Origin of the sequence: uncultured Campylobacter sp. (assembly GCF_937996225.1) — a bacterium.
Lineage (GTDB): Bacteria > Campylobacterota > Campylobacteria > Campylobacterales > Campylobacteraceae > Campylobacter_B.
In genome coordinates this window covers 1-57,671 of record NZ_CALKTC010000001.1, presented here as the reverse complement: position 1 = coordinate 57,671, position 57,671 = coordinate 1, and the positions used below count along the sequence as shown (strand labels likewise).

Genomic DNA, 57,671 nt, shown 5'->3' with positions numbered 1-57,671 from the left:
ATGCTCTAACCAACTGAGCTATGAGCCCGCCAGCGGTAAAAAAGAAATGTGATTTTACAAAAATAATCTTAAAACGGCGTTAAAATTCTAACCGTGTAATTTTATGGCTCCTAGATCCGCCCAAATCGCGACTAAGCTTCGGTGCCTTGTTATAAAACGCTTACCCATATAAATTTTTCCATGGTAATTCTACGTCTGGTTCCTTATTGCGACGGATGCAGATCTTATCCACGGGATTAAAGATTGTATGTAAAGATTTAGCAAGCACGATAGCGCCTGGAATTCCGATGATAGTGACGAACTGGACAATAACAGCAACAAGTCCTACGATATATAGCCAAATACCGAAAAGCAGGATATAAACGACCTTAACGATAGTCGCGTAAGCATGATAGCTCTTACGCAGAGCTCCGCCGGATGGATTATTCTTTTTACGCACCATATAGTAACTGAAGGGCAAAAACAGGAATTTGCCGTATTCCATAAGACCTAACCCCACGGGAGCGGTCACGACTAAAATGGTAAGGATCAAACCCGATAGGTAAGCTAAGATAGCTAAAATCCAACCACCTAGAAAAAACCAAATAATGTTGCCTAGAATACGCATATCTTACCTCTTTATAAATTTATGTAAATCAAGCAAACCGCCTGCCTCGAGCGGCTAGCACAGCCTCTCATTCGTTTTATGGGTGTTTTCGCAGCTCGCGCGAAAAGGCGCGCCGAAGCGCTATGGCGCAGCAAAACGCTAAAACGTGCCGAAACGCTAAGAGATACTAAGGCGCACCCCCTTTAGTGCGACGCGCCCACGCCTGCGGCTATGGCGTGCAAAACGAGCCTTATGCATGCAAACCACCGTACGCAAAACAACTGCGGAATGATAGGGGGGGGGGGTAACGATTGGTAACGAACGCTTTTTATCGATAAAATTTTAGTACGCAAATGACTGCGGCAAGGGTATTTAAGAAATTTAAATTTATTTTAAAAAATATTAGAAATTCTAAAATTCCGGCGCAGAAATTTAAAAAATTTCATAAATTTTTATGAAATTTACAGATCAAAATTTTAAAATTTTTACGGTACGGCGAAGCGAATTCTTAAAATTTTGCTATGGCTTTTAGCGCAAAATCTTCCCGATAAGGACACAAAACAGAAATTCCAAATCAAATTTTTGCGACGTGAAGCGCTTCCTTAAATTATGAATTTAAAATTTTACATGTGAAATTTCCACTCTACACAGTGCGGCATATTTCTGCCAAGATAAAATTCGCAAGCAAAATTCCAACCTCGCAAACCCAAAGGCAGACGGCAATTACTTCTTGAAATTCTAGCACCGCTTGTCCGTGGACAAATATCGCTTTACTTTACGAAATTTCAGCCTCACGACGCAAGCTCGCCTCGCGTTTTCGTTCAGACGGCGATCCGTCCACACGCCGCTATAGCGTCTCGTCGCCGTCTTGGTTTTGAAGTGCGCCCGCCTCACCCTCCGCCGCGATCGCCTCGAGACTTAAAATTTCATCGACGTCCTCCAGCTGCGCTACGCCGCTTCCTGCGATGCTTCTGATACTTGCGTGCATCGCGATCGCGCCGTCTCGCGCACGCGCGATCTGTTTTTCGCGCTGTTTCCAGATGCGCTCCATCGCGTTGCGCTCCTTATTTAGGCTCTCCTGCATGCCGACGAATGCCGAAACGATCGTCTTTATCTGGTTGGCAAACTCGGGCGAGGTTAGATAGTCGTAGAGCATCGCCGTTTTGCTATCTTGATTTTGCCCCGATCTTTTAGCAAACGCAAGCGCCACGACGTGTTCGCGCAAAACGGCGCAAAGCCCCTTAAATTCCTCAAACGAACAGATCCAGATGCTAGCATCGCTCGGCGCTTGATGCAGCCTAGGGCTGTGAGGCGGCATCTGCTCGGTTACGATAACGCCGATCTGCGCGCCCTCGCCTATCATATCGTCTTTGAGTTTGTCGATCCATTTGGGCTCGAAGCTTTTCGTGCGCTTGCTCTCGTATAAAATTTTACCGCAGCCCGCAAACTCCCTCGTATGCACCATCTGCACGCAGTCTGCGCCGCGCGCGCCCTTTTTGACCTCATCTATCTCGTCCAAAGGAAAGTTTAGCCGCAGATACTCCTGCAGCGCGAGTTCCTGCACCTCGCCCTGAAGCTGCTGCGAGCCCACCTCCGAGCGGCGCTTAAGCTCGTTTATTTGGCCGATTAGGCTTTGGATCTGCTCATCTTTTTGACGGAATTTCAGCTCGTTTTCCTGCGAAATTTGTTTCGAAAGCCGCTCGCGTTCTTGGTTTACGCGGTTGGTTAGCTCGATCTCGGATTTGGCTTTATTCTCGGCTTCAAGCTCGCTAAATTTACGCTTTTGCGCCTCCATTTCCGCCTCGATTAAATTTAGCTCAGAAATTCTTTGCGATTTTTCTTGCAGCTCCTTTTGTAAAATTTCAAATTTCGCCGCGTTTTCGCTCTCGATCTGAGATTTTGCAAGCGCTAAAATTTTCTCCCGCTCGCTGTTTAGCGCAGAATCGGTCGCCGCTTTTACGCGCTGCTCGAAGGCGTTTTCCTTCGCTTGCAGCTGCGCCAGATGCTTCGCGTACTCCTCGCGCTTAGCGGCGATCTCGGCTTCAAATTTAAGCGTGGCTTCGTTTTGCTGCTGCTGCCACTTTCGCTTCTGCTGCAAAATTTCATCTTCAAATTTAGCTTTGATATCGCGCTGCAGCGCCTCGTCTATATCGACCTGCGAGCCGCAGTGCGGGCACTTTACGTTAGCCATTTTTACTTCCCAAACTCTGCTCTTTCATCTTTTCAAATTCCTGCGAAATTTGTGCCGCATTGGGCTCATCCGCCATCTTATCGAGCACGGAGTTGTAGCGATTTACGAGCAGTATCGCAAGCGCCGAAAAGCAAAAGCCCGGCAGTAGCTCATAAACGACCGCCGAAAGCCCCGATAAGATCCAGCAAATTACCGTGATACCGCCTACGAGCATACCCACCAAAGCCGAGAGAGCGCTCATCTTTTTAGAATACAGGCTGAAAAGCAGCACCGCTCCAAAGCTCGCGCCAAATCCCGCCCAAGCGTTTCCGACGACGTTTAGCACCGTATCGTTTGAGCCAAACGCCAAGATCGCGGCGAGCGCGGCGATGATCACTACGGCGATACGGCTGCTTAGCGTCTGCGTGCGCTCGCTCACCTCTTTTTTATAAAACGCGAAGATAAAATCCTTCGTAACCGCGCTCGCGCTTACCAAAAGCTGGCTTGAGATAGTGCTCATAATCGCCGCCAGCACCGCAGAGATTATAACGCCTAGGATGAATGGATGAAAGAAAATTTTACCGAGCTCTAGGAAAATTTTTTCGGGATCGTCTATGCTAAGACCTTTTTGCGAAAAATACACAAAGCCGATCAGACCGCTAAGCATCGCGCCTACTAGCCCTAGCACCATCCACGAAATTCCGATGCGGCGCGCACTATCAAGCTCGCGCGAGCTTCTAATCGCCATAAAGCGCACGATGATGTGCGGCTGCCCGAAGTATCCGAGCCCCCAAGCAAGCAGGCCCAAAACGCCCAAGAAACTTTGATTGTAAAATAGATCGAGGTGGCTCGCGCCGTATAGCCGCACCTGCGCTAAAAAGGAGCTGTCCGCAGGGATCTGCAGCGCGCGATAAGAAAACAGAGGGATCAAAATAAGCACCGCAAACATCAGCGCACCCTGAAATGCGTCGGTGATCGCGACAGCTTTAAATCCGCCGAAAAAGGTATAAAACACGACGATTAAGATCGTAGCGACCGCGCCGTAGGTGAAATTTAGCCCGAAAAAGCTCTCAAAGGTCTTGCCGCCTGCGATGATGCCGCTGCTAACATAGAGCGTAAAAAATATGATGATCAAAAACCCGGAGATGATGCGAAGCGTCTTGGTATGGTCTTTGAAGCGGTTTTCTAAAAAATCCGGGATCGTGACGCTGTCGCTTGCTACCTCGGTGTAAATTCTAAGCCTTTTGGCAAGAAATTTATAATTGCACCACGCGCCCACGCAAAGTCCTAGGGCTATCCAGATATTGCAAATCCCCGTCGCAAACATCGCGCCCGGCACTCCCAAAAGCATCCAGCCGCTCATATCGCTAGCGCCCGCGCTAAGCGCCGTTACGAATGGCCCTAGGCGGCGATTGTCGAGCAGATACTCGCTTAAGCTCGCATTCTTGTCATAATAATACCTACCTATAAAAATAAGCGCGCCGAAATATATCGCGATTGCGCAATAGGTCCAAAAGCTCATCCTGTCATCCTTTTAAAAAGGCTAATTCTACCCTACTTCAAATAAAATTTCGCTTTTGAAATTTAGCCAGATTTTAACGAAATTTTAGTATTCTTCGCTTTTAAATTTAACCAAAAGGCGTCTGTGTTGAACGAGAAAATTTTTAAAATCGCGTTTTTTTTGGTAGTAGTTTGTGCAGGGCTCTATTTCACCTACCCTGTCGAACTAACTCAGGCGCAAAAAATTTCATATCTCACAAGCTACGGCATCACGCTCATCTTAACCTCCGGCGGTATCGCCATCGGTATAGTTTTGGGTTTTATTTTGGCGTTTTTGAGATTTTTAGACATCAAGCCGATAAGACTCATCATTGACGAGTACGTAGACATCATCCGCGGCACGCCGATCGTAATCCAGCTAATGGTATTCGTATTTATAATATTCGCTACCTGGTCGAACAACATCCTCTCGGCGATCTTCGCGCTGGGGCTTAACAGCTCCGCCTACGTCGCAGAGATAGTGCGCAGCGGCATAAACAGCGTCGATCGCGGCCAGATGGAAGCAGCGCGTGCGATGGGTCTGGGATACGGCACGGCGATGAAAGAGATCGTCTTTCCGCAGGCGATAAAAAACATCTTGCCTGCGCTTGCGAATGAGTTTATTAGCCTATTTAAAGAGACCTCGGTCGTGGGCCTCGTAGCAATCACCGATCTTACGTTTTTTTCAAAAAGCATGCAGGCTGCGCTTTATACCGTTCAGCCGATACTTTTTGCCGCAGTACTTTACTATGCAAGCGTGAAATTTTTCTCGTTTTTAGTAAAAATGCTAGAAAGTAGGTTAAACCGCAATGATTGAAATATCAAATTTAACCAAATCCTACGGCAATTTATCGGTACTAAAAGGAATTTCAAAGAGCATAAATAAAGGCGATATCGTAGCTATCATCGGTCCAAGCGGCGGCGGTAAATCAACCTTTTTGCGCTGCTTAAATTTGCTTGAAATTCCAAGCGGCGGCACTATTAAAATAGACGGCGAGGATATTACCGATAAGCACACCGATATTAATAAAATTCGCCGCAAAGTTAGTATGGTGTTTCAGCATTTCAACCTCTTTGCAAATAAAAACGTGCTGGAAAATTTAACTCTAGCGCCCATAAAAGCGGGTATCTATACTAAAGAACAAGCCTACGCAAAAGCAGAGGAGCTGCTGCAAAAAGTCGGTCTTAGTGATAAGGCCTATACTTATCCGCACAAGCTTAGCGGCGGACAAAAGCAACGCATCGCAATCGCTAGAAGTTTGGCGGTAAATCCGGACGTGATTTTATTCGACGAGCCCACCTCGGCATTAGATCCAGAGATGATCGGCGAGGTCTTAAGCATAATGAAAGAGGTCGCCAAAGAGGGCATTACGATGCTTGTGGTAACGCATGAGATGGGCTTTGCACGCAATGTCGCAAATAGGATTTTTTTTATGGAGGGCGGCAAGATCGCTGTGGATGATACGCCTAAAAACGTATTTGAAAATCCGCAAAATCCGAGATTGAAAGAATTTTTAAATAAAATTTTAAACCACTAAAGGAGAGGGAAATGAAAAAATTTATGAGATTTTTAGTTGCGAGCGCTTTGCTTTGCGGTTCGCTAGTCGCTAAAGACATCACCAAAGATACGCTCATCGTAGGTACAAACGCCGAGTATCCGCCGTTTGAGTTCGTGGATGAAAACTCGAAGGTTACCGGCTTTGATATGGATCTGGTAGCCGAGCTTGCCAAGCGCGCGGGGGTTAAATATGAAATTTTAAATATGAGCTTTGACGGGCTGATCCCTGCGATTAAAAGCGGCAAGATCGATATGATCGCCTCGGGTATGAGCGCGACGCCGGCTCGTAAAAAGGCTATCGATTTCACGGCTCCTTACTATAAAGTCGAGAATTTATACATCAAGCGCAAGGACGATAGCTCGTTAAATTCCAAGGCGGATCTACAGGGCAAGCGCCTTGCCGCGCAGCTAGGCACCATCCAAGAGCTTGCGATCAGAGATATCAAAGGCGCCGAGGTTAGCGCTACGGAAAATGTTTTTGTAGCCGTCATGTCGCTGAAAAACAAAAAGATCGATGCGCTTTGCGTGGATTCGTCCGTAGGCTACGAATATCTTAAGAAAAACGACGATCTAACCGCATTTTTTAAAGAATCCGATGGCAGTGAGGGCTTTTCGATCGCATTTGATAAGGGCAAGTATCCCGAGCTGCTAGCTAAGTTTAACGCAGCGCTTGAGGAGATGAAAAAGGACGGCAGCTACGAAAAGCTTTTGGAAAAGTATAATTTAAAATAATCCGCAAAATTTAGGCGCAAATTCCTCTCATAGAATTTGCGCCGCCTAAGAGGAATCCTATGAAAAAGATATTTTTGACACTTGCGATTTTGCTCTGCACGCAGAGCTTTGCGGAGCAAAAAGACAGATACGGCATCGCTGCGTTTGCAGGTCTTGGCAATGACGGCAGAAGCTTAGTTTTTACCTTCAGAAAGGCTCAAAAAGATCGTTTCTTCCCCTGCGACTTAAAAAATTTAAATATAATCGCCGCGGGTGCTTCTAGGTGCATAACGGATGCTAAGGAGCTAAGGAAATTCGACAAAGAATATAAAAAAGCTCTCGAGTCTGTGATAAAACCCGGCAAGCGCTACTACGTAAATTTAATCGATCGCGGCAATGACGCCTATGTCTGCGACGCAAGCGATCCTAAAAGCAATCTGCGATTGGACCTAGTGGCGGCGGGATTTGCCGTGCCGACAACCGACGATAGCGAACTTCTTTTAAAAGCCGCCGAGGAAGCCAAAGAGGCTAAGCGCGGAATGTATAGCGCAAAATTTTACGATATCACCAACTGTATTCTAAACGGCGTGCCGATGCCGAAAAAAGATAGATGAGCGAAATTTATGCGCTTAGCGACGATGCCTTAACGCCGCCGCAAACTATCTTTTCGCAAATAGATGAAATTTTGCGCTGCGGCGTAAAGCTCGTACAGTACCGCAGCAAGCTCGCCGCGCGGGATGAAGCTTTAATCCGCTCTCTCATCGGTCTTTGCGAGGATTACGGCGCCAAACTCATTATCAACGACGATGTGGCGCTCGCCAAAAAGCTAGGCGCGCACGGCGTGCATATCGGAGAAGGCGACGGCGAGACAGCGCAGGTGCGCGAGTTTTTAGGCGCGGATAAGATCATCGGCGTTAGCTGCTACGCTGGTCTTGCTCGCGCGCAAAAGGCCGAGGCGCAGGGCGCTAGCTACGTAGCCTTCGGCTCGCTCAGGCGCGGCAAGACAAAGCCTGATGCGCCGCTTTGCCCCGATGCGCTCGTGCAAGAGGCGCGAAAATCTTTAAACCTCCCAATCGCCGTAATCGGCGGAATAAACTTAGAAAATTTAGATGAAATTTTAGCCCTCAAGCCCGATTATATCGCGATGGTAGAGGCGATCTACAAACCCGCTTCGATCACGCAGAATTTAGCAAATTTAAAGGAAAAAATGGATGAATATATTTGACGCCGTGATTTTAGGCATCGTCGAGGGGCTGACGGAGTTTCTGCCCGTAAGCTCGACCGGGCACATGATCCTAGCTGCGAAACTGATGGGTCTGCAGCAAACCGACACGCTTAAATGCTTCGAGGTCGTTATACAGCTAGGCTCGATCCTAGCGGTCGTTGCGATGTTTTATAAGCGGCTTTTGGTTGATTTTAAGCTCTGGTGCAAGCTCATCGTGGGCTTCATCCCCACTGCAGCGATTGGCTTTTTGCTCTATAAAAGCATCAAATCGCTATTCGCGCCGCAGACCGTCGCCTACGCGCTGATCGGTTGGGGCATTATTTTTATCGCAGTCGAGCTCTTTCGCAAGGCGCGCCCGAGAGAGGACGAGCTGGAGCATCTGGATCAAATTTCATACGTTCAGGCCTTCATCATCGGGCTTTCGCAATGTTTTGCGATGGTGCCGGGCACTTCGCGCAGCGGCGCTACCATCATCGCAGGGCTTTTGTGCGGGCTAAGCAGAAACCTAGCCGCGCGCTTTAGCTTCCTACTCGCGATCCCTACGATGTTTGCGGCGACTTTTTACGACACCTATAAAAATTTAGACACCTTCGCGCAAAACTCTGACAATATCACGACCTTTCTCATAGGCGGCGCAGTAGCGTTCGTCGTGGCGCTTGCGGCGATCAAGCTATTTCTAAGCTTCGTTTCGAAGTTTGATTTCATCCCGTTTGGAATTTATAGAATTCTAATCGGCATCGTCTTTTTCATCTTCGTTCTTTAAACGCAATCATCAAAGGAATTTCATGAGCCTCGTAAAAAATATCGGCGCATTTTTAAAAGACAGATTTAGCCTCCTATCGGTATTCGGCGGCGCGGTGCTAAACGCATACACGCTAGTTTTGGTATTAAATTTAGCGCTCGGGTTGCTTCTTATCGCACGCGGCGGCGAGCTGCTCTCTGCGCAGGCACTGTTTTTCGTGGCGTCTGCGATCTGCGGCGTGACAATACTTTTTTTCGCGCTTTACGCGCTTAGCTTTTACAGCGCCAGGCTATATAAAATTCTCGCCTTTGCGCTTCTGGCGATAAACGCAATCTTCGCGATCGCTCAGATTTTTTTGATCTTCAGCCTGGAGCTTACCTACTCGCACGGCACGCTGGACGCGCTAGTGCAAACTACGCCCAAGGAAGCCTTCGAGTTCGCGCATGCGTTTTTAAATTTTAAGCTTATCGCGGCTTTTTTGGCGCTTTTAATTTTCGTCATCGCCGCTCTTAGGCTTAGAGTGAGCCAGCGAGCGCGAATGAAGCTATGTCGCGCGATAAAGCTAGCCTTTTTGCTTAGCTTGCTTGTTTTTATTGCGCATGCGGCGTTTAAAAGCTACGTAGCCAAAAGCTCGAAAATGCGCGCCAGCATCATAATCGCACTGAATAAAATTCCGGTTTATAACTTTGCTTTCGTTACGAAGGATTATTTCGGCGCCGATTTTAAAAGCGTGCGCGAGCTGCAAGCCGGATACCAAAGCATTTACGCCTCACATTCGCATAAAACAGCGCCAAACCACATCTCAAACGTCGTTTTCATTATCGGAGAGAGCCTGCAGCGAAATTTTATGAGCCTATACGGCTACTATCTGCCCACCACACCGAATCTGCAAGCGCTTGAGCAAAGCGGAAATTTAATCGCTTTTAGCGACGTCGTCTCGCCGGGCGCTAAGACCAACGACGTGTTAAAATACGTGCTAAATTTTGGAAATTACGAGAGCGAAAAGCAGCGTCCGTGGAGCGCCAACCTCGACATCGTAAATCTCGCACGGCTGGCAAACTACGAGACCTTTTGGATCAGCAACCAGGAGCGCTACGGACAGTGGGCGGTCGCAAGCGGCGCGAGCGCGCAGATGACGGATCACTCGGACTTTACGAATCAAATCCCGGTTTACAAATACGCCTACTCGCTCGACGAAGTTGTGCTTCCTAGCATAAAAAATTTCAAATCGGGCGCGAAAAGATCACCTCTTGCACGCAAGGACGAAAGCCCCATCGTAGGGGTAAACGACGCACAGAAAAAGGATAAATTTTTCATCCTTCATCTGATGGGCTCCCACCCGAGCTACGAGTTTCGCTATCCAAAGAGTTTTGCTAAATTTAGCGCCGCGGATATTTCGCGCGAGCCGCTTGATGAGGGGCAGAAAAAAGAGCTCGCGCACTACCTAAACACCGTGGCTTACAACGATTTTATAGTAAGCGAAATTTATAAAATTTTCGCGAGCGACAACACGCTGATAGTCTATTTCAGCGACCACGCCCAGAGCCTCTATCAATACCGCGGCAAGCTGATCCATGGCGGCATCAACCGCTTCACGCTCGAAATCCCGCTGATTTTCATGGCGTCGGATAAGTTCAAAGAGCAAAACGCTGATCTTTGGGCGCGCATCGCGGCAGCCAAAGACAGGCCGTTTTTAAACGACGATCTCATCCACGCGATTGCGGAAATTTTAGAGATGACCGACCTGCCCGAGTATGATCCCGCTCGCTCGGTGATAAACGCGGATTTCAACGCCTCGCGTCCGCGCATCATCGAGGGGGTCGATTACGATAAGGTTTATAGGCTGCAAAAGGAATTCGGCGAGTAAATTCGGTGAAATTTTGCGCCTTTTAGCAGCGCAGAATTTCGCTTCTTAAAATTTGCGCTCTTATTTACAAGCGGCTTGCGCTCTAATTTGGCTTTCGCACGGGCGCGGTCGCGTCAATTTACGCCGCCACGAGCTCTGCGGTAAAATTTCTCGCCGCGGAAGTCTGCCGAGTAAAATTCGGTTTTGTAAAATTTCAAAATTTTGCGGCTAAAATTCCACGGCGCAGAATTTTCCATGCATTCACGAAATACAAAATTTACGAAGCTCGTTCAAATAGCGAAATTTTGAAATTTCAGAATTTTAAAATTTGACAGCATTAAAATTCATCCGCGCGGCACGGAATTCTACCGCTCAAATTTCACGGCGCAAAATTCCTCAGCACAAAATTTACCGATAGAATTCAGCTCGTAATTTAAAATTTCAAAATTCCGCGCCGCGAAATTTATGCCGAAGAATTCCGCGTTCCAATCGGCACGGAATATCTGCTGCCCGAGCCGCGCATAAAATTCTACGCTTTAAAATTCCAAGCTGCGAAATTTCACCGGCAAAATTTTATGTCGCAAAACCCCGCACCCTAAAATTTAAAAGCAGCTCTTGCTACAAAATTCCGCGAGCTTAATTTATGCTGCCGCAGCGGTATTTGCCTGCTACGAAGGTGATTTTATCGCGGATCTGAGCGATCTGTCTTAGCGCCTCCGCCAAGAAATCCACGTCGCTTTCGTCATGGATGAACGAGAAGCTAGCCCGCACCCAAGCGGGTTTGCGCGACATTTCGGTATCGGGTTGTAAACCGAGTAGATCAAAGCCGTAAGGTGCTGCACAGTCGCAGCCTGCGCGGGTCTGGATCTCAAATTTCTGCCCGAGCACCCCGGCTAGCGCGTCTGCGCCGAGACCTTTCATATTAAAAGCAAAGATCGGCACGCGCGGCGCGGTAAGATTGCCGTAAATTTCAATCTCGGGGATTTTTGGAATTTCACTTATGAAGCGCCTGCAGATCGCCTCTTCGCGCGATTTGATCGCCTCTAGTCCCGCGCTTTTGCGAAGCTTTAGAGCAAGATAGGTTCGTACCAGCGCGATGATGCCCGGCGTGCCCGCCTCTTCTAGGCGCTCCTTATCGATTATAAAGCGCTGCGTTAGGGCATCTGCGTATTTGATCGTGCCGCCTCCCGCGAATGTCGGCTCCTCGCCGCGCAAAAGCTCCTTTCGCACCGCCAAAATCCCGCTAGCGCCCACGCCGCCCAAAAGCTTGTGCGCGCCGAAAAACACTCCGTCGCAAAAGCTGGTATCTACGTTTTCGTGCGCGATGAGCGCGCTAGCATCCACAAACAGCCGCCCGCCGTGCGCTTTTAGCATCAAGTAAGCGCGCTTGTAGTCTATCTTAAGCCCCGTCACGTTTGATGCCGCGGTAAGCACGCCGTAAATTTCGCGCCCTTTGTTTGCTGATAGTATTTCGCCCAAGCGCGCAAAATCCATCAGCCCGCTTGGATCCGGCGGCACGCGCACGACCTCGCAAAGCCCCTGCCTTAGGCTAATTTCAACGGAGTGATGCTCAAAAGGCGAGATGATGAAAAGCGGCAGCTCTTTTATGCTCTCGCGCCGCAAGCCGAACCTGTCTCGCGTAGCAGGCGGCAGGTAGATGCCTAGAATTTCCCAGAGCTTCTTTATCGCCGCAGTCGCGCCGAAACCGCAGGAGATCAGGTAGTAGCGCTCCTCGCAGCCCAGAAGCTCTTTGATTTTGGCTCTTGCATTTTCGTAGTAATCGCTCGTGATCTCGGCGCTCTCTCCGCCTGCGGAGTGGACGTTGGCATATGTTGCAAGCACGCGCTCGATCTCTGCTTCTATAGGGCGATACGCAAGGCCCGAGGCGGCGCAATCGAAGTATTTGACCCCTTCTTTTAAGATGATGTTTTCTTTGATCGTTAGAAAATCCAAAGCGCGACTCCAAAATTTTTGCAAATTATATCCAAACTCGCTAAAATTACGCCCGCAAGGAGGGCGAAATTTACGAGTTAAAAGACACTGCGCGAAATTTAGGCGATGTTGGTATCGACGCGATTTTGCAGTTTCATTTCGTATTTGACGAGATAGGTTGCATAAGCGGCTACGCGGACGTTTTCGAAGCGATCGAAAATGAAATTTTGCTCTGCTTTGAACGTCTCGGCGAGCGTTTTAAATTCGGCGGCGAGTGCGAAGAGCAGATCAAAAAAGCGCTGATGAAATTCGCTAGAAGCGACCGCAAAAAAATAGGAATTTCAAAAATCTTGCCGCGATTTACAGCGCAAAAAATCACCGCAGATCTCATAAACGCGAAGTTTCTAATCACCGAAAAATCAAGCGAGCAAAGGGCGCAAAAAGCCCGTAAAAACGACCGCCTCCCGCGCGCGCTGCGCCGCTACCATATCACGGACAAGGTCCATTTCAGCAGCAACTTTGCGAGGTTTTGGTTTAGATTTATCGAGCCGAACCTGCCCGCGCTGCGACGTGGCGAAATAGGGCGCGTGCTAAGCCTGATCAAAGCGGATTTCAACGCCTACGCGGGGCTCGGGTTTGAAATTTTAAGCAAAGAGTTGCTCGCGAAGTATTTAAATTTAGAGATTTCGCAAATTTCGAGCTTTTGGAACAAAGAGGTCGAGATCGACATCTACGCGAAATTTGAGAGCTTTTGCATCGCGGGCGAGTGCAAATACAAGGAGCGAAAAATTTCAAAAAACGTGCTAAACGAGCTAATGTTAAAATGCGAAAAAGCGTGCCTCGCGCCCGATCTACTCGCGCTGTTTTCCAAAAGCGGCTTTAGCGGCGAACTACGAAACCTAAAAAACGATAAAATTTTACTCTTTTCGCTTGATGATTTTAAAATTTTACTTTGAACTGCGCGCTAAAAAAGCCCGATGGCAGCGCATATAATTACACGCCCAAGCAAATCGCTTGGGCGTGCTTTTAGAAGATGTATCGTTTTAAATTTAGAATTGCCGGGTTACAATCAATATAAAATTTCAGCTCGCACACAAACCTCGCGCCCTAAATTCCGTAAATTCAGACTATTTTTTCACCTTGATCACGTATGGGACTGATTTGATCACGCCTTTGGAAAAGAGCGTCTTGGTGTCCGCATACACGGCGTCAAGCTCGGCCTTTGAGACGTCCGCATCGCCTACCTGCACGTCCTTGTTATAGTATTTCTCGATCACGTCGATCGCGCCCTTTTGATCGCTCGGAGAGAGGGCTTTTAGACGCTTTAAAATCAGCGCCGATTTGATAAACGCGCTCTTGCCGTGCACCGGCGCAAAGATCAATTTTACGTTGCTATTGCGAAGGTGCTTCGTGATCCTTTTCATCTCCTCGGCGCAGTACGGACACTCCGGATCGCCTACGATATAGGTCATATAGGGGTTGTTTTTATCAAACGACTCGATATAGGCGAATCTCGCGGGATTTATGCTCTTTAGCAGCTCAAGCGCGGCGGCGTCCCTGGCGTCCTTTAAAATTTGAGTTCTCATCTTAAACAGCGCCGCATCCGCCGCGTCCGCAAATTTGGGCTCCTCAGTTACTGCCACTAGGCTTTTGCCGTCGTCGCTGGCTAAAAATGCCTCTTTTTTATCGCCCGAGCGGACGATTAGTAAATTTAGCCCGTTTAGCGAGTTTAGTTTGTCGATCGAGATGAGCTGAGCGTTTTTATCATTTAGACTTTGCTTTAGGTTTTTTACGAACTCCGCTTCGTTCGCATTCGCGCCAAGCACAAAAGCCGCACACGCAGCCAAAACGTAGATGATTTTTTTCATAGCTTCCCTCCCCTTAAAATTTCGCCAATTATATCAATTTAAAATAAAATTTGTTATAATCGCGCCCTATCAATTTAAGGAGAAATTTATGGCTTATTCAATGGGCGATCTAAAAAAAGGTCTAAAAATCGAGGTGGACGGAATTCCGTTTAAAATCATAGAATACCAACACGTAAAACCGGGCAAAGGGCCAGCTTTCGTGCGCGTTAAAATAAAATCTTTTATAGATGGCAAAGTGCTTGAAAAGACCTTCCATGCGGGCGATAAATGCGAAGCGCCGAATCTTGAGGAAAAAGAGATGCAGTATCTCTACGATGACGGCGAGGCGTGTCAGTTCATGGATACCGATAGCTACGAGCAAATCGCGATCAGCGACGAGGACGTGGGCGAGGCGAAAAAATGGATGCTAGATGGCATGATGGTAAATATAATGTTTTACAACGGCAAAGCGATCGGCGTGGATGTACCGCAGGTGGTGGAGCTTAAAATCGTAGAAACTGCGCCAAATTTCCGCGGCGATACGCAGGGCAGCAATAAAAAGCCCGCCACGCTTGAGACGGGCGCCGTGGTACAGATCCCATTTCACGTGCTCGAAGGCGAGGTCATCCGCGTAGATACCGTCCGCGGCGAGTATATCGAGCGCGCGAATAAATAATCCCCCTCCCTGTTTTGCGAAATTTTGATTTCGCAAAAATTCCTCTTTCTTTTAAAATTTATAAACTCCGGACGATAAAATTTAAACCGCGGCCGTTGCGTAAATTTTGATTAAAATAGCTTTTCGAATTCGCCGAAATTCGAGATCATTTAATCTCAATTTTGCGTAGCGCTGATTTTGGCAAAATTTAAAATGGTTTTATGATTAAATTTACGGATTTGAAATTTGAGTATAAAAACGCCCGAAAGCAAATCTTACGACCCGCTTTCAGGCTTTGAGCTAGGCTGCAACTTTAATTAGATTTAAAATTTCACCTTCACTTGGGAAACGAGGCTTAGCAAAATCTTTATTGAAGAAAAGCTTTCTGCCGTCAACTTCTACTAGAAAGTCTCCGCTGCCACCAGGGGCCAACTCGACAACTGCATCCTTATAGACGCTTGTTATTTCATCTCTCACACGGAGAGCTTGCGGTCTATAAGATCAAGAATTACAATAAGTAATTACAACCTTCATCTTTATTCCTTTCTAAAAAAAGTGCCACATTGTAGCCAAACTAGCTTAAATTTTAATATAAAAGTTGGGGTTCCGCGCGCCTCAGCATTTAAAATTTACGAGCGAATTTCACCATTTGCAAAGCTTGGAATTTCACTGCTGTGAGCCCAAGGCTAGTCCTCAAATTTTAAAATTTCATCGTAGCAGAGATAAAAATCGCAGCCGTGCGCGCGGAATTTCTTATCGCCGTGAAAGTGTCCGAAATACCACCGCGCAGGCTTTATGAGCTCAAAGATTCTCTCTAAATACTCAGACGTTTTATCGGGAGTACTTTTGCCACACCAAAGGTATTCTTTTAAAAATTTCATCGCAAACCCCGGCGCCGTGTGGCTTAGCACCGCGTCTATTCGCCCACCCGTAGCGATGAAATCGCGCGCATTTCGCATCGCGCAAGCAAACTCCTCCTCGCTTGGAATCTCGCGCGCCCACCAGCTAAGCCCCGGTATCCGATGTGCCTTATCGACGCTAAGCGCGCCGCCGAAACACAAAAATTGTCGCTCTGCAATCTCGTAAATTTCGCCGCGCCGCAGCCAAAAAATATTCTCGCCGCCCACGCCCACGGTGCCTCCGAATTTCCGCTCGCGCGGCAGCTCGTCCAACATATCGAAATTTTCATGGTTGCCGTCTATGAAAAGAAGCGTGGCAGGGAAATATCTTTCTATATTTTTGCGCGCCATAAACTCATCTATCCGCTCGCTCCAAAACAGCCCAAAATCTCCGAGCACGATGACGAAATCATCGGCGCTAAGCCCGCCCGCAAAGGCTTTGTTCGTTATTTTACCGATCTCGTTTATTCCGTGCGTATCACCGCAAAGATATATCATCTGCCTCTCCTTTTTTGCTTTCTTAAATTTAACTCGCCGCGCTTTGTCGCAACCCATGCGAATGAAATTTTAAGCGCTAAATTTTACGCAGCGCACACCGCACAGACCTTTCGCCCCTAGCCGTAACCACATAAATTTAATCCAAATTAAAAGCGTAAATTTGGGCGACATATTTTAAAAGCACAGGCATCAAGCCTATCGACGCGTAAATTTAAAGCCGCAGCTTCTGATTTAAATTCCGCGGCGCAGATTTAAGCGGCGAAATCCAAGTAGGCGCAGCTTTGCTTACTGCCGCTAAATTTTAAATTTAGCGACGAATTTTGTAAATTTATAGCGAACCACATAAATTTAGCGGCGGATTGTGCAATTTCTACAAAGAGCTTTGTAAATTTTCACAACGAACTTTATAAATTCCACGGCGAGCCGCCTAAATTTAAAGATTAAATTTAAAGCCTGCCGCGCAATTTCGTCGCTAGCGCTGCGCCGATTTTTTCGTAGCCCTCTTTTTGCAAGTGGATTTCGTCAGGGCGGATCAGCCCACGCTCGCGCCAGCCGCGCCAGCCGCCATCCTCATCCATAAGACCGGCTATGTCGTAAAACATCGCCCCTTCGTCTCGCGCCAGATGCGCTAGCACCTCCGCAGCGCGTGAGGCGTTTGGCACTTTAGGGCTTCGCGGCGGCGCTACGAGCAGGATTTTTGCGCCCGGGCTCGCGGAGTGGACGCTACGAATAAGTCCGCGGATGCTCTGATAAAATTTTTGCTCGTCAAATTTCGGATCCATCGCATCGTTTGTGCCATAAGCGATGACTACGAGATCGTATCTAAGTCCCGAAAAATCCCTACCAAAGGCATCTGCACCCCATTTTTCGTAGAGGTTGCTAAACGCGCCGTTACTCGCGCAAGAGTCCGCAAAGCGCGCGTTTTTACGATAAATTTTATATCCTCCAAGCTCTGCTCCATCACGCAGCGATCGAATTTCGATCGGAAATCTAAGTCGCATCTTAGAATACTCCCATTTCTGCGGCACTTCTTGCGAAATATACGCGCTTAGCCCACTTGCATCGCGCACGCGAAAAATCTCGCCGCCCTGATCCGATTTATGTAAAATTTCGACGTAAAAATCGCCGCTAAGCTGCTTTAGCTCCAGTCGCACATTAGCGCCCTTTTTGCCGGTAGCGATCACTCCGCATAGTGGGAAATCGGGGTCTTGCTCGGTGCGGGATGAGATTACATTAAAGCCGCTTTGCTTAAATTCTATATTTTCGCTTTTGTGATATTTAGGCATCATTGCAGGCACGAAGCCGACGCTGTTTTGCACGAAAAAACCATGCCTGAAAGCATCTATCAGCGCGTCGCTTCCTAAATGCGAATCGCCAAAAAATTTCACTCCAAAGCCCGCAGAGCTTTTTGCATTTGCGGAATTTATGCCGCGAACGCCTGCGTTTGCTGCACATCCGCCTAATAAAGCGGCAAATAAAATGACCATAAACTTACTCAACTTCTATCCTTGATAAAATTTCTTTCGCTACCGCTTCGCAACCCTCTTTGCTCATATGAATGCCGTCGTCTTGGCGCACGCGCACGAGCTTGGAGCCGCTTTGCAGATAGGTTTTATAGACGCCTTTTTCGCACACCAGCGGGGTTGTTTGCATAAAATACCCGCCAAGCACCATACTAGCGTCGGCATATATTTGATTTAGCAGCTGCGTTTTCTCCTCAAAATCCGGCTTTTGCATACACGGCATCGCTAGCCACAGCACTCCCGCGCCGTGCGAGTGCGCCGTATCGTAGATCTCGCGCACCCTTGAAGCGTAAAACTCTCGCCAACGCGGCGTTTTAATACCATAGGTTTTGCCGCCCGCGCGGTACTCCCAGACGTCATTGGCTCCCAGAAGCACAACTACGAGCTTAACGCCGCCATTCTCTCTAAGCGCGGTATCGAGCGTCTTTTGCCAGTCAAAGGATTTCTTACTCGCAAGCCCCGTCGATTGCTTGCTAAGATCGATCACCCTCAGGCTTCGCTTCGGGAAAAATTTCTTAGCGTTCATCCCCACGTATTGCATCAGGCTATCGCCCATAAAAAGTACCTCATCACCTGCATTTAGGCGGATTTTGCCATCGTCGCTAAGCGAAATTTTAGCATCAATCTCCGCGGAGCTTTGCGTCGTTAAATTCTGCTCCAAAGCCTGCGAAGCAGGGAGTTGAGAATTGGAATTTTCGCCGCTTTGCAAGGTTGCGCTTGCCGTGACGGGATTTTGCGACGCAGAGGAGCTGTGCGGCACAGAGCTTGTTGTAGTCTGGCTTTGTGACACGGAATTTTGCGAAGTAGAATTTTGAGGGATGGAATTTTGTTCGTAAGGCTCCTGCGCAGAATCGCGCGTTTTTAAATGATGCGTAGAATTATTTAAGGCAGAATTCTTTGTAGCATGAGCCTGCGGCTTGCTACCTTGCGGCTTAACGCTTTGCGAAGCATCGTGATCTCGCACCCTCGTGCTTTGCAAAGCTTGATTTTCCGCCATACGATCTTGCGCAGGTTTTTTAAAATTTTTGCTTCCGCTATGCGGACTTGCGTCCTCATCCTTGCTAATGTCCTCGCCTTTGATACGCTGCTCAAGCTTATCTGCGCCATTTGCAATCTTTTCGTAGATCTCTCCGCCTACGCGAAACGGCGAGTGGCGCAGCCATTCTTCTAGCCCAAAGTCATCGTGAAATCGCTGCTCCAAATAATAAAGCAGCGAGCCTTGCATAAAAAATGCTGAGAAAAGCAGCGCAAAAAGCAGAGTCGAAACAAACCTAAGCATCTAAAATCCTGCGTAGATGAAATTTGGAATTCCGCTTGGCATCAGCGCGAAAATCAGCGTGAATATCACGCCGAGCACGAGAGCTTTAGGTAAAAACGGCAGCTCGGCAAAAAGCGCGATCAAAGTATCTTTAAGAGCTGAAATTTTAGGATAAACAAAAATCCCCGCTAAAATCACCGCAAGCGCCGCTAGCTCGCTAATATCTCCGAAAGCTCGTGCGCGGGTAAAAGCGCTCAAAATCGCCGCCGCATCTGTAAGGGAATTGGCGAAAAAAATCCAAGCGAAACTTACAAAAATATAGGTGCAAAATAGCGCCAAATGTGGATTTAGCGGCTTTACGCCCACTTTGGCAAGACATTTTAAAAATACAAGCGCCACTCCGTGCAAAAGCCCCCAAATCAAAAAATTTAATCCCGCGCCATGCCAGATACCAGATAGCGCAAACGCGATTAGCAAATTTACGCAGGTGCGCGCAAAGCCATTGCGCGAGCCGCCGAGCGGGATATAAATATAATCGCGTATAAACGTGGATAAGCTGATATGCCAGCGATCCCAAAACTCGCCTAAATTCTTAGCCGCATAGGGCATATTAAAATTCTGAGGCAGCTTAAAGCCCATCGCAAGCCCAAGAGCCCGCGCCATATCGATAAAGCCGCTAAAATTCGTATAAAGCACCACGCCATAAAGTAGCAGTGCAGCTAGAATTTGCGCCGCGGAGGACTCAGGCTCATCGCCGTAAACGCCCGAAATCACATCGCTATAATACACGCCCAAATAGCCGCTAATAAGCAACATCTTAACTAAGGCAAAAATTATAAGCACATAAATTTCATCGGCATTGCCAAAGTGCTTGAAGCGATCAAACTGCGGCAGTACTGGCTCTACGCCCTTGGCAGCGCTAGCGCGCCCGATAGGACCCATCACGACGCTAGGGAAAAACGCTAAAAAGCACGCCAAGCTCAAAAAGCCCTGCTCGCCGCATTCGCGCCTATAAACCGAGACGAAATAGGTGATCGACATAAAAACATAATATGAAATTCCAAGCGGAAACGCCACGCTATCTACGGCACCTAGGTGCAGTGCGGCAAGCGCGGCATTGAAAAACTCCCTGACGTAGCCGTAATATTTAAAAAATGCGAGAAAAAATAAGCCGCAAGCAACCGCCGCAAGCATCACCGCACGCGCCTTCGCAGTTGGTAACGGAATCTGCTTCGCTAACCCCGCTTCTTGCACCTGCTTGACTATGCCAGCTTGTTTTGTTGCGCTCATCTGCTTGGCTGCCGCTTTACGCGATAGCTTTTTCTTGCGCGAAGACTGCTTTGCGGGCGGTATGGCTTTTGCGACTACGCGATTAGCGCGCGCGATACACACACCTGCAAAATATACGAAAGCACTATAGGCCGCAAGTACCAGCGCAAAGCGCGGATTTACGGAGCACATGAAGCCATAGCTTGCTAACAGGATCAGGATTTTTTGCGCGAAAATATGATTTTTGAGCGTCCAATAAACGATTAAAAACACTAAAAAAGCAAGGACAAACTCAGGCGAAAAAAATGTCATTCAATCTTTCCAATTTAAATTTTTAAAGCTCTTGCGGCTTTTAAACGCTCGCGGCGCGAAATTTATACGAAGCGAAAAAGCCAAAAACTTTTTTTTAATCGCTTGCAGCGCGAAATTTTATGCGCAGGCACGGCATTGCGCCGCTAAACGCTCTAATAAATCTAGCGTCCAAATCCTTCTTAGATTCACGGACAGCTTGCATGCAAGCCCTTACCACGTGAGCAAAATTCCGCCACAATGGCAAAATTTAAAATGCAAATGAGAGCTCTACACACGAATAAAATTTTTAAACGCGCTGAGCGGTTTGCCATCAAATTCTTACAAAACCTCGCAAACGCAGTCTCATAGGTTCTACCCGCAGGATTTCAAAATAAGCGCCTTGGATCATGCCATATAAATTAGGCGCGCGACGCCGCTAAAATCCTACGAAATAAGATGAGCTGCCTTTTATCGCAACTATGAGGGCCAAAATTCTACAAAATAAAATCTAAAAGCCTAAATTTTGCAGCGATGATAAAATTCCGCCTGTTAAAATCTGCCGCGCAAAATTACTAAGTAAAATCTCACTTTAAGGCGTGATAGAAACCATCTAAAAGCTGCGCCTTATGAGCCAAAATCATAGCTTTTAATTTTTACTACAAATTGCAAAACCTACGCCACCATAAAGTCTCTTTTAAATTTCGTGGCAGCGTAAATGCGCCTTGCGCCAGCCTCGCTCTTTCGAACAAAACGCAAGTTAAAATCAATGAGTTCCGCGTCGTAAAATTTTGGCTCTAACTCGAATTTAACGCGACGCAACTTCAGGTTAGCCAGGCGAAATTAGTCATAAATTAATGCGGCTACATAGATTTTGACTTGGCTGAAATTTAACGTAGCAGAGCCGAATCTCGCTTCGTAACCTAGCCATTCTAACGAGATAATGTAAATTTTAATTTGCAATTTAAAATTTCTAGCGCAACGATACCAGCTTTAGCTTGCGTTTTGAAATTCTAATTTAGCGGCGCGAGTAGCTCATAAAACGCCGCGTAAAATTGCAAATTTCAGCGTTTTTTATTAGGCTAGCGAAGAGGTCTGTGTGCGCAAGAACTGGTTTGCGAAAATTTTAAAATTTTATCGCTTACCTCAACCTGCCTTTAGGGCAATCGCGATAAAATTTACGCTCTGCGTCTCAAGCAAGCAGGCAGTTGCGATGAAATTCCAAGCTAGCAGTCGAGATGAAATTTTACGCCGCATTTTCAAGAAATGTCCGTCTCTGTGCGCCTGTAAAAGCCGTAAAACTTGCACTAAATTTCACATCGCCGTATTACTTAGCAGCTATCAAATATGCTTGCCAAGCAGACGCGGTGAAATTTCATACTACCTTTTAATACTCGCTCGAAGTAAAATTTCGCGCAGCTGTTTTAACGGTCCATACTCGAAATAAACGTTCCACATAATTCTATCGCAAAATGGCTGCCGGGTGGAATTTTGCCCGACAGCAAAGTTTTTTTGCGCTAGATTTATGCTTCTGCGCGGATTATCCTTACCGCTTCGACCATATTTTTTAGGCTCGGGCGGACCTCCTCCCATTTGCGGGTTTTTAGGCCGCAGTCCGGATTGATCCACAGCTGCTTTTTCGGAAGTACCTCAAGCAGCGCGCGGATCTGGCTTACGAGTTCCTGTACACTAGGAATTCGCGGGCTATGGATGTCGTAAACGCCCGGACCGACCTCTTGCTTATAGCCGACCGATTTGAAAACTCGAAGCAGCTCGTTGCCACTGCGAGCAGTCTCGATGCTGATGACGTCGGCATCCATCGCCTCTATCGTTTTGATTATGTCGTTAAACTCCGAATAGCACATATGCGTATGAATCTGCGTGTGAGCACTTGCGGCGCTGACAGCGAGCTTAAAAGCACTAACGGCGAATTTTTCATACGCAGGGATGTTTTCGGATCTAAGCGGGTAACCCTCTTTAAACGCAGCCTCGTCCACCTGAACGATCTTGATACCTGCGTCTTGCAGATCCGAAATTTCATCAAAAATCGCAAGTGCGAGCTGTTTTACTATCTGATCGCGAGGCTTATCGTCGCGCACGAAGCTCCAGTTCATCATCGTAACAGGTCCCGTTAGCATACCTTTCATAATCTTTTTAGTGCGGCTTTGGGCGTATTTGATCCACTCTACGGTCATCGGTTTTGGGCGGCTGACGTCGCCGAAAAGTAGTGGCGGTTTCACGCAGCGGCTGCCGTAGCTCTGTACCCAGCCGTTGGCGCTAAACGCATATCCGCTCATCTGCTCGCCGAAATACTCGACCATATCGTTGCGCTCCGGCTCGCCGTGAACCAGCACGTCCAGGCCGATCTCATCTTGAAATTTGACGCAGTCGTCGATGTAGGCTTTGATGTCGCGCTCGTAGGCTTCGCGGCCAATTAAGCCCTTTTTATAGGCATTTCGGACTTGTCGAAGCTCAGCAGTCTGCGGAAAGGAGCCGATCGTAGTGGTAGGTAAAATTCCATATCCAAGCTCTTTTTTCTGCACCTTGATGCGATCCTCGTAGCGATCGGTGCGCTCAAGCTTACTTAGCGAGTTCACGCGAGCAGAGACCTTCTCGTCGTGGATGAGCGGCGAGCTCTCGCGAGTTTTGGCAGATTTTTGATTTTCTTCGTAAGCTTTCATGCCGTGCTCGCACATCGGAATTTCAAAGAACATATGGGTTAAAATCGAAATTTCGCTTAGTTTTTCGACTGCGAAACTTAGCCAGGACTTAATCTCGGCGCTTAGTTTGCCCTCATATTTTAGCGTGAAAGGCACGTGCAAAAGCGAGCAGGAGGCGCCCACATAGATACGCTCCTTAGGCACGTAGGCCTCGATAGCTTTGAGTTGGGCTAGCTTTTTATCGATATCGCTCTTCCAGATATTGCGCCCGTCGATCACGCCTGCGAAAAGCACGGTCTTAGCGTCTTTTAAAGTCTCAAGCTCTTTTTTGATATTCTCTTTGCTTGCGTAAACGAAATCAAGCCCGATCGCCCATACATCGGTCTTTACTATCTCGCGTACGGCCTCGGTCGCGTGCTCGAAATAGGTCATAAAGATGATTTTTACGTTGCTTGCAGCCTTGCTTAGTCGCTGATAAACAGGCTCGATCTTTGGCGCCAACTCAGCCGCGCGATCTGTCACGAAGATCGGCTCGTCGATCTGAACCACGACCTCGCCATCAAGCTCGCTAAGAAGCTTTAGTAGCTCCTCATATTTCGCGGCAAGAGCCTCTAAATGCGCGAGCGGATCGCTTTTGTCGCTTGATTTGCTAAGCGCAAGATAGGTAATAGGTCCGATTAAATTTATCTTTAGCGCGCAGGAATCCTTAAAATCGTTATTTTTCGCAGCCTTGTACTCGCTTAAAATTTTACTAGGATTTAGGTTAAATTCCGTATATGCAGAGATCTCGGGCACGATATAGTGGTAGTTTGTGTTAAACCACTTCGTCATCTCCATCGCGACCGCGTCTTTGCTGCCGCGCGCCATCGCAAAATACTGCTCATGCGCCGAAAGAGCCGCAAAGCGCTGTGGGATCACGCCGAAAAGCACGCTGGTATCGAGCATCAGATCGTAGTATGAAAAGTCGTTCACGCTAATTAGGCCGCTCCAAGCATCCAGCTGATATTTGATGTGGCGATCTTTTAGCTCTGAGGCGACCCGCTCCAGCGCGTCATAATCGCACTTACCCGCCCAATAGCTCTCCAAAGCCTTCTTTAACTCGCGCTGCTCCCCGATACGCGGAAAGCCCGTAACGTAACTCTTCATCTCTATCCTTTGAGTAAAATTTTGGTATGAAAGTATTGATTTTATCTAAAATTTCTTTTGCCGTCATTAAAATTTTAATCTAATCTCGAAAATGAACGAAATTTCATCCAAAAGCGCAGAGGTGAAATTTCGCCGATAAAACTCGAGATGGAATTTTTATCGACGGAATTCTATAAGTTAAAATTTGATGATGGAACTTAAAGGCGTTAAATTCATCATAATTTAAACCTCGTCGCAAGATTCTACTAAAGCTTAGTAAAGCCTTGCGACGAAGCTAGCCTTACCTGACACACCGTAAAGCCACTGAGCATCAAGGCTCTATGAAAGCAGCGCAACGCCTCAAAATATGAAAATTCTTAAAATTTATAATTATATCCTGCGTAAACGCCGTATTTTTTACCGTCGTTATCTTCGATATAATCGCCGTCTTTGTACCACGCCTTGCTTGCTTTAAAGCCCATTTCAATCTCACTATTGGAGCCAAACTCATACGCGGTACCTATCTTGCCGCCCAAAATGAAGCCACCCAGCGTATCGTCCGCTCTAACCCAGCCGCCATTGCTATAGTCTATTTTAACTTCAGTATCTAGCACCGAAAGCCCAGTGTAAGCACCTAGGACGAGCTTAAATCTACCGAAAAGCTCCGGCGTAAAATCCGCACCGGCTACGAAATCGTGCGTACTCCATTTAACCTTTCTTTTCGAATTGGCATTCGAGCTGGAATCCTCGCCCTTAAATCCGTAAAAATACCCGCCGTAAGCTCTAAACGTGCCGAAGTCATATCCGGCCTTAACGCCGATTTGCGGCTGTCCGTCATCAAAACCTGCGGCTTGGTTTTTGAAATTGTATCCGCCTTCGCCACCTATGAAAAGTCCCTCCGCCATCGCGCTTACTGCAGCTAAAGAACTAAGAAGCGCCACTTTTGCAACTAATTTTCTCATCTTTACTCCTTTCGGTGAAATTTCAACCTCTATGTTAGCGTTAGCTTATAAAACGTGGTCCAAATTTAAAGTAAATATAACACCCGACAAATAGGAGGGTATTCAACACAACAAGAAATACTAGGCCTTGCAATTCTATACTTCTTATTAGATCTCTAAGCCTACTTTAGCAATCTATAGATCCTCGCAGAATCGGTTAAAGAAACCGGCTCGAATAGCTCTTTGTCGTAATTTTCCAATACAAAAAGCTGGATGAACGTCGAGTTAAAGACCCTTTTATCCAAAACCAAAATCCTTTGATAGTCTGGCAAAAATATAACGAACAAATCGGAGCTTTCATCTACCTGCTTTGATAATTTAACGAGTTTGCCGTCTACTTCGCCTACATGATAGTAGGAGTTAATACTCATTTTTTCACCGTCATGAATCAGATATTCCGGATCAGCGCTAGGCAATGTGCATTCACTGCCCACTATTATGCTCGCTCCGTCTTCACCCATCCTAATGTCATATCCTACATAAGCTAATGGTGTATAAAACTCCTCGCCCGTAGTTATATCTATAGCGGAAAATTTTAAAATATTTGGAAGCATATCCAGCATACGCGGTACGAAGTAATAATATACCTCTCTGGTTTTTTGAGGAAGTTTAAAATTTTTATTTTCCAAGGATTTTAAAAATTTATTGATATCGGGCTCATTATAATCCTTTTGCATCTGAAGCAAACTTGAGCTAAAATTTTCATTCATACGCCTTTCGATATATTCGACATTTAGCCTCGCCATATTAGCCGAACTTATCTGATCTTTATTGAAAGAAAAGGCCGTTAAAAATGCATACTCGCCAAACTGCCTACCCCCGGGATCGGCTACCACTTTTACGTCGGCATAATATCTGATCAAATACCCATAGTCCCACCACGAAACGACATAATCTTCTCTGTTTGCTTTATTTTTCAGCTCGGCGAGCGGGGCCACGGCGCCCCTCATAAGTACTGGCGCGACACGAAATTTATAGATATAATCTAGACTTGGCAGCAGAGCCAAACAAGTAAGCACGATTAGCATAGAATTTTTAAGCCAAGCTCGGATATCAAAATAATTTAAAGTAAAATACAGAAAATAAGCAAAGCCGAAAGCGATCATCGGCGTGATATACATCGTAAATCTAACTCCGCCGAAAAATGCCAAAAATCCAAGTAACAACATCGGCAAAGCCAAAATAAACGAGCGGAATTTAATAAACATAAAAATTAAGCCAGCTATAGCGCATATAAATATAAAAATATTGCCGCTAGAATAGCCCATAAATTTCATAAAATCCGTATTGGCTACTTCGTTGATTGTGCTTCCGACCCCATAGAAATAAAAAGCACCCGATACTTTACCTACGCTCTTGCCGACGTATGCTCTCATTTTGCTTAAGATAGGATCAAGCCCGCCGAAATATATAAATAAAGCAACTACCAAAACACCCAATATCCAAAGAATTTTCTTGTTTTGAGAGCTTGGAATTTTAACCATTACAAAATACAACGACGCGATAAGTGCAATTCTCAGCAATAAAATATAATTTACTATTATTATGTAATCGCCATAGTATGTATTAAAATTTATCACCGCCACCGCCATAAGGATCACGGCTTTGTAATTTATCTCATTTCGTCTATCAAATATCAAAGTGTAAAATAAAAATATGCCCATTATGGCTAAATTTAACGAATACGAGCTCGGATACCACCAGCTATAAAGCGCCATAAAGACCGCGGGCAAGATTAAATTTCGCTGCGAGCCGCTTTGCGTAAGCCTGATTAGAGCCCAGATTGTCAGCATCGGCAGGACGATATTTAGCATATCGCTATCAAAATACCCGCCCAAGGTCCTCATATAATATCCCGGTAATATGGTGGCAAGTAGCGCCGCGATGATGCCTGCGCCTAGGATCTTATACTCTCTTGCTATCAAAATAATCGGCACGGCCACTAGCGGCGCCAAAAATACGCTCATATAGATCGTAATGCTATTTAGGCTGACGGGTAAAATTTTGGTAAGTAAAAATGCTAGAGTTGGGATCGACGCGCCGTATGGGCTAAGATCGCCCGGCTGGTGAAAGCCCGCTATCATATCGCGCGCACCCTCGGCATTCGCAAAGGCGTCGTTTGTGGTCATGATGAGCTCGCCGTCGAAAGAAAACTGCTCAATCCCGCTAGCCCAATATATCCAAAAAAACCTGCACGCCACGCCGAATATATAAACCAGCGTCATGATCAAAAAAATATCCATGCGCGAACATTCGCCGTTTGTAATTCTAAATTTTTGCATCTTTTTCCTTGATTCGCCGTTTGAAGTACCGAGCGGCAGGGTTAAAATTTGCCTCTACAAATTTTACTTGCTTTATCGCACTCGCGTTACATCTTTAACGACATTGTTTAATTTGCGTTTATTATAGCAGAATTTATCGATATTAAAAGCAAAATTTTAAAAACAACTCAAGTTAAGCCGTTTAGAATTTAAATTTGTGATGTGCAATTTTGGCGACCATCAAAAAATACGATATGTAAAGATAGAGATTAAGATGTAAACTAAATATCCAATATAAGGCAGATACAAAACAACACTAAGCCAATAAACATGCGTATATCTAGCATATTATAAATTCCATCTTCTGGGTGCGGAATGAACAAATATAGGACAATAAACATAACGAACGCTTTTAAAAAAATATATAATAACGTTTTATTCATAGGCATATATTTAACGATCTATGCTAGGGCTTGATAGCAGAAACAACCGGTCGTTGCAAGAAACTTACGCCGAGCCGGTGGATTTTTGTGGTTTAGACGAAATTCTCGCCTAATATGCGTCGCACATAAATTTACAGACGGTTTTTGTGCGGAGATTGAGCATGATCGAGCTTAGGCAGCGGCCGTCCTTGTTGCCGCTTAGTAGGCGCACGGCGTCGCCCTCTTTCCACTGTGTGCTGTCGCCCTCGATCGTCCTGTAATGCGCACCGTTAATGACAAGCGACTCGCCGCCTTTTAGCGTTTTATCGATCTTCAGGTCACTTGCGATCTGGCTTAGATCGCCCTTTAGAGCATTTGCGATTAGTTTTTCCTCGGCCTGCTCATGCGTCTTCATCGAGCTTTTAGCAAAGTCCGGCACCTGCAAAGTTTCGGTCTGAGCCGAAGCAAAAACGGCTAGCACGCAAGCGGCGTAAATCAATTTCATATTTTCTCCTCGGTTTTTTCAAAATTGCGGCGATTATAGCAAAGTTTACTTAAAAATTTCGGTCTAAATTTAGCTAGAGTTTAAATTTAAGAAATCGCCCATCTGTTTAAAACAGAACCAAACGCGACGGCAAATTACAAAATTTCGCCGCGATTTAAAATTTGCTTATTAAATACGCAGCAAGCGCGCTTAGTCAAACAAACAGCGCTATGATCCAAGACATCACTCGCGGCGTACCCGCGGAAAATGCCGCAAGCATCGCCGAGGAGAGTATTCCTCTGCCGTATTGCAGCAAGCCTATGAGTGCGGTGGCATTCGAGCGTGAGGCGGATTTTGGGGATGCTAGTTGTGTAACGGAAAGCGGCTAAAACTTTGCTGCTGTTAACTTCAAATTTCTTTTAATCCAAATAAATTATATCAGTTGTCTTGAAACGACTTGCCCAATTTTCTATGGTTTTTGGAATTTTATTTTTGTATCTTTGTTCTGTTGTAAAGTAGTATACTTTTTCTGCATCAGAGTAGGCACCCCAAATTTCTTTATTATCATCTATTATTAAAATCGCAGCATAGTCACTATAGAATCCTGGAACAAATGCGTCAATTATAGTTGCTTTAAAGTCATCAAGATTACCAATGCATACACTGCTACTACCAAAGCATTTTAAAAAATCATCCCATTTGGATTCCGGACTATAGTTTTCTAAATCATGTTTTTCATCTTTAGTGATTAATGCATATATTTTTGATAAAACAAAATCATCTATGATGTCATCATAAAATGTAAAAATATCCTTTTGAAATTCATAAATACCGTCGAAATATGCACCTATGCCACACAAATTTTGACAGTTTATCGGATCTATTTGAATTCCGTCTTTTATTTTCACAAATTTAATTTTACTTTCGCCTTCTTCGAATATAGCTTCATTTTTTGATATAAATTTGGCATATTCATTTTCCCAATATACCCAAATATGCTCCATTTTGAACCATTAAATCAAAAATAAAACCATTTTGTTTTACGTCTTTTATAAATAAAGAGCCCGTATTGCTAGGCACGATACTATCTCGCTCCCATTTACCCCACCATCTTTGATTAAAAACTAATCCGATTTTCTTAATAAAAAAATCTACTATCTCTTTTGGTGTTTTATTTTTGGCACTTATATATGCTAAATTTTCATTAAGACCAGGCAACTCTGTATTATCAAATTTAACTGGAAGTATATATTCTTGGTCTATTTCGTTTAACGCTCTTACTTGAACAGATCTATCTGGTCCACTTTTTATTTTTATATTGCTCGGAAATAAAAACTATTGTGTATTTAGCCTTATTTTGATAGATATCTTGAAGGTATTCAAATAAATTTTTACCCCAAATTTCATCTTGGTTAAAATCATCATAAAATACTTTTACGCCAAAGTTTTTAAGAAAACTGGCAACTTCTTCTACATACTCTCTATTTTCTCCAGCAAATGACAATGCTACATCATACTCGTATATTTTATTTTGTTTCATATTTATCCTTTATGGTTTATATAATGTAAAAAATTAAATTACAAGTATATTATAAGAGTATCACTCCGCTTCATACCTCTCGCCGGGTTTCATTTCTATCATCTCCCACGGTAAACCCTGCTTATTTAGCTCATCCATGAAAGGCTTGGCGTCGAAATTTTCCATATTAAAGACACCCTTTCCGCTCCAGATACCCTTTGCCACCATCATCGAGCCGATCATCGCAGGCACGCCTGTGGTGTAGCTAACGGCCTGTGCGCCCGTCTCGGCGTAGCAAGCCTCGTGATCGCAGACGTTGTAGATGTAGACTTGGCGCTCTTTGTCGTCCTTGAGCCCACGGATCACGCAGCCGATGTTGGTTTTGCCCTTCGTGCGAGGACCAAGGCTCGCAGGATCCGGCAGTAGAGTTTTTAGAAACTGTATCGGCACGATTTTTACACCGTTGTGTTCTACCTCGTCGATGCGTAGCATGCCGACGTTTTCTAGGCATTTCATATGCGTGAGGTAACTCTGTCCGAAAGTCATAAAAAAGCGGATTCGCTTCAGCCCCTTGATGTTTTTTACAAGGCTTTCAAGCTCCTCGTGATAGAGCAGGTAGCTATCTTTGACGCCGACTTTGGGGTAGTCCCATTTGAACATTATTTCCATCGGCTCGGTCTCTTTCCACTCGCCGCGCTCCCAGTAGCGACCCTTTGCGCTTACTTCGCGCAGGTTGATCTCGGGGTTGAAATTCGTCGCAAACGGATATCCGTGATCGCCCGCATTGCAGTCTAAGATGTCGATCTCCCCGATCTCGTCAAAGAGATTTTGCTGTGCGTAGGCGCAAAATACGTTCGTCACGCCCGGATCAAAGCCGCTTCCCAGCAGCGCCATCGTGTTTGCGGCTTTAAACTCGCCGTCCTTCGCCCACTGCAGCTTGTATTCAAATTTTGCGGTGTCCGGGTGCTCGTAGTTTGCGGTGTCGATGTAAGGTATGCCGGCGCGAGAGCACGCATCCATGAGCGTTAGGTCCTGGTACGGCAGCGCCACATTTAAAAGCAAATCGGCGCCCGTTTTTTTTATGAGCGCGACTACGGCGTCGGTGTCGTCCGCGTCGATCTGGGCGGTGCCAATTTGCACGCCTAGGCGGTCTTTTATAAATTTAGCGATCGCGTCGCATTTGCTTTTGGTGCGGCTTGCAAGGGTGATCTTGCTAAAAACGTCCGCGTTCATCGCGCATTTTACGGTCGCGACTTGGCTCACGCCGCCCGCTCCGATGATTAAGATATTTGACATTTGGGCTCCTTTAAATTTTAAATTTTGCTGCAATTTTAGCAAATTTAAGATGAATTTTAAGAGGTGGGGTGCGATTAATCATAGAGTTTGGTTGTAGCCGGGCGCGGAGCGCAAGCCAGCTCTAACAAAAACGCCGAAAGCGACACGGTGCTAAAATTTTACATAGTTAGCAGCATGCCGATTGACGGCGGCACGAGATTAAATTTACCACATTAAATTTACCGCTTTGTATCGCGCGATAAAATTTTAAGCCTTAAAGAGCTAGTTTAAATTTAACATTCCACGGCGAGGCGTGGAGAATTTAAAATTTAAAGTCCCTCGCTTCGCCATAAAATTTATCGCGCTTATTTTCTAGGCGCACGGCAAAACCGCATACCGCGGCTAAATTTAACGCTTTAGCAAACAGCAGTTTAAAAAGTAGCAAGCGGGGCAAAATCCCGTGACGCCCACGATAAAGGGCACTAGTCCGACCAGCCCCCACCAGCTGCCAAACAACGGCTTTTGCGATCATTATCTCTAGTCCGATCAGCGCTCTTATTATCCTAGTTTTTTACTTAGCATTGCGTTTTCTTTGCACGCATTAATTCCTAAAAATTTTATAAAGCGAGCAATGGCAGCAAACCGCCACCTAGCGTATCATCTTTAAGCCCGCCCTCCTATATACGCGCCTTGGTTAAATTCGGCTTCGTTTAATTATCTTTTCTTTTGCATAAAAGTGCGATTCTACAAAATTTATGTGCCTAAGAAGCAAAAATTTATGCAAGCTCGATTTAAAATTCTGACGAATGTAAAGCAAGGAGAACTCAAACGCCGGCGGTAATGCGGCGAAATTTACATGCAGCTTTAAATTTGAAATCACGATAAATTTTAACCGAGCGAAATTCTATCGTCGCAAAAAGTTCGTTTAAATTTAAACTTGCCATGTGTTTTGAGCGTCTAAATTTATGCGCCTTGCAGCAAAGAGGCATAATGCGGACGTAATATTTACGATCGAAGAGGCACCTGATCTCACGCCGTACCGCCAAAATCAAATTTCGTAGCGATAAATTTTGCCGAAATTTTCATCCAGATTGTAGCTAAACTCACCGCCTGCGTAATAGATTGTCTCGCCGCTCTCCAGCTCAAAGCGCTGATATACGCGCAGCACGACCTCGTTTTCGCTGATGCCTTGGACATGGATAAAGATATCACTCTTTCTGCCCGCAGTCATCGCCATTTGGTAGAGCTGATTAAATAGCGCGTATTCCGGATCCTTCTCGGCGTCCTCTTGCGATAAAAAGCCCTCCAGCACGCCCAGCATCTCCGCTCGAAATTCCGTTCTGGCGCGCGCATAGGCATTTTGGATATTTTCGATCTGGTCAGTATCGAGTAAATTTAAAAGCGAATGTTTGCCCACGTAAAGCGTCGCGCTCGATGTGATTTTGCCGTCCTTGTCGGTCACCAGTCGCAGAGCTTTCTCTACGCGCCACAAGGCCTCTTTTAGTTCGAGCCCGCTTTCAATTTCAATTTTCATCATAGATCCTTTATCAAGAATGCGGAATTTTAGCGTGAAATTTTAAATTTTAAAGACAAACTTCGCGATCAGATACGCCATATACAGCATCAAAACTCCCACGAGCGCGTCGATTATGCGCCACGCTCTGCTGCTTGCAAAAAGCTTCGAAAGCGCCCCTGAACCGTAGCCCAAGCCGAAAAACCACGCAAACGACACGAACATAACTCCCGCGTAAAACCACGACTTTTGCGGATCCGCAATCGTAGCGCCGAGCGAGCCCACGACCACGACGGTGTCTAAATACACGTGCGGATTTAGAAGCGTCACCGCGAGAGCTTTGGCTACGACGGGCGCCAGCGGGCTATTTGCCGAGTTTTGGATCTTGGCAAAATGCGAGCCCTTATAGGCGCTAAAAAACGAGCTTAGCGCGTAGCAGAGCAGAAATATAACCCCGCCTATGCCTAAAATTTGGGTAAGAAGAGAGCCTTGCTTAAGAGCGCCGCCGATTAAAAATATCCCTACGGCCGTAAATACGGCATCGCTTAGCGCGCAAACCATGCAAACAGCCGCGACGTGGTTTTTCGCAAGGCCTTGGGAGATGACGAAGATATTTTGCGCGCCGATAGCAACGATGAGCGAGAGCATCAGCGCGGCTCCTTGCAAGAAAATTCCGATCGATAAGGAGTTCAAAGCCGCGCCTCTACTTGTTTTTACTTTCGCAGGCGGAGTTTCGCATCGCGGTATCGACGGCATCATAGCTAGCCGCTGCCGCACTTTCAGGCGCAGCGTCAGATCCATTATCGCCCGCGAGAATTTTAGGCGCGGAATCCTCGGCGCCTGTGAAATTTTCGCCCGCGCTGGCGCTATTTAAGGAAGCGGCACCATTCGGCGCGGCGGAGCTTTGTTCGTTTAAATTTGAAGCGCCCTTCAAATTCTGCGCGCCGTTTGAATCAGCGGCGCCATTAGAATTTTGTGCGATGGAATTCTGCACGGCGTAGGAATTCTCCGCGCCTAAATTTTGTGCGCCGTAGGAATTTTGCGTATCGGAATTTTCATCGCGGAGGTTTTTAGTTTTAAAATTTCTACCGCTACCCGCGCTTTTTTTAGAGCTCTTAGCGCCCTTGCGAACTTTTGAGGCGGTTTGCTCTTCCTCAGAGCTTTGCGAAAGACCCGCTTTCTCGCGCAAAATTTTGCTCAGCTCGTAGATCGAAATTTCAAACGAGCCCGGTAGAGTGGCCTCCGTGTCGCTGTAAAATCGCAAAAAATTAAAGCGGTCCTGGGCCTGCGGCGCTTTTTTGAATACAAAATTTAAAAGCTCCGTTTTGTTTCTGCCTGCGACGAAGGTTTTGATGCCTAAATTTGCGATATCTTTGTATTCGAAGCTTTCGGAATTTGCGCCGCGCACGATAGTAAGGGCGTTCTCGCCGATCTGCAAATAATTTTTAGCGCCGAGTCTGAGCGCGCAAAAAAACGCGCAAAATGCCGCGACTACGGAAGCAAAAAGCGCCGCACCGCCAAAGCCCGCGTGGTAGCAATACCCGCTAGCGAGCGCCAAAATCGCCGACCCCGCCAGCGTCATCGCTACGGGCTTTTTATTCTCTTTTACTATCATCTTCCCTGCTTAATCAGTTGTCTTATATATTCGTAAATTTTAAAATTTAGCGCATCCATTACCGAGTCTTTAGAGCCCGGATTTTTGATGCTTTGGTAGTTGAGGTTCGTTACGTAGTCCTTCCAAGCACCCTTGTTTTTAACGCTTATGTAGAGGCTAATCTGCGAGTCGTAGAAGTAGTCTCTGTAATAATCGTCGTCGTCCCAAGGATCATAACCGAACGGCATCCCCCAGCCTACGCCCACGCCCGTATATCTATAATACCTGCCAAAGCCCATTCCGAAGCTAAATCTCGGATTATCCCACGATCTGCGCGAAAAATCCGCCTTGCGGAAGTAGTTGAGATTGCCGCCGATTTGGACGTTCGCCGCGCTTTTATTTACGACCTTAAATCCATCCGCACGCAGATGCTGGATCACTACTTGGGTTAAATTTGAATCCGTCGTAGAGGTATTGGTGAAATTTACGCTTATGAGTTTATCCTGCGGAAATTCCATAATGTGAAGCGGCTCGGAAGTGCGCACGATGCCGCTATTTACGGGCACGTTTTTAGAGCAACCTGTAAAAATCAAAAACGCCGAAATGACCAAAAAAAGTGAAATTTTATTTTTCAAGACGGATCCTTTCGCTTAAGATTTCAAATCCTAAATTTGAGTGATTGTAGCATAAATTTAAAATTTTAATGTCAGCAAGAGGCGATTTTTTGAAATAATCTAACGACGAATGGGCAAGAGTGGAATTTTTAAATAAAATTTTGCGCCGAGCGACCGCTAAATTTAAAGCCGCCGCTCGGTTGAAATTTCTGTAAAAGAGGCGGAATTTTAAATCGTAGGCGTTTAAAATTCCACAATCTTATAGGCTCACGCCGCGCGTAAGTACGCGCTTGCGATAAACATCCGAAACTCTGCTCGCGTCGCCCACGATTAGAGCGTTCGTGCAACAGATCGCCGCACAAATCGGAACCTTGCCCTCTGCGATGCGGTTTTGGCCGTATTTATGCAGCTCTTCGTGCGAAAACGTAGGCTCCGGTCCACCCGCGCACATAGTGCATTTATCCATCGCGCCTTTGATACCGAAAGCTCCGTCTCTAGGGAATTGCGGAGCGCCGAACGGACACGCGTAGAGGCAATATCCACAGCCGATGCATTTATCTTTGTCGTGCAAAACGACGCCGTCAGTTCTAATATAGAAGCATTGAACCGGGCAAACCTGCGCGCAAGGCGCATCGGTGCAGTGTTGGCAAGCGATGGAGCTTGAAACCTCCTGCCCCTCTATGCCCTCGTTTAGGGTGATAACCTTGCGCCTATTGATCTGCACGGGAACCTCGTGCGCCGAGCTGCAGGCTACCTGGCAACCATAGCAAGCGATGCAACGCTCGACATCGACATAAAATTTTAATCTTGCCGGCATTTTATCTCCTTATGCTCTTTCTAGTCTGCAAAGACCGGCGTTAAATTCCGAAATTTGCGTATTTATGTCAAAGCCGTAGTTCGTAATCGTATTTGAGCTCTCGCCTCTGATATATGGCTTAGTGCCCTCAGGATAGCGGTCGCTTAGATCCTCGCCCTGGAAAATTCCCGCGAAGTTATACGGCATAACAATACGATCAGGCGTTACGGCGTGCGAATAGATGCACTTGACTTTAATCTTAGTGCCTTGCGGCGAATGGATCCACATCATCTCGCCATCTTTGATACCTTTATCAGCGGCAAGTTTAGGGTTTACGTGCGCAAACATCTCCGGAGTAATCGCCGAAAGATACTTGCTCGTGCGCTCGATCATGCCCGCACCGCTTAAATTTACGAGCCTTAGCGAGCTGACGATTGTAGGGAAATCTTTGCTCCAATCCTGCTTTTTCTGCTCGGAGATAAATCTCGTAAAGACGCGGAAATTTCGTTTTTGATCCGCAAAGGTCGGATATTTCTCTACCAAATCCCATCTAGGCGAGTGGATCGGTTCGCGATGCTTTGGAATTTGATCCGCAAACTGCCAAACCTTAGCTCTGGCTCTTGCGTTTCCGCAAGGACAAATTCCAAACTCGCGACATTTCTTAGCGATAATGCCACTATAATCTGTGCTCCACGTAGGTCCCATCTTGGCTTTCTCTTCCTCGTTTAGCGTGATGCCTAAAACCTGCTCGATATTTGCCTTGGTAATCTCTGCGTGTCCGCCTTGAATTTTTGATCCAGGAAGTGTAATGCTCTCGTCGGCTAGCTGCGAAACGCCGTCGTGCTCTAAGCCGAAGCGGTTTCTAAATCCCATACCGCCGTCGGCATAAGGCTTAGTTACATCGTAAAGAATCGGCGTGCCCGGGTGTTGCGTATCCCAGCAAGGCCATGGAAGTCCGTAGTATTCGCCCTCTACTTCTCCGCCTATGCCGCGCAAAGTATCGGGATCAAATAGATGCCAATTTTTCTGTTGTCTGCGAAATCTAGCTGCGGTGCGTCCGTTATTTCCAATACTTTGAGTATTGCGTGCGATCTCATCGGTAGCATCGTCAGGCCAAACAAAATCGTCTTTAACCTGCTTAAGCTCGCCATCAACGATGCCCATCTTCATGCCGCGAACGTATTCGTCGTAAAAGCCGAATTTTTTCGCGAATAAAAACATTACCTCCTGATCCTCTTTGCTCTCAAATAGCGGCTTAACGATCTGAGTTCTCCACTGACCGCTACGGTTTGTAGCGCTTAGATGACCTTCGCTTTCAAACTGCGTAGCTACCGGCAAAACATAAATTCCATCCGGTCTATCGTTTAGAATCGCTACTTCGTTTAAGAACGGCTCGGCGACTACCAGCATATCGATCTTGCCTAATGCTTCTTGAGTCTCGCGAACATGAGCCATAGAAGTAATTCCTGTGCCTTGCACCCAAAGAACGCGGACATTGCCACTACTTAAAACGGGCTCGTTTTTCAAAACGCCCTGCCACCATTTAGATAGCGAAAAGCCCTTTTCGTTGCGCCAATTTATCGTATCTTGCTCGATGCTCGGATCGTAGTGAAAATACTCGGTAAAATTCGTACCAGGCACTTTTTCACCCTGCTTTTCGTGCGGCTGCTTAGTAGAGACGGCAAATCTTTTAATAAACTGCTCGTAATCTACGCCCCAGCCCTTGCAGAAGTGCTTCCAGGCGTTATCGGCTAACCCATAATATGCAGGCAAGCTATCGGAGAGATTGCACATATCGGTAGCGCCCTGAACATTATCATGGCCTCGAAGGATGTTGCAGCCGCCGCCCGGCTTGCCCATATTGCCTAGTATGAGCTGCAAAAGAGCCAAAATTCTAGTATTAGAACTTCCGATCGAGTGCTGTGTAATGCCTAGAGCCCAGCATAAAGTAGCGGGCTTTGTGGTAGCGAACATCCTCGTAAATTCTATAAGCTCCTCTTCTTTGCAGCCGGTGACATTGGCTACCTCTTTAGGATCCCACTTCTCAGCTTCGGCTCTAATCTCCTCTACAGCGTAGGTTCTGGTTTTTATTAGCTCCTTATCTTCCCAGCCGTTTTTAAAGATTAGATGCAGCATTCCGTACACAAACGCTATATCGGTTCCCGGACGAATTCTAATATACATATCGGCCTTAGCCGCAGTTCTAGTAAAATTTGGATCAACTACAACGATTTTCGCGCCGTTTCTATCGCGAGCCTGAAGAGCGTGCTTCATAGCTCCCACTGGATTTGCAACCGCGGAATTCGCACCTATGAAAAGGATCATTTTAGAATTTTTCGCCATATCACCTACGTGATTTGTCATAGCTCCATAACCCCAAGTATTCGCCACACCGGCGACTGTTGCGCTATGTCAAATTCTGGCTACGTGGTCGTTGCTGTTCGTACCCCAGAAGGCTGCAAATTTTCTAAAATAATATGCCTGCTCGTTACAAAATTTAGCCGAACCCAGAAATACCACACTATCTGGGCCGTCCTCTTTGCGAACTTGAAGCATTTTATCGCCGATTTCGTTAACGGCTTGCTCCCAACTTATGCGCTCCCACTTGCCACCAACCTTTTTGAGCGGATATTTAAGACGCATTTTAGATTTGGTTAGATCGATTTGATCGATTCCCTTACAGCAGTGACTGCCCTGCGAGATCGGGTGATCTACTGCCATATCTTGGCGAATCCAGGTATTGGTGCTCTCATCCACTTGAGCCTCGATACCACAGCCTACGGAACAGATCGAACATATCGTTCGCTTCATAACGGAACCTGGAAATGGGTTTTTGATCTCTTGCTCAGTAGCAGCTCTTAGCGTATTATTTTCGCCAAACGCAGCTACGCTGCTCGCTCCTAAAGCGGCGAGTTTCAAAAACGATCTCCTTCCGATCGCATTCTCACTCATGAAAATTCTCCTAGTAAGCTACTTTATAGTATTTTTTCCACGCTTCACTCTCCCAGTAAAGCACCTCTTTTTTCGGTGATTTGCCACGAACGGTATCGCCATAGTCCTGCTCGCTTTTCGCTAGAGCCTGAGACGCGGCAACGCCCACGGCACCTACTGCGCCGATTTTTAGAGATTTTTTAAGAAAATCCCTGCGTTTGTTCTCCATGGTTTTCCTTTGTGAAGAAATCGCTTTAAATCTTTTATCGTAGTAACGCCTGTTACAGGATTTAAATCTAATGAATTATAACGAAAAGGCAGTGAGATGGAAATTAAATTTTAAGTTACTTTTTAAATTTTATTTAAAATTCAAAATATAAAGTTCTAACTAAAAAACTACTCGCAAAACTCGAGCTTGCGAGTCTAAAATTTAACCGAAATTCTGCTTTTGCGTTAAGATTTTCGTTAAAAATTTTATTTATCAATCCAGATCAAAAATATCTTCCGGATTGGTAAATTTATTTTGATAGCCGCCTTTTTTGATCGCTTCTTTAACGACGCTGCGATCTTTCTTTTGCGGAGCGGCAAGCGCTAAAAGCGAGCGCTCAAGCGCAAAAAAGCTTCTCATTAGTGCGCCTAATGATTTGAAAAAATCCGCCCGCACATGCCCGCACAAAAGCTCGCTAAACTCATCCACAAAGCTATTGGTGACATTCGTAAAAAGCTCTAACGCCAGCGCTTCGCCGTCTTGCGCGCCGACGAAATTTTTAGCGTATTGCGCGCTCGCAGTATTTTTACCATCCTGCGGGCCTATAAAATTTTTACTGCCATGCGAATTTACAGAATTTTTTCCGTCTTGCGCCGTCAAGCTCGCGCTATTCGTAAAATTTTGCTTATTTGCCACGGAATTTTGTCCGTTTAAAACTGCGCTGTGTTTTGCAGCCGCGTCGCGCAGCAGAGTCGAATGCAGGTAAAAAATAAATCCCACATAGTCCTCGCACTCTTTGCAAAGCTCCATATTACGGCGAAATTTACTCTTTTTTAGCACGTCGATTACCGCGACACGCATACGCCCATCATCGCGTCCCTCGTCGTAGAAGCTCGCACTCATCGGCACGTTGGCGTATGAAAAATCAAAAAGCACGGAATTTTGCTCGCTTTTAAACGCCGCAAAGTCGAATTTCTCCAAATTTTGAAATTCCGCCTCATCACTAGGCACGATGGGCGAGCTACGTAAAAACTCCAGCTGCTGCTGCCAGCGCTTAAATTTCGTATCTGTTTCATAGAAAAAAAACGGAATTGCAAAAAATTCGTAGTAGTAGCTTCTTGCTTGAAGTAGATTCGCATCCATTACATTGCCCCTTTTCTAGCATCTTCTATCTGCTTTTTTATCATTATTTTCGCCTTGCAATCGCCGCAGCAAAAAAGCGTCTTCATCTTTTCAGGCTCGTTTGCAAAATGTGCGCCCATCATATCCGCGATCTTCATCACGGCTTTGCTCGTCGCAAATTCCTTACCGCATTCGATACACTTAAAAAGCTCGTCTTTGGCTAGCATTTTATAATTAAAAAATCCCGGCTCAAGCTCCACGCCGCAAGGCTTAAGCTCGATCGTATCCTTTTCGGCGCAGCTTAGCACGCAGTAGTTGCACGTCGTGCAAAGTGAAGCGTTGAGCTTAATCGAATTATCGCTGTTGTCGGCATACAGCGCGCCGGTATTACAGGCGCCCACGCAGCTAAGGCAGAGCGTGCAGCTTGCTTCGTTTATGCTTACTTTGCCAAATTTTAGCAACTCTCCGCTTTTTACGACGCTGAAGCTACCATCACCAACCATCGCGCTTACGCGTTTGGAAAAAATTTCTTTCTTGCTAAGACCCTGTTCGTTTAAGCTAAACGCCCAGGGCTGAGAGCTTTGCGCCTGCTTTAGCGCCTCTTGTAGCTCGGCTAAATTTCGCGCTAAAAATACCGCGTCCTTGCCGTAGATCGCGCGCGAAATTCCATTGATAAGCTCCACCGCTTCGCGCGTGCTCTCGCCCGCGTCTGCGCCGTAAACGATCACGCTCGAGCCGCTTTCTTGCATCGCGCTTAGCAAATTTACCTCATCTATTTGCTTGCTTCCGAAAATTCCAAACGGTAGCACGCCGCACGGAAGCTGCACTGCGGGTGCGGACGCAATTTCGCTCTCTGCGATGAGAAGCGGAATTTTGCCTGCATAGAGCTTTGCGATCTCGCCAAATACGCTTTGGGGCAGCTTGGCAAATTTCAGCGCGCCGCTAGGACAGACGCTCACGCACGCGCCGCAACCGATGCAGTCGATATGCGAAAATACTAACTCGCGCTTTTCGTCGTTTTTCAAAATCGCCACTGTGGGGCAGACTTCGACGCATTTTGCGCACAGATCGTTTCGCCTGCCCTGATACTGGCAGATCGCAGGATCGAAGATCGTGGAATTCTTATAATGATAAACCGGGCTTTTGGAATTTAAAATTTCTAAAATTTCATCGTCTTTTAGCCCCGAAATCTCGTAGCAGCCGCTTTGTCGCAATTGATAGGGCGCTGCGCCGCTAATCAAGAAAAAATCCGCCTCGGTCTCAACCTCATCCCGCTCACTTAAAATCGTAACCGCAAGATCGCCAATCTCGCCGTAGACGAACTTAATCTCGGCCCTGCTTAACGCGATCACCTTAAATCCATGCCGCCTAAGTAGCCTCACAAGCTCCCCTCGAGGCTCGTCACAGGCGAGAATCACGTTTTTGCCGACGGGCTTTTGATAGTCGCTATCTAGCGCGCCGTCGAAGGCAATATCCTTGGCGCGATACAAAATATCTACGTTTTTAGCGATTTGCAGCGGCTCATCTGCGGAATTTTCTATATAAAAATTTATCTCGGGCGCATAAATTTGCGCTTTTAGTTTCGGCGAATTAGCGACGATAAATTCCTCTTTTTTCGCCCCTTCTTCATCGCCGCAAATTTCGATATCGTCGCTTAAGACGACATCCTTTAGCCCCGCGGCATAAAATCCATGTTCTTTCATAATCTATCCTAAATTGATAATTAGGCGGGTTTTACTCTTATTTTCTAAACAGCTTTTAAATTCTGCACTTAAAGTAAATCGAATTTAAATTAATAATTCTATAGATAAAGCAAAATCAAAGCTTTAAATGATAAAATCGCCTAAATTTTAAGGCATCGGGGTCGCAATGCAACGAATTAAACTACCAAAAATCGACAAAATCGCAAACGCGCAGGAGTTTCAAAACTGCCTCCGCCCGCAAATCATCAAAATCGCGCAAGAGCTCATCCGGCAGGAGCGCAAAAAGGCGCTGCAAGGAGGCGCGGTCGCAAGCGAAAGCGAGATCATCGCGCGCATCAAATCGCGCTACGAAAAATTTCAAAATCTAAGCCTCAAACCGCTTATTAACGCAACCGGCGTCGTACTACACACAAACCTCGGCCGCAGCGTTATCAGCGCCGAAATTTTAGCCCGCGCGCAAAAGATCATCACCTCATATTCAAATTTAGAATACGACCTATCCGAGGGGGCGCGCGGCAACAGATACGACTACATAGCGCTTTTGTGCAGCGAGCTTTTCGGCGCGCAGGACGCGCTCGTGGTCAATAACAACGCTGCGGCGGTCTTTTTGGTGCTAAATACCTTCGCGCGCGGACGCGAAGTCGTGGTAAGCCGCGGCGAGCTAGTCGAGATCGGCGGGAGCTTTCGAGTAAGCGAAGTGATGGCAAACTCTGGCGCAAAGCTCGTAGAAATCGGCACCACGAACAAAACCAAGCTAGACGATTACGAAGAAGCGATCAATGAAAACACGGCGATCTTGATGAAGGTGCACCGCTCAAATTTTAAAATTTCAGGCTTTAGCTCTAGCGTAAGTGCTGCGGAAGTAGCGGCTCTCGCACGTCGCGCCTCACAGGCAAAGAGAGAATTTTTAGCGCTTAGAGCGGCAAGCTTTAAAAATTTAGCAGATCTTTGCGGCGGCTCTTCGGACACGGACGGCGAAATTTTAAATTCTGCGCCGAATGGTTTAGGCTTAGCTGCCGCTTCTGCGAATGCTCTAAATTTAGATAGCGGCGAGCCGTCCAAAAAGAGCGAGTGTTTTCATAGAGACAGTGCGGGCGACAATAGCGAAATTTCTAAAATTTACCCCGCAAAATTTAGCATGAAAAAAACGGACGATTTTAACGAGATCATCGATTACTACGATCTTGGAAGCGGCTATGCAAGCGAGCTGGGATTTGGACTAGGCAAAAGCGAGCCATCCATTTTTGAGCTTTTAAAAAGCGGCGTGCGGCTGCTTAGCTTTAGCGGCGACAAGCTTTTCGGCTCCGTGCAGTGCGGCATCATTCTAGGAGATCACGAGCTCATCGCGCGCCTGCGTAAAAACCAGCTACTGCGAATGCTGCGCGTGGACAAGATCACGCTAAGCCTGCTTGCCGAGACCATCAAGGCGTATATAAATAAAGAATTTCACCTCATCACGACGATAGATCAGATCCATCTAAGCCTAGATGAGCTGCGCGAGCGGGCGGAGCTAGTGCGATCGCGCATCGGCGTAAAATCGCAGATCGTGCCTACTACCACCTTCGTAGGCGGCGGCACGATGCCCGGCGCCTCCTACCCTAGCGTCGCGCTTGCGATCTTAGATGGCTCAGATCCGCAGAGCATGCAGGCAAAATTTCGCACTGCGGGCATAATCGGGCGGATCGAGGATGATAAATTTTTGCTCGATTTCAGATCGATTTTAAAAAGCGACTTGCAAGATTTAATAAAAAAGATCGGAGAAATTTATGAATAGCGTAATCATCGGCACCGCAGGCCATATCGATCACGGAAAAACCGCATTAATCAAGGCGCTAAACGGCTTTGAGGGGGACCGAATGCCGAGCGAAAAAGAACGTGGCATCACGATCGATCTTAGCTTTTCGCATCTACGCTCGGGGGATACCAATGTTGCTTTCATCGACGTTCCTGGGCATGAAAATCTAGTAAAGACGATGATTAGCGGCGCATATGCCTTCGACGCTGCGATGCTGGTAGTCGCCGCGGACGACGGGCTAATGCCGCAAAGCAAAGAGCATATTCAAATTTTATCGCTGCTTGGGGTAAAAAGCGTGATCTTATGCATCAGCAAGTGCGATCTAGCGGACGACGCGCGCAGATCTGAGGTCGCGGCGCAGTGCAGGGAATACATCTGTAAATTTAAGGATTTACAAATTTTAAATACCTTTTTTATCAGCATAAAAGATCCCGCAAGCATCGCCGAGCTGAAAAACTATCTCTTTAATATCAAGCCCGTGCAGCGCCAAGGAGGCGGCGTGGTACACTACTACATCGACCGAGTTTTTTCGCTTAAGGGGCTTGGCACCATCGTAACGGGCAGTCTCATTAACGGCGCGATTTCAAAGGGCGAGAAGCTTTACAACTGCGATCTGGGTAAAATTTTTAACGTCAAAAGCGTGCAGATACACGACGAGGACACGCCGCTGGCGCAGGCTCCAAACCGCGTCGCGCTAAGTCTTGACGCCAAAACGAGCGAGCTTGAGAAGGGGCAAATTTTAACCAAAAAAGGTTTTTTCCGCGGCTTTAATGAAGCCGACTGCACCTTTAGCGGCGAAATTTCACACAACCAAGACGTGCTGTTTTGCGTCGGAAGCAAGCAAAGCGCAGCAAAAGCGCTCATTTTAAAAGAACTTCCTAGCGGCGAGAAGCTCGTAAGCTTTAAATTTGACAAAACAATGTTTTTGAAATTTGACGAGCCCTTCGTCTGCTTGTCAAACTCACGCGTAATCGGCGGAGGACGCGTGCTAAACGCCGTAGTCGAGCCGCTAAAAAAGCAGAGTAAAGCCGTGCTTCTCACCGCGCTTTTGAAGCGAAATTTCACCGAAGCGTTTAAAATTTTAAGCCTCTTTCACAAACATGGATTCGGGCTATTTTCTGCGTATCAGCGCTTCGGGATGGAGTACGACGAAGCGATAAAGATCGCGCGCGGCCTAGAGGGGACGTATTTTGACGAAGCAAATTTATGTGTTTACGATCTAAGCGCGATCGAGGACGTAAAAAGCCTCATAAAATTTATCGTCTCAAAAAACGACTACGCGATCTTTTCGCCCGCCTCGATCGCCCTAAAGCTCTCGTGGGCTAGCGAAGAGCTCGCCGCGCGCGCGCTTAGCGAGCTTGAGCGAGGCGGCATCGTCTCCAAAAAGGGCGGAGTTTACGTAAAATCGGGGGTGGATTTTGACGCGCTCAAACAGAGTCTGGAGAGTAAAATTTTTGATCTCATCAAAAAGGGTGGCATAGCGCCTCTCGCGCCGTATAACGTCTATGACGAGCTAGAGATCGACCGCAGTAGCGGCGATGACGCGCTAAAGAAGCTGACCTACGCCAAAAAGGTCGTCCGTCTCGCACACAATCTCTTCGTCGAGGCTGAAAATTTAGCCCTAGCGATCAAACGCCTCTACGCAATCATCGAAAAAGATGGCTTCGTAAACGTCACTAACGCCAAAGAGGAGCTTGGGCTTAGCAGGAAATTCGTAATCTGCTATCTCGAGTACCTAGATAAAATGGGGAATATCGTTACGATCGACAATAAACGCTATCTGAAAAAGTAAAAATTTAAAATTTTGCACTACAATGCGCGGAATTTTTTGCAAAGGAAAAAAATGAAAAAAGCTATTTTAACTTCAGTTGCGCTCGCAGCGAGCCTAAACGCGGCTTTAAGCGACAGCGAAATTTTATCTATCTACGGCGGCGCGCCTCAAGGCATCGAAATAAAGGTCGCCGAGCGCATCCCACTTAGCGAGCCAAAGGGCGTTGAGGCGGTCGTTTTAAAAATCTCTCAAGGCAATATGTCGCAAGAGGAGATCATCTTCACCCAAGGCGATCTGATCTTTACCGATATCATCGATCCTAAAAAACGCGTAGTCTATAAGGAGCAGATCAAACAAGACCGCATCGCAGGACAGCTAAGCAAGATCTTCAAAGCAGAGAGCAAAGACAATATTATCAAGCTAGGAAACGATCCCAAAAAGCCTACGATTTTGATGCTGACAGACGCTTTGTGTCCATTCTGCCGCAAAGAGATGGCAAGGATCGAAGAAACGTTAAAAAATAACAATGTCGATATAATCATGACCTCCGTTCACGGCGATGACGGCCACGCAAAATCCGCGCTCATCTACAAAGAGATCAAAAATGCTAAAACCGACGAGCAAAAGATAGCGGTTTTTAAAAAATATTACGCTGAAGATAACAAAGCAGGTGCCAAAGACGTAAGCGCTGCCGAGCTAAATGCTGCAAAAGCCCTAGCTGCCAAATATTTCGGTGCGGGAGTAAACTCAGTGCCTTACATCATCGAACTAGACAAGCTAAAATAATCTCTTTTAAATTTTGCGGAGCGATCCGCAAAATTTCGCTTCTTTTGCCAAATTTCGGCAACTTCCAATCAGTCTAAATTTTGCCTAGAAAATTTGAATGCTCCCTTGGAATTCTTAAAATTCCGCTGCTTTTAAAAATCCTCAGTTGCGCCGCGCATAGAATTTTAAAATCCCTTATGGATGAAACGCGATCCGCAAAGTTTTAAACGGGCAAAATTTAGAATTTTAAAAAATCCTCAGCGTCCGCGCAAAATTCTACGGCAGCGATTATATCTCGTGGCTTCGCATCCGAAGCGGCGCAAAAATAGTGTTACATGGAATTTCAAAGCAGAAATTATACGAGTAAATATCTTACAGCCGAAATTTTAAAATTTCGCGGCAAAGCCCAGATAAAATTTAGCCGCAAATTTTTGATTTGCGGCAAAGAGGAATTTGTAATCGTACTTCAAGCTGCCTATCTTGGACTACTCCGATTAAAATCAAAACTCCACGTCAAAAGCGGCTCTAGCAAGGCTATTTTTGCTCTCGCTTAGCTCGTACGACGCGCTAAGTGCGACGCTTTGAAGGATCTTATATTTCAGTCCGATCGCGCCATTAAACACGCCGCTAGAATAATCAAGCCCCTCGACGTCGTATCTGTCCGAATACTTTCTGCTCGCGTGATACGAATTACCGCTAAATCGATGCTCGTACTCCGCATTTGCGAATATCTGCAGATCGCCGAAAGCCTTGATCGCGTAAATTCCCGCGGTGCCGTTCGGCGCGGTTTTTGAAGCGGAGCTAAATTTAAGCCTGGATATCGCATCTTCGTCCACCCTAATCGCTCCAAACCCCAAATATGGCTTAATGTAGCCGTTTTCAAATAAGAATTTGTACCCGGCTCTCGTACTAAAATCCCAAATTTGCGACTTGTATTTCGCGCCGTGGATAGCGCCGAATCCGTTATTGGTTTCAAATTTATGATCGTTCGTCGAATATGTTAAATTTACCGCCAGATCCACGTTCTCGTTAAAATCGTATCTACCCGCCAGACCGAGCTCGTAGGATTTGATGTTTTCTTTCACGCCGTCGAATTTACCCTCATACCAAGCGTCCGATTTTTGGTACCCAAAGATCACGCCCAGCGTAAGATCATCCACTCTCTTGGAGGCTCCGAGTAAAATTCCGTCGCTCTTGTAATCGTATTTGACGCCGCCCGAGCGGTCTTTGTAATCCCCGCCATAGTTTCCGATCGCGCTTACGTTTACGTTAAACTCCTGCCCGTCGGTGTCGGTTAAATTTTTATAAGCGGAATTTCTTGCAAGCTTTGTAAGATCCAGATCGACCTTCGAGCGCGGCATCTCGATGCCTACCCGGTTGCCGCCTCTTGCGACCTGCGAAAACAGGCTGCCGTTTTTAGGCGTGAAGTTATTGATCGCTAGCATCAGCGCCTCAAAATAGCTCGGCAGATCGTCGTATCCGCCAGGATAGCGGTTCGTATCGGAAGTGATGAATAAATTCGCCGCATTGCGCTCGCGCGACAGCCTTATAATCTCGTCATATTGCTCGGGCGAGGCGTTATAGATGACGTGTAAGATTTTAGCGGAATTTGCGGGGTCTTTTTCAAATTCCGAGGTTCTGGCGCGATAGCGGTTGATATACTCGTCCGCGCTTACTTCTTGCAGCATCCAGACGTCCGCGTAAGGGGCTATGGCATCGCGTACCCCCCAGCCGTTATTCGCCAAAACGAGCATCTCCGGATATTTGGATTTAATGTAATTATAAATGCTAGCCATATAAGCGATATTGGAAGGGTTATCCTCGGTATTGACCTCGTCGATGAAGTATCCCGCGATGTTTTCTCTGCCGTAGAAATTTACAAAATTATCGATATCGGCATATACTAGGCTTAAATTTCTACTTGAACCAATGGCAGTAGGACGACCGTCAGGACCGATAGGACCGGTAGTGCCCGTATAAGTATAGGCGAGATTTTTGATACCCGCGGCTTTATTGCGCTGCATTTGAGCCAAATCCTCGTCTCTTCGCACCAAATATTGTGAGTGAGAATCTCCTCCTGGGCGCTTTTCGTATGAGCCGAAAGCCACATAAGGAACCAGCGCGCCGCCTATATTGGTAATGCCGTTCCAAAACTCGGCATTTACGCCGCTATTGCCCGTCCAGCGAAATGCAGGCATCATAACGCGCTGATTATTAAGCCTGCCCGAATATGAGCCCTTTTTGGCAAAGCCCCTTGCGTACTCGAGCTTGATACGAAATGAGTTTTCATACTCGTCGCTCGCGGAGCTATCGCTAGCCGCGTCGTGCCTGCTTAATTTCGCGCCCAAGCTATCCGCAGCGCTCATTACATCGGAACGGGAAGTGTTGTTGGAAGGTGATTTTTGCGCGTTTGCATAGCTCCAGGAATTCTGCTCGCTCGCATAGCCGAACCCTGCTGCACCGACAAGCGCAAGAGATACGATTTTTTTCAAAGACTTTAGCATTCTGCACCGCCTCAAATAAAATTATCCAAATTCTTAAATTTCGACAAATTTGCGGACGCGCTTTTAAAATTAAAAGCTTTGTCGAAATTTAAAAATTTAGCCGCCCTAAGACGGCCAAATTTTAAAGCTTATTTTAATGCTGCTTTTGCCTTCTTCGCGACGGTTGCGAAAGCTTCGGCGTCGTTCATAGCCATATTTGCTAAAATTTTTCTATCAAGCTCGATGCCCGCTTTTTTCAGTCCGTTTATAAATTTAGAATAGCTGATGTCGTTCAGCCTGCAAGCTGCATTGATGCGCACTATCCAAAGTCTGCGGAAATCGCGTTTTTTCGCGCGTCTGTCACGGAAGGCGTAAACGAGGCTTCTCTCCAGCTGCTCTTTGGCCTTTCTGAAATGTTTGCGTCTTGCGCTATAAAATCCGCGCGCAAGCTTTAGCACCTTGTTGTGACGGCGGCGTCTAACGATGCCCGTTTTTACTCTTGCCATATTAATCCTTTCTTAATCGGCGTCCCTTTTGGGATCTTGCCCTAAAATCCATAAATTTAGGGGAGTTTGAATGACTTTCGTCAAAAACTAACTTCGCACTATTTGCAAAGCATTTTTTTAACCGCAGATACGTTCGTAGAATCGACGTATTGGGCCTCGCGCAAATTCCTCTTGCGTTTTTGAGACATCTTCGTCAAAATATGGCTGCGAAACGCCGAGCCTCTTTTGATCTTGTTTTTGCCCGCTTTAAAACGCTTGACGGCACCGCGCACGCTTTTCATCTTTGGCATGGTCGTCCTTTTTTTAAAGTGAATGAGAAGTATATAATAAAGTTTCTTTGAAAAATTTGAATTTAAGGAATTTTAGAGCTTAAATTAACGCAAGATAAATTTAAAGTTAAATTTTGCCGCCCGCTTAAGATTCGGTTTAGCTGGATCCAAAAAAATTTATACAAATTTAAAGGGTTAAATTTAGAGATAAACTAGCCTGTATAAATTTTAAAATTTTGCTATTTAGTTTAAATTTACGCGCTGTACCGCGGGGAAAAACAGCGCGTAAATTTTAAAATTTTGCCGCACTCGGCGCAAAATACCGTTAAATTTACGCTACGCCTTTTTCGGCGTGATCAGCATATTTACGTAGCGACCCTCCAGCGCAGGCGCTTTATCGCGATCGGCAACTTCTGCAAAAAATTCGTCCCAAATTTTATTGAGCAAATTTACTCCGATTTCGGGGCTCGACATCTCGCGCCCTTTTAAAAATACGCGAAGCTTGACGTGTTTGCCGCTACTAAGGAATTCTTTCGCGTGTTTTACTTTGTAATTAATGTCATTTTGAGCGATTTTGGCGGACAGCTTGATCTCTTTGACCTCGATGATTTTTTGCTTTTTTTTCGCCTCTTTGAGCTTTTTTTCCTGCTGATAGCGAAATTTGCTGTAGTTCATGACCTTGCAAACGGGCGGCTTTGCATCGGGCGCTATCAAAACCAGATCCACACCCTCTCGCTCGGCGATCTGCAGCGCCTGCGCCTTTGAAATTATGCCGTAAACCTCGCCGTTGTCGCCTATGCACCTGACTTCGCTAGCCGGAATGTCCTCGTTTAGAAAAACCTCTTTGCCTCTGCTCAAAAATTCACCTCGTTTAATTTAGCTTTTACGAAATTTAAAAACTCATCCAGCCCTAAATTTCGCTGTTCGCGCGCCATGCGATCGCGCAGAGCCACGCTGCGAGCCGAAACTTCATTATCGCCTAGGACGATGATGAGCGGCACCTTCTGCTTTTCAGCCGTTCTGATTCGTTTATTTAGCGTCTCGTTTTTATCTAAAATTTCGCCGTCAATGTCCGCAGCGCGCAGCAAATTTAAAATTTCTTTCGCGTAGTCTGCGTGCGCCTCGCCGATCGGCACGATCGATACCTGCGTAGGACAGATCCAAAACGGAAGCTCGCCCGCGGTGTGCTCGAGCAAAATCCCCACGAAGCGCTCGAAGCTTCCCAAAATCGCGCGATGCAGCATCACGGGCTGCTTTTTTTCATTATTTTCGTCGATGTAACCAAGCTCGAAGCGCGCAGGCAGGTTAAAATCGACCTGCACCGTGCCGCACTGCCATTTTCGCCCGAGCGCATCGGTGATTTTGATATCGATCTTAGGTCCGTAGAATGCGCCGCCGCCCTCGTCTAGGCCGTATTTTAAGCCTTTTTCGTCAAGCGCGTCTTTTAAAGCCTTCGTCGCGATCTCCCAAACCTCGTCGTCGCCGACCGCCTTTTGCGGTTTGGTCGAAATTTCAAGCTCGTATTCAAAGCCGAAGGCTTTCATCAAAAGCCCCACGAAATCTAAAATTTCATAGACGTTTTCTTTGATCTGGCTTGGCATCACAAACAGATGTGCGTCGTCCTGCGTAAACTCGCGCACGCGGAAAAGTCCGTGCAATACGCCGCTTTTTTCATGGCGGTGCACGACGCCGTACTCGCAAAATTTAAGCGGCAGATCGCGATATGAGCGGATTTCGCTTTGATAAACCTTGATATGACCGACGCAGTTCATCGGCTTGATACCGTATTCTTGATCCTCGATCGTCGTAAAATACATATTTTCTTTGTAATTGCTGTAGTGTCCGCTGATCTTCCACGCGTCGGATTTTAAAATTTCAGGACCTCGCACCGGCTCGTAGCCGCGCTTGCGAAGCTGCCTATAAAGGCGCCCCTCGAGCTTTATACGCATCCTCGTGCCGGCAGGAAGCCAGATCGGAAGTCCTGCGCCGATCTGCTCGTCGAAGGTGAAAAATTTCATCTCAGCTCCTAGCTTTCGGTGATCGCGCTTCTTGGCTTCTTCGAGCATCGTAAGGTGCTTTTTAAGGCTATCTTTATCGGCAAATACGACGCCGTAGATGCGAGTTAGCATCTCGCGCTTCTCGTCACCGCCGAGATACGCTCCCGCGATGCGAGTAAGGGCGAAATTTTTCAAAAATTTCGTATTTTGCACGTGCGGGCCGCGGCAGATGTCCTCAAACTCGCCCTGCGCGTATAAGCTGACTGGGCCTTCGGGGATACGTTTTAAAACTTCCTGTTTAAGATCGTCGTTTGCATATTTTTTCGCGACCGCCTCTTTAGTGGAGGCTATCTTTTTAATCTCTAAATTTGCCTCGGCAAGCGCGCGCATCTTTTTTTCGATCGCCCCCAAATCCTCTTCACCGAGCTTCTCGCCGTTATCTTTGCTAACGCGCATATCATAGTAAAACCCATCTTCGATCGCGGGCCCTACGAAAAATTTTGCACCTGGGTATAGCTCGCGCACCGCCTGCGCCAAAAGGTGCGCACAGGAGTGGCGGATCACCTTTAGCGCGTCCTCGGAGTTATCGAAATATATCGGTTGCGCCTCGCTTGCGTGCTCACCGATACTTTGTGTATCGTAAATTTCACCGTTAAATTTATACGCGATAATATCGCTCATTGGCTTGTTTCCTCTTTTTACCGAATTGTCTTTCTTACGCTGAAAGAACGAGTGTTAATTTTAGCCAATCAATCCTTAACGATAAATTTAAAAAATATTAAAATTAAAATTTTTGATTCTTTTCTCGCAATAAAAAATACACGGCGTTAGCACAAAGAGCACAAATCGCCATCACACTTGCGAGCAAAAACGGCTTATTCGCTCCCACTGCACCCACGATAAACGAAATAGCCCCGGCGATAGCAAATTGCGCAGTCCCCAGTACCGCCGAAGCTGCGCCCGAGTTGCCGTCCTTATACAGCGCCATCGCAAGCGTCGTGGCGTTAGGCGCAACAAAGCCAAGAGACGAAAGTAATACAAAAAGCGAAGCCTCAAAGCAGATGAAAGGAAGGTCAAGCATAGCGCATGCAAGCAAAATCAAGCTTGTCACTAGCATCGCTATTAGGCCGAAATTTAATAAAGCGGCGGGTTCGCGATTTTGCACGAGTTTGGCATTTAGTGCCGAAACAAGGGTCATTCCAAGAGCGTTGATGCCAAATATTACGCCAAAGGCATGCTCACCCAAACCATAATAGCCCAAAAATATAAAGCTAGAGCCCGTGATATAAGCAAAAAGCGCGCTCATCGCAACCGCAAATCCTAGCGTATAGCGCATAAATTCTTTATTTCGCAAGATTATGCTGTATTCGCCAAGCACGCCTTTTACGCTAAGTGTAGCAGTCCTGTCTATCTGAGCGCTCTCGTCGAGTCCGAAAAATATAAATGCAAAAAGCAAAATTCCAAGCGCAAACAAAATCGCAAAAATCGCTTGCCATGAGAAAAAATCTAGCACAAATCCACCTAGAGTTGGTGCTAGCATCGGCGCTAGCGAGCCTACGACCATCATCAGCGCAAACATCGCCGCAGCCTCGTGCAGTTCGAATTTATCATTAATTACGGCTCGCGCAAGTACCACTCCAGCGCACCCACCCAAAGCTTGCAAAAATCTAAAAAATATAAACGCGTAAACACTATCAAAGCTCACGCAAGCAAGCGATGCACATATAAAAAGCAAAATGCCCGCGTATAACGGCTTTTTACGGCCAAATTTATCGCTCAGCGGCCCATAAACGAGCTGTCCTAGTGCAAAAGCGATGAAAAAACTCGCAACCGATAGCTGAGTGTAAAACTCGCTCGTAGCAAAGCTTGCCTTTACCTTTTCCAGCGCAGGCAGATACATATCGGTGGAAAGTGGCGCCAGAGCGGACATATAGGCGAGTATAATCACCAGCTTAAATTTAGCGAATTTACTTTGTTTGACCATCGTTTTCCTCAATTATTTTTAGGCAGAGCTCAAACGTGCGCACGAGCGCGTTTAGATCTTTAAATTTTTGCGGCAAGAGCCTGGCGATAAAATATATCGGACGCAGCGCAAGTACCGTAGCCCACGCACTTTGCACTACATCCTGCCCGCCGCTTGAGGCGTAGGTGCGAATGCCTGCGCGCACCAAGCCTTCGTTCAGCCCTTCACGACACAGATCATAGACAAACAGCAAAAAATCTCGCATTTTAGCTTTTTGCAGATCACCGCGCTCGCCGCGATTTTCAAAATCTATAAATTTCATTTCGCCGTTTTTTACTAAGACGTCGCGCAGTGCGGGTCTGCCGTGTATGAAGCCGCGCGAATGCAGCTGTGCTAACGCTGCAGCGTAACCCTGAATGAGCGCCACACAAAATGCCTCATCCGAGCTTTTTAGCACCTCGTCCACCGGCGTGCCGCCGTCTTTGAGTACGAAAAAGTTCTCGTCTCGCAGCACCAGCTGCGGCACAGGCGCGCCGGCTGCGTACAGGCTCTCGCATTTTAGCGCTTCGTAATCGAAAGCGGCTTTCGGATTTGCTTTAAATATTTTCGTAAGCAATCCACCGCGGATGCGCAGTTCCGGCTGCTTTAGCCAGTATTTCTCTCCTTCGAAACTAAAGCTCGTGACGCGCTCGCCAGGATGATTTTTTAGAATTTCATTTACATATTCTTTAAAATTTTGCATTCAATAAATTTAGCGAATTTTTTTTAGAAAGAGCTAAATTTGCGAGTTTTATTTGTTTGCATAAAATTTATTACATAAATTCGGCGGGGATAAATTTTAAAACTATCAAGTAGAATTTTATTGCAGTCTTGAAATTTTGTAGCGCAGGAAGCAGCGAAAGCGCATAATTTTGAAATTTAGTAGTTAGATAAAATTTCAGAATTTTACAAAAGCTAAAATTTGTGTCAAAAAATTTTTAAGCTAGAAGTGGCGACCCCTACGAGATTCGAACTCGTTTTACCGCCGTGAAAGGGCGATGTCCTAACCGTTAGACGAAGGGGCCACTTAATCTGGTATTAAGATTAAAGGCGGTATTCTACTCAAGACGCACTTAAACCCAACTTAAATTAAGGATTATTTATGAAATGCTCTTTTCTGGCGCCACTTGCACTTTCGCTTCTGCTCGCAGGCTGTGCTACCACCGCACTCAAGCCCGCTTCTACGCAAGCTGTAAATTTCACCGTCATTTCGCCGCTTACTCGCACCAGCGACGCGGGCTTTATGCGTAAATTTAAAAACCAAACCGAAGTTCAAATTTACGCAAGCGGCATCAGCGTGCTGAGCCTGGTTTTAAAAGGCGATAAAATTTGCATGAACGGCGCGTGCGACGATGAGCTCGTTTTCAATAAAAAATTCTTTGGCGCCGAGCACTACCGCGGGCTTCTCGGCCAAATCCTAGACGGCAAGCCGATCTTTGGCGGCAGCGACGCAGGCGAGCGCCGTTGCCTCGCGCAAAGCCTGCAAGATGGCTCTATCGATTATAAGGTTTGCCGCGACAAGGACGGTGGCGGAAGATCCATAAGCTTCGCCGACGCAAAGCGCGGCGTAAAGATTAAAATCCGCGAGCTGCAGTAAAATTTTGCGCTAGCCGCGAGCAATATTTGTAGCACGTGAAATTCAATTTCGTGGGCGGCGTGAACAAATCGCGAACGAGTAAAATTTCGTGCGGTGCGTTCTTGTAACCGCACGGAAATAATGCGCTTCGGTCGCCGCTTTAAAACACGGCGCTAGCGGTCAAAATTTCATTACTCGGCGGGGTAGTTTTCAGCTTGTGCAAACGGCGCGGTTTTATCAATACTCTGCGCCGGCTCTTCGCGGCGAAATTTACTAAGCAGCGCGTATGTGCGAAAGAAAAGCGCGCATTTAAATTTAAAAATCCGCGCGCGGCCAGAGTTAATAAAATTTTGCCGCACGCGGCGTAAAATAAAATTTAGGAGGTAAAATGAAGCGGATCGGAGCGCACGTGAGTGCTAGCGGCGGGGTTTCTAACACGCCGTTAAACGCCGCAAAGATCGGGGCGGACGCGTTTGCAATGTTCGTCAAAAATCAGCGCAGATGGGACGCGCCGCCGCTTAGCGCGGAGGAGATCGCCGCATTTAAAGACGCGCTGAGGCAAAGCGGCATCAGCGCGGAGCATGTCTTGGTACACGACAGCTACCTCATAAATTTGGGCCATCCGCGCGAGGCAGAGCGCGAGAAGTCCCTAAACGCCTTCGTGGACGAGATCCGCCGCTGCGAGGCGCTCGGACTTAAGCTTTTGAACTTTCATCCGGGCTCGCATCTAAATGAAATTTCAGCTCAAGAGTGCCTGGATAATATCGCAGGGTCGCTAAATTTCGCCATCGCAAACACCGCAGGCGTCAAGCTCGTGCTCGAAAACACCGCCGGCCAGGGCTCCAATCTCGGCTATGATTTCGCTCAGCTCGCTTACGTGATCGACAAAATTTCAAACAAAGATCGCATCAGCGTCTGCATCGACACCTGTCACGCGTTCGCCGCAGGATACGACCTTCGCAGCCCGCAGGCCTACGAGCGCACTATGAGCGAGTTTGACCGCGCGATCGGCTATAAATTTTTAAGCGGCATGCACTTAAACGACACGAAAAACGAGCTTGGCGTGCGTAAGGATCGGCACGAAAGCCTCGGACGCGGATTTTTGGGGCTAGCGGCGTTTGAAAACATCATGAACGACCCGAACATCGACGAGATCCCGCTGATTTTAGAAACGATCGACGATAGCCTCTGGGCGGAGGAGATCGCGCTTTTGCGCAGTATGCAAGGACGCCCCAAGGCCTAATCGGACGCCTTTTGCGCCACGTAGAATTTATCTCATTTCGCTTTAAAGTGGCGCCAGCGATAAGAGCCTTATGCCGTGCGTTTACATCGTGGGATTTATCACTTAAATTTTAACAAGCAAAATAATGAGAAACTTCGCGCTAAAAATTCTGCGCCGTAAAAAGTCGCGAAATTCTACGACGAAAATACAGCACCAGAGCAAAAGAGCAAAATTTTTATAGAAAAACGCAGCGTCGCGGCAGAAATGAAAAATTTTACGCTGCGTAATTAAAATTTTCAAGCAAGATTTTTAAAACGATGCAGCGGTAAATTTTAAAATTCTATCACTACGATATTTCAAGGCTCAGTGCCAGATTCGAAGCTCTAGGAATTTTAAAATTCTAAATTCCACATCAAAAAATTCGCGCGAAGCTTTATACGCGCGACTGCGTAAATTCCAATCTTGCAATTCTACTTTCGTCCGATCCGTGCAGAGGCGAAGCGCATAAGATTTCATAAATTCTAACTTAAAATTTTGCTGCGTACCAATCTATGCTTTTAGCACGCATTTGCTTATGACAAATTCGCCTCTTTATTTTAGCGCTTTGCTCGCATCAAAATCTGTGCAGGATCCGTGTAAATTTACGTTAAATTCTGCCGCATATCACCCGATTAATTTAAAATTTTATCGTTGAGCTTAGTAGCCTACCGCCGCGATTTAAATTTAGATGCGGGGATTTTGAGCCGCAGCCGATGCATATTGTACCGGCCGCAACTCGGCGCGCTATTTTAGTAGCTCATACATATCGCAGGATTTTTGCCAAGTTTCTTTAAACTCGGGCAGATTCATAAAAAGAGAATTTTTATTTTTGCCTAGATCGCAAGCTTTTTTAAAGTATTGCGCAGCTTTACTTTTATCTTTTTCGACGTAATGGTTAAAAACCGCAAAATTGTAGCAATTCAGTAATTCGCCTGCTATGTCGCAACCTTTTTTATAATAAACCGCCGCTCTTATGAAATCTATTTTTATGCCGTCTCCTTTACGGTACATATCTGCCAACATACCGCATGATAGTCCATCTCCTATGTCACAAGCTTTATCATAATAGATTACCGCTTTTGATATATCTTTTTCGACTCCGTCTCCGTCCTTATACATGACCCCTAATAATGCGCAATCAAGAGCGTCTCCAGAATCGCATTTTTTTTCAAAATACTCGACGGCTTTTTTTGGATCTTCTTGCATCATTACGCCCGAGACTCCGAGACAACCGAGCTTATTTCCGCCGTTACAAGCTTTTTCAAATAGTTTTAGCTTTTTTGCGTTATCCTTACATTGCAATCCTGCCTCGGCGCAAGACTCCATATCGCCGTCATTGCACTCTTTTTCTAGCGTCTCAAGCTCGGACGCTCCTAACGCAAAGCAAACGGCGAGCGCCAACGCAAATAGCAATTTTTTCATTTAGTATCCTTTCCGGGTAAAATTTGGCTAATTCTACCCCCCCCCCCCCC

General features: G+C 46.4%; 51 protein-coding genes and 2 tRNA genes (1 of these 53 running past the window's edge). 15 read left to right on the top strand and 38 right to left on the bottom strand.

Translation table 11 applies throughout. From position 1 onward, the window contains the following. The 4 genes from Q0174_RS00260 to putP form a co-directional block, all read right to left on the bottom strand. A tRNA-Ile gene (locus Q0174_RS00260) sits at nucleotides 1–28 on the bottom strand; it reaches 49 nt to the left of the window's first position. 132 nt (nucleotides 29–160) lie between these two features. Further along, a complete protein-coding gene (locus Q0174_RS00255) occupies nucleotides 161–607 on the bottom strand; it encodes a YccF domain-containing protein (protein WP_291940013.1) in 447 nt (148 codons plus the stop codon). 826 nt (nucleotides 608–1,433) lie between these two features. After that, nucleotides 1,434–2,777: a DUF2130 domain-containing protein gene (locus Q0174_RS00250; protein WP_298040818.1), complete on the bottom strand. Its 1,344-nt coding sequence runs from the start codon at nucleotides 2,775–2,777 to the stop codon at nucleotides 1,434–1,436. Continuing rightward, complete coding sequence (gene putP / locus Q0174_RS00245) at nucleotides 2,770–4,278, bottom strand: sodium/proline symporter PutP (protein WP_298040816.1); 1,509 nt, start codon at nucleotides 4,276–4,278, stop codon at nucleotides 2,770–2,772. Before putP ends, Q0174_RS00250 begins: the two co-directional genes overlap by 8 nt. Before the next feature lie 126 nt (nucleotides 4,279–4,404). Between putP and Q0174_RS00240 the strand changes: the two genes are divergently transcribed. Genes Q0174_RS00240 through Q0174_RS00210 form a run of 7 tightly spaced genes read left to right on the top strand, consistent with a single transcriptional unit; the run spans nucleotide 4,405 to nucleotide 10,398 of the window. Continuing rightward, nucleotides 4,405–5,112 (top strand): amino acid ABC transporter permease, encoded by a 708-nt coding sequence (locus tag Q0174_RS00240; RefSeq protein WP_298040814.1) that lies wholly within the window; start codon nucleotides 4,405–4,407, stop codon nucleotides 5,110–5,112. After that, complete coding sequence (locus tag Q0174_RS00235; RefSeq protein ID WP_298040812.1) at nucleotides 5,105–5,833, top strand: amino acid ABC transporter ATP-binding protein; 729 nt, start codon at nucleotides 5,105–5,107, stop codon at nucleotides 5,831–5,833. The genes Q0174_RS00240 and Q0174_RS00235 overlap by 8 nt, the downstream gene beginning before the upstream one ends. An 11-nt stretch (nucleotides 5,834–5,844) precedes the next feature. After that, nucleotides 5,845–6,585 (top strand): basic amino acid ABC transporter substrate-binding protein, encoded by a 741-nt coding sequence (locus Q0174_RS00230; protein WP_298040809.1) that lies wholly within the window; start codon nucleotides 5,845–5,847, stop codon nucleotides 6,583–6,585. Between the two features lie 59 nt (nucleotides 6,586–6,644). Continuing rightward, nucleotides 6,645–7,178, top strand: coding sequence for a hypothetical protein (locus Q0174_RS00225; protein ID WP_298040807.1), 534 nt, complete (start codon nucleotides 6,645–6,647; stop codon nucleotides 7,176–7,178). Beyond that, entirely contained in the window at nucleotides 7,175–7,789 is a 615-nt protein-coding gene (gene thiE, locus Q0174_RS00220) for a thiamine phosphate synthase (RefSeq protein WP_298040805.1), read from the top strand. The genes Q0174_RS00225 and thiE overlap by 4 nt, the downstream gene beginning before the upstream one ends. Then, nucleotides 7,776–8,552 carry an undecaprenyl-diphosphate phosphatase gene (locus tag Q0174_RS00215; protein ID WP_298040803.1) on the top strand — a complete coding sequence of 259 codons (777 nt, stop codon included), beginning with the start codon at nucleotides 7,776–7,778 and terminating at the stop codon, nucleotides 8,550–8,552. Before thiE ends, Q0174_RS00215 begins: the two co-directional genes overlap by 14 nt. Before the next feature lie 22 nt (nucleotides 8,553–8,574). Next, a complete protein-coding gene (locus Q0174_RS00210) occupies nucleotides 8,575–10,398 on the top strand; it encodes a sulfatase-like hydrolase/transferase (RefSeq protein ID WP_298040801.1) in 1,824 nt (607 codons plus the stop codon). A gap of 615 nt (nucleotides 10,399–11,013) precedes the next feature. On the opposite strand, the gene Q0174_RS00205 is transcribed toward Q0174_RS00210, so the two are convergent. Continuing rightward, on the bottom strand, nucleotides 11,014–12,330 hold the full coding sequence (locus tag Q0174_RS00205) for an aminotransferase class V-fold PLP-dependent enzyme (protein ID WP_298040798.1): 1,317 nt from the start codon (nucleotides 12,328–12,330) through the stop codon (nucleotides 11,014–11,016). A 125-nt stretch (nucleotides 12,331–12,455) separates the two neighbouring features. Between Q0174_RS00205 and Q0174_RS00200 the strand changes: the two genes are divergently transcribed. Further along, nucleotides 12,456–13,265, top strand: a complete 810-nt coding sequence (locus Q0174_RS00200) for a DUF234 domain-containing protein (RefSeq protein WP_298040796.1) — start codon at nucleotides 12,456–12,458, stop codon at nucleotides 13,263–13,265. Nucleotides 13,266–13,436: 171 nt separating this feature from the next. Here the strand turns inward: Q0174_RS00200 and Q0174_RS00195 are convergent, their stop codons facing one another. After that, the gene (locus Q0174_RS00195) at nucleotides 13,437–14,177 is read right to left on the bottom strand and encodes a hypothetical protein (RefSeq protein WP_298040793.1); all 741 of its coding nucleotides are present in this window, start codon (nucleotides 14,175–14,177) and stop codon (nucleotides 13,437–13,439) included. Nucleotides 14,178–14,265: 88 nt separating this feature from the next. Between Q0174_RS00195 and efp the strand changes: the two genes are divergently transcribed. Then, the gene (gene efp / locus Q0174_RS00190; protein ID WP_005871146.1) at nucleotides 14,266–14,832 is read left to right on the top strand and encodes an elongation factor P; all 567 of its coding nucleotides are present in this window, start codon (nucleotides 14,266–14,268) and stop codon (nucleotides 14,830–14,832) included. 279 nt (nucleotides 14,833–15,111) lie between these two features. On the opposite strand, the gene Q0174_RS00185 is transcribed toward efp, so the two are convergent. The 9 genes from Q0174_RS00185 to Q0174_RS00145 form a co-directional block, all read right to left on the bottom strand. Beyond that, the gene (locus tag Q0174_RS00185; RefSeq protein ID WP_295098848.1) at nucleotides 15,112–15,345 is read right to left on the bottom strand and encodes a SelT/SelW/SelH family (seleno)protein; all 234 of its coding nucleotides are present in this window, start codon (nucleotides 15,343–15,345) and stop codon (nucleotides 15,112–15,114) included. A gap of 152 nt (nucleotides 15,346–15,497) precedes the next feature. Further along, nucleotides 15,498–16,208 (bottom strand): metallophosphoesterase, encoded by a 711-nt coding sequence (locus Q0174_RS00180; protein ID WP_298040791.1) that lies wholly within the window; start codon nucleotides 16,206–16,208, stop codon nucleotides 15,498–15,500. Between the two features lie 446 nt (nucleotides 16,209–16,654). Next, a complete protein-coding gene (locus tag Q0174_RS00175) occupies nucleotides 16,655–17,707 on the bottom strand; it encodes a GDSL-type esterase/lipase family protein (protein ID WP_298040789.1) in 1,053 nt (350 codons plus the stop codon). Further along, nucleotides 17,700–19,010: a DUF459 domain-containing protein gene (locus Q0174_RS00170; protein ID WP_298040787.1), complete on the bottom strand. Its 1,311-nt coding sequence runs from the start codon at nucleotides 19,008–19,010 to the stop codon at nucleotides 17,700–17,702. Before Q0174_RS00170 ends, Q0174_RS00175 begins: the two co-directional genes overlap by 8 nt. Further along, a complete protein-coding gene (locus tag Q0174_RS00165; protein ID WP_298040786.1) occupies nucleotides 19,011–20,570 on the bottom strand; it encodes an MBOAT family O-acyltransferase in 1,560 nt (519 codons plus the stop codon). Nucleotides 20,571–22,069: 1,499 nt separating this feature from the next. Continuing rightward, nucleotides 22,070–24,352 carry a 5-methyltetrahydropteroyltriglutamate--homocysteine S-methyltransferase gene (gene metE / locus Q0174_RS00160; protein ID WP_298040784.1) on the bottom strand — a complete coding sequence of 761 codons (2,283 nt, stop codon included), beginning with the start codon at nucleotides 24,350–24,352 and terminating at the stop codon, nucleotides 22,070–22,072. 356 nt (nucleotides 24,353–24,708) lie between these two features. Next, complete coding sequence (locus tag Q0174_RS00155) at nucleotides 24,709–25,293, bottom strand: hypothetical protein (protein ID WP_298040782.1); 585 nt, start codon at nucleotides 25,291–25,293, stop codon at nucleotides 24,709–24,711. A gap of 161 nt (nucleotides 25,294–25,454) precedes the next feature. Further along, complete coding sequence (locus Q0174_RS00150; protein ID WP_298040780.1) at nucleotides 25,455–27,614, bottom strand: STT3 domain-containing protein; 2,160 nt, start codon at nucleotides 27,612–27,614, stop codon at nucleotides 25,455–25,457. A 531-nt stretch (nucleotides 27,615–28,145) separates the two neighbouring features. Further along, a complete protein-coding gene (locus tag Q0174_RS00145) occupies nucleotides 28,146–28,520 on the bottom strand; it encodes a hypothetical protein (protein ID WP_298040778.1) in 375 nt (124 codons plus the stop codon). Between the two features lie 209 nt (nucleotides 28,521–28,729). Here Q0174_RS00145 and Q0174_RS00140 point away from each other — a divergent pair, with 209 nt between their 5' ends. Further along, on the top strand, nucleotides 28,730–28,888 hold the full coding sequence (locus tag Q0174_RS00140) for a hypothetical protein (protein ID WP_297922608.1): 159 nt from the start codon (nucleotides 28,730–28,732) through the stop codon (nucleotides 28,886–28,888). A gap of 30 nt (nucleotides 28,889–28,918) precedes the next feature. Here the strand turns inward: Q0174_RS00140 and Q0174_RS00135 are convergent, their stop codons facing one another. The 14 genes from Q0174_RS00135 to Q0174_RS00075 all read right to left on the bottom strand — a co-directional run bounded on the left by Q0174_RS00135 (nucleotide 28,919) and on the right by Q0174_RS00075 (nucleotide 41,774). After that, nucleotides 28,919–29,503: a hypothetical protein gene (locus tag Q0174_RS00135; RefSeq protein ID WP_298040776.1), complete on the bottom strand. Its 585-nt coding sequence runs from the start codon at nucleotides 29,501–29,503 to the stop codon at nucleotides 28,919–28,921. Then, entirely contained in the window at nucleotides 29,472–29,717 is a 246-nt protein-coding gene (locus tag Q0174_RS00130) for a hypothetical protein (RefSeq protein WP_298040774.1), read from the bottom strand. The genes Q0174_RS00135 and Q0174_RS00130 overlap by 32 nt, the downstream gene beginning before the upstream one ends. A gap of 73 nt (nucleotides 29,718–29,790) precedes the next feature. Beyond that, nucleotides 29,791–30,039 (bottom strand): TIR domain-containing protein, encoded by a 249-nt coding sequence (locus tag Q0174_RS00125; protein ID WP_298040772.1) that lies wholly within the window; start codon nucleotides 30,037–30,039, stop codon nucleotides 29,791–29,793. 60 nt (nucleotides 30,040–30,099) lie between these two features. After that, nucleotides 30,100–31,314 carry a saccharopine dehydrogenase family protein gene (locus tag Q0174_RS00120; protein ID WP_298040770.1) on the bottom strand — a complete coding sequence of 405 codons (1,215 nt, stop codon included), beginning with the start codon at nucleotides 31,312–31,314 and terminating at the stop codon, nucleotides 30,100–30,102. A gap of 387 nt (nucleotides 31,315–31,701) precedes the next feature. Continuing rightward, nucleotides 31,702–31,809 (bottom strand): DUF2892 domain-containing protein, encoded by a 108-nt coding sequence (locus tag Q0174_RS10930; protein ID WP_366112387.1) that lies wholly within the window; start codon nucleotides 31,807–31,809, stop codon nucleotides 31,702–31,704. Between the two features lie 532 nt (nucleotides 31,810–32,341). After that, nucleotides 32,342–32,827 (bottom strand): hypothetical protein, encoded by a 486-nt coding sequence (locus Q0174_RS00115; RefSeq protein WP_298040768.1) that lies wholly within the window; start codon nucleotides 32,825–32,827, stop codon nucleotides 32,342–32,344. Between the two features lie 42 nt (nucleotides 32,828–32,869). After that, nucleotides 32,870–33,499: a LysE/ArgO family amino acid transporter gene (locus Q0174_RS00110; protein WP_298040767.1), complete on the bottom strand. Its 630-nt coding sequence runs from the start codon at nucleotides 33,497–33,499 to the stop codon at nucleotides 32,870–32,872. 10 nt (nucleotides 33,500–33,509) lie between these two features. Further along, a complete protein-coding gene (locus tag Q0174_RS00105; RefSeq protein WP_298040765.1) occupies nucleotides 33,510–34,421 on the bottom strand; it encodes a hypothetical protein in 912 nt (303 codons plus the stop codon). Continuing rightward, a complete protein-coding gene (locus tag Q0174_RS00100; RefSeq protein WP_177387092.1) occupies nucleotides 34,418–35,035 on the bottom strand; it encodes a hypothetical protein in 618 nt (205 codons plus the stop codon). Before Q0174_RS00100 ends, Q0174_RS00105 begins: the two co-directional genes overlap by 4 nt. Before the next feature lie 238 nt (nucleotides 35,036–35,273). Beyond that, nucleotides 35,274–35,831 (bottom strand): formate dehydrogenase FDH3 subunit beta, encoded by a 558-nt coding sequence (fdh3B, locus tag Q0174_RS00095; RefSeq protein WP_297913568.1) that lies wholly within the window; start codon nucleotides 35,829–35,831, stop codon nucleotides 35,274–35,276. A 9-nt stretch (nucleotides 35,832–35,840) separates the two neighbouring features. Continuing rightward, nucleotides 35,841–38,762, bottom strand: a complete 2,922-nt coding sequence (locus Q0174_RS00090; RefSeq protein ID WP_298040763.1) for a formate dehydrogenase subunit alpha — start codon at nucleotides 38,760–38,762, stop codon at nucleotides 35,841–35,843. A 10-nt stretch (nucleotides 38,763–38,772) separates the two neighbouring features. Further along, nucleotides 38,773–38,970 (bottom strand): twin-arginine translocation signal domain-containing protein, encoded by a 198-nt coding sequence (locus tag Q0174_RS00085; RefSeq protein WP_005871103.1) that lies wholly within the window; start codon nucleotides 38,968–38,970, stop codon nucleotides 38,773–38,775. A gap of 252 nt (nucleotides 38,971–39,222) precedes the next feature. After that, nucleotides 39,223–40,092 carry a molecular chaperone TorD family protein gene (locus Q0174_RS00080; protein WP_298040761.1) on the bottom strand — a complete coding sequence of 290 codons (870 nt, stop codon included), beginning with the start codon at nucleotides 40,090–40,092 and terminating at the stop codon, nucleotides 39,223–39,225. Next, the gene (locus tag Q0174_RS00075) at nucleotides 40,092–41,774 is read right to left on the bottom strand and encodes a 4Fe-4S dicluster domain-containing protein (RefSeq protein ID WP_298040759.1); all 1,683 of its coding nucleotides are present in this window, start codon (nucleotides 41,772–41,774) and stop codon (nucleotides 40,092–40,094) included. Before Q0174_RS00075 ends, Q0174_RS00080 begins: the two co-directional genes overlap by 1 nt. A 166-nt stretch (nucleotides 41,775–41,940) precedes the next feature. On the opposite strand from Q0174_RS00075, the gene selA reads away from it, so the two are divergent. From selA to Q0174_RS00060, 3 genes are read left to right on the top strand one after another with little or no spacing between them, the layout of a single operon-like run. Further along, nucleotides 41,941–43,548, top strand: a complete 1,608-nt coding sequence (gene selA, locus Q0174_RS00070; protein WP_298040757.1) for an L-seryl-tRNA(Sec) selenium transferase — start codon at nucleotides 41,941–41,943, stop codon at nucleotides 43,546–43,548. Then, complete coding sequence (selB, locus tag Q0174_RS00065; RefSeq protein WP_298040755.1) at nucleotides 43,541–45,361, top strand: selenocysteine-specific translation elongation factor; 1,821 nt, start codon at nucleotides 43,541–43,543, stop codon at nucleotides 45,359–45,361. The genes selA and selB overlap by 8 nt, the downstream gene beginning before the upstream one ends. Nucleotides 45,362–45,412: 51 nt before the next feature. Beyond that, nucleotides 45,413–46,126 (top strand): histidine kinase, encoded by a 714-nt coding sequence (locus tag Q0174_RS00060; RefSeq protein ID WP_298040753.1) that lies wholly within the window; start codon nucleotides 45,413–45,415, stop codon nucleotides 46,124–46,126. Nucleotides 46,127–46,605: 479 nt separating this feature from the next. On the opposite strand, the gene Q0174_RS00055 is transcribed toward Q0174_RS00060, so the two are convergent. The 8 genes from Q0174_RS00055 to Q0174_RS00020 form a co-directional block, all read right to left on the bottom strand. Further along, on the bottom strand, nucleotides 46,606–48,609 hold the full coding sequence (locus Q0174_RS00055; protein WP_298040751.1) for an autotransporter domain-containing protein: 2,004 nt from the start codon (nucleotides 48,607–48,609) through the stop codon (nucleotides 46,606–46,608). Between the two features lie 128 nt (nucleotides 48,610–48,737). Continuing rightward, nucleotides 48,738–49,094, bottom strand: a complete 357-nt coding sequence (gene rplT, locus Q0174_RS00050) for a 50S ribosomal protein L20 (protein ID WP_297961674.1) — start codon at nucleotides 49,092–49,094, stop codon at nucleotides 48,738–48,740. A gap of 98 nt (nucleotides 49,095–49,192) precedes the next feature. Continuing rightward, complete coding sequence (gene rpmI / locus Q0174_RS00045) at nucleotides 49,193–49,384, bottom strand: 50S ribosomal protein L35 (protein WP_005871089.1); 192 nt, start codon at nucleotides 49,382–49,384, stop codon at nucleotides 49,193–49,195. 315 nt (nucleotides 49,385–49,699) lie between these two features. Next, entirely contained in the window at nucleotides 49,700–50,221 is a 522-nt protein-coding gene (gene infC / locus Q0174_RS00040) for a translation initiation factor IF-3 (protein WP_177388239.1), read from the bottom strand. Further along, complete coding sequence (thrS, locus tag Q0174_RS00035) at nucleotides 50,218–52,041, bottom strand: threonine--tRNA ligase (protein WP_298040748.1); 1,824 nt, start codon at nucleotides 52,039–52,041, stop codon at nucleotides 50,218–50,220. The genes infC and thrS overlap by 4 nt, the downstream gene beginning before the upstream one ends. Nucleotides 52,042–52,144: 103 nt before the next feature. Next, nucleotides 52,145–53,344 carry a multidrug effflux MFS transporter gene (locus Q0174_RS00030; protein ID WP_298040746.1) on the bottom strand — a complete coding sequence of 400 codons (1,200 nt, stop codon included), beginning with the start codon at nucleotides 53,342–53,344 and terminating at the stop codon, nucleotides 52,145–52,147. Next, nucleotides 53,328–54,065, bottom strand: a complete 738-nt coding sequence (locus Q0174_RS00025) for a spore coat protein (protein WP_298040744.1) — start codon at nucleotides 54,063–54,065, stop codon at nucleotides 53,328–53,330. Before Q0174_RS00025 ends, Q0174_RS00030 begins: the two co-directional genes overlap by 17 nt. 247 nt (nucleotides 54,066–54,312) lie before the next feature. Next, nucleotides 54,313–54,387, bottom strand: a tRNA-Glu gene (locus Q0174_RS00020). Between the two features lie 77 nt (nucleotides 54,388–54,464). On the opposite strand from Q0174_RS00020, the gene Q0174_RS00015 reads away from it, so the two are divergent. Both Q0174_RS00015 and nfo read left to right on the top strand, forming a co-directional pair. Further along, the gene (locus Q0174_RS00015) at nucleotides 54,465–54,959 is read left to right on the top strand and encodes a hypothetical protein (protein WP_298040742.1); all 495 of its coding nucleotides are present in this window, start codon (nucleotides 54,465–54,467) and stop codon (nucleotides 54,957–54,959) included. 367 nt (nucleotides 54,960–55,326) lie between these two features. After that, nucleotides 55,327–56,181, top strand: coding sequence for a deoxyribonuclease IV (nfo, locus tag Q0174_RS00010; protein WP_298040740.1), 855 nt, complete (start codon nucleotides 55,327–55,329; stop codon nucleotides 56,179–56,181). A 762-nt stretch (nucleotides 56,182–56,943) separates the two neighbouring features. Here the strand turns inward: nfo and Q0174_RS00005 are convergent. Further along, on the bottom strand, nucleotides 56,944–57,621 hold the full coding sequence (locus Q0174_RS00005) for a tetratricopeptide repeat protein (RefSeq protein ID WP_298040738.1): 678 nt from the start codon (nucleotides 57,619–57,621) through the stop codon (nucleotides 56,944–56,946). Nucleotides 57,622–57,671 lie beyond the last annotated feature (50 nt).

Coding starts and splice junctions, on each gene's coding strand:
- Q0174_RS00255 (WP_291940013.1), bottom strand. CDS start 607: ATGCGTATTCTAGGCAACATTATTTGGTTTTTTCTAGGTGGTTGGATT.
- Q0174_RS00250 (WP_298040818.1), bottom strand. CDS start 2,777: ATGGCTAACGTAAAGTGCCCGCACTGCGGCTCGCAGGTCGATATAGAC.
- putP (WP_298040816.1), bottom strand. CDS start 4,278: ATGAGCTTTTGGACCTATTGCGCAATCGCGATATATTTCGGCGCGCTT.
- Q0174_RS00235 (WP_298040812.1), top strand. CDS start 5,105: ATGATTGAAATATCAAATTTAACCAAATCCTACGGCAATTTATCGGTA.
- Q0174_RS00230 (WP_298040809.1), top strand. CDS start 5,845: ATGAAAAAATTTATGAGATTTTTAGTTGCGAGCGCTTTGCTTTGCGGT.
- Q0174_RS00225 (WP_298040807.1), top strand. CDS start 6,645: ATGAAAAAGATATTTTTGACACTTGCGATTTTGCTCTGCACGCAGAGC.
- thiE (WP_298040805.1), top strand. CDS start 7,175: ATGAGCGAAATTTATGCGCTTAGCGACGATGCCTTAACGCCGCCGCAA.
- Q0174_RS00215 (WP_298040803.1), top strand. CDS start 7,776: ATGAATATATTTGACGCCGTGATTTTAGGCATCGTCGAGGGGCTGACG.
- Q0174_RS00210 (WP_298040801.1), top strand. CDS start 8,575: ATGAGCCTCGTAAAAAATATCGGCGCATTTTTAAAAGACAGATTTAGC.
- Q0174_RS00195 (WP_298040793.1), bottom strand. CDS start 14,177: ATGAAAAAAATCATCTACGTTTTGGCTGCGTGTGCGGCTTTTGTGCTT.
- efp (WP_005871146.1), top strand. CDS start 14,266: ATGGCTTATTCAATGGGCGATCTAAAAAAAGGTCTAAAAATCGAGGTG.
- Q0174_RS00180 (WP_298040791.1), bottom strand. CDS start 16,208: ATGATATATCTTTGCGGTGATACGCACGGAATAAACGAGATCGGTAAA.
- Q0174_RS00170 (WP_298040787.1), bottom strand. CDS start 19,010: ATGCTTAGGTTTGTTTCGACTCTGCTTTTTGCGCTGCTTTTCTCAGCA.
- Q0174_RS00165 (WP_298040786.1), bottom strand. CDS start 20,570: ATGACATTTTTTTCGCCTGAGTTTGTCCTTGCTTTTTTAGTGTTTTTA.
- metE (WP_298040784.1), bottom strand. CDS start 24,352: ATGAAGAGTTACGTTACGGGCTTTCCGCGTATCGGGGAGCAGCGCGAG.
- Q0174_RS00155 (WP_298040782.1), bottom strand. CDS start 25,293: ATGAGAAAATTAGTTGCAAAAGTGGCGCTTCTTAGTTCTTTAGCTGCA.
- Q0174_RS00150 (WP_298040780.1), bottom strand. CDS start 27,614: ATGCAAAAATTTAGAATTACAAACGGCGAATGTTCGCGCATGGATATT.
- Q0174_RS00145 (WP_298040778.1), bottom strand. CDS start 28,520: ATGAAATTGATTTACGCCGCTTGCGTGCTAGCCGTTTTTGCTTCGGCT.
- Q0174_RS00140 (WP_297922608.1), top strand. CDS start 28,730: ATGATCCAAGACATCACTCGCGGCGTACCCGCGGAAAATGCCGCAAGC.
- Q0174_RS00135 (WP_298040776.1), bottom strand. CDS start 29,503: ATGGAGCATATTTGGGTATATTGGGAAAATGAATATGCCAAATTTATA.
- Q0174_RS00125 (WP_298040772.1), bottom strand. CDS start 30,039: ATGAAACAAAATAAAATATACGAGTATGATGTAGCATTGTCATTTGCT.
- Q0174_RS00120 (WP_298040770.1), bottom strand. CDS start 31,314: ATGTCAAATATCTTAATCATCGGAGCGGGCGGCGTGAGCCAAGTCGCG.
- Q0174_RS00115 (WP_298040768.1), bottom strand. CDS start 32,827: ATGAAAATTGAAATTGAAAGCGGGCTCGAACTAAAAGAGGCCTTGTGG.
- Q0174_RS00105 (WP_298040765.1), bottom strand. CDS start 34,421: ATGATAGTAAAAGAGAATAAAAAGCCCGTAGCGATGACGCTGGCGGGG.
- fdh3B (WP_297913568.1), bottom strand. CDS start 35,831: ATGCCGGCAAGATTAAAATTTTATGTCGATGTCGAGCGTTGCATCGCT.
- Q0174_RS00085 (WP_005871103.1), bottom strand. CDS start 38,970: ATGGAGAACAAACGCAGGGATTTTCTTAAAAAATCTCTAAAAATCGGC.
- Q0174_RS00080 (WP_298040761.1), bottom strand. CDS start 40,092: ATGGATGCGAATCTACTTCAAGCAAGAAGCTACTACTACGAATTTTTT.
- Q0174_RS00075 (WP_298040759.1), bottom strand. CDS start 41,774: ATGAAAGAACATGGATTTTATGCCGCGGGGCTAAAGGATGTCGTCTTA.
- selA (WP_298040757.1), top strand. CDS start 41,941: ATGCAACGAATTAAACTACCAAAAATCGACAAAATCGCAAACGCGCAG.
- selB (WP_298040755.1), top strand. CDS start 43,541: ATGAATAGCGTAATCATCGGCACCGCAGGCCATATCGATCACGGAAAA.
- Q0174_RS00060 (WP_298040753.1), top strand. CDS start 45,413: ATGAAAAAAGCTATTTTAACTTCAGTTGCGCTCGCAGCGAGCCTAAAC.
- Q0174_RS00055 (WP_298040751.1), bottom strand. CDS start 48,609: ATGCTAAAGTCTTTGAAAAAAATCGTATCTCTTGCGCTTGTCGGTGCA.
- rplT (WP_297961674.1), bottom strand. CDS start 49,094: ATGGCAAGAGTAAAAACGGGCATCGTTAGACGCCGCCGTCACAACAAG.
- rpmI (WP_005871089.1), bottom strand. CDS start 49,384: ATGCCAAAGATGAAAAGCGTGCGCGGTGCCGTCAAGCGTTTTAAAGCG.
- thrS (WP_298040748.1), bottom strand. CDS start 52,041: ATGAGCGATATTATCGCGTATAAATTTAACGGTGAAATTTACGATACA.
- Q0174_RS00030 (WP_298040746.1), bottom strand. CDS start 53,344: ATGGTCAAACAAAGTAAATTCGCTAAATTTAAGCTGGTGATTATACTC.
- Q0174_RS00025 (WP_298040744.1), bottom strand. CDS start 54,065: ATGCAAAATTTTAAAGAATATGTAAATGAAATTCTAAAAAATCATCCT.
- Q0174_RS00015 (WP_298040742.1), top strand. CDS start 54,465: ATGAAATGCTCTTTTCTGGCGCCACTTGCACTTTCGCTTCTGCTCGCA.
- nfo (WP_298040740.1), top strand. CDS start 55,327: ATGAAGCGGATCGGAGCGCACGTGAGTGCTAGCGGCGGGGTTTCTAAC.
- Q0174_RS00005 (WP_298040738.1), bottom strand. CDS start 57,621: ATGAAAAAATTGCTATTTGCGTTGGCGCTCGCCGTTTGCTTTGCGTTA.